This is a genomic window from Carnobacterium sp. 17-4, assembly GCF_000195575.1.
GTDB lineage: Bacteria > Bacillota > Bacilli > Lactobacillales > Carnobacteriaceae > Carnobacterium_B.
This window is the reverse complement of sequence record NC_015391.1, coordinates 2342644-2400314: the sequence shown is the minus strand read 5'-3', so window position 1 is coordinate 2400314 and position 57671 is coordinate 2342644. Positions and strand designations below refer to the sequence as shown.

Below are 57671 nucleotides of genomic sequence, written 5' to 3'. Positions count from 1 at the left end.
TAAAAACATCTTGAAAGATGGAGCTATTCTAACCGATGTGACGGGTGTTAAAACAGCGATTATAGAAAAAGTCTCTAAAGTACTTCCTTCAACAGTCGACTTTGTATTTGCTCATCCGATGCGTGGAAGTGAAAAACAAGGGATTATTGGAGCAGACTACACACGATTTATAGGAGCGAATGCTTTGATTATTCCTATTCCGACAAACAAAGAAGCTTCTTTACAACTTATTGAGAAGCTTTATAGAGAGATTGGCTTTAATCAAGTAACGCGTGTTTCTCCTGGAAAACATGATGAACAAATCGCCTATGTCAGTCAATTGATGCATGTCTTGTCTGTAGCAGTTGTAAATAGCCAGCAAGCTTCAGAAGAAACACTGACGTTTGCAGGAAATAGTTTTCAAGAATTGACAAGAATTGCTGATATCAATGCTGAATTGTGGAGTGAACTGTTTTTAAACAACCGAACAGCCTTATTGACGTCGATTGAACAATTCGAGACTGAACTAAATACTATGAAACGTACACTAGCAGATAATGATGAAGATGAGCTGAAAAAGATTTTTAAACAGGCTACTAGTAAACGAAGAGAATGGTACTAAATGCTTTCTCTAAAAAAGGTGAACTTCCTCTTAATGGAAGTTCATCTTTTTTAGTTTTGAAAATAGGAGTCTCAATCACAAGGCAGTGCATTTTATTGCTGATATACATAAGGAAATTTGCATAGAAATAGGAATTTATCATGATTCAGGTTCTTCTATTGTCATAAATATTCTTGAATAAACGTCTATTATATTTTCTTCTGTTTTTGTATCGTTATATAAACCATAACCCCAGGATTTAAATAAATCTTCTTCTGGATTGCTCATCATTCCAGAAACATAAACAGAACTATCCTCCGAGGTCCAATTCCAATTCTCCCATGATGAATCATCAAAAGTGATATCTACTTCGGTAAAAGGAATATGACTCTTCGCTGCTATAAAAAAGAACGGCATATCAGAGTTTAGGTAAACTTCAAAATATTGTTTTTCACTAGCTTGAGATAAATTTTCTTTCATAATAAAGATTGCATCATAATAATCTGGATTTTTATCCATTAAATCATCAAAAGAAATTCTATGAAATTGAATGTTTTCTTCTTTTATTTCAGGAGGTTCTCCGATAACACCAATGTTTAAAGCTTTACCAGTGTAAACATCAAAGTCAGGATGTGGAGAACAAGCTGACAAAGACAAAAATAGCGTAATTAGCAAGAAGTAGGAAGCAAGCTTAAATCCGTTTATCCTATTCATAATTCACCTCCTTAAAACAGTTGTTATTATTTAGATGGAATAAGTTTACCATAAGTTCAAGTTGAGTAAGTATTGTTTTAAAGGTTTTACTAGTTTTTGTATACTGTGAGATTTCCAAGAGCAATTAGATAACAGGAGTATAAAGAAAGTATAAAGAAATAAAGGAAAGATTAACACTATCTTTATAGCTTATTGGATAAGATGAAAGAGTAAAGGAGATGGCGAAAATGGAATTTTTTCTAGGAATAGTGGGTGCGTTATTGATGGTATATCTTTTTTGGTTTTTATTTAAGGGGGAAGAAATATGAGCAGTATGATGTTTCAAGGTATGTTCTTTTTCTTTGTATTGATATTAATTTCGATCCCTTTAGGTTGGTACATAAAGGAGACGATGCAAGGGAAAATACCTAAGTATGTGCGTTTTCTTCAACCGCTAGAGAATGGGGTATATAAGATTCTGGGATCTGTAAGTCAAAATAATATGAGTGCGAAAAGGTATCTCTTGTCCATTTTAATATTATCAATCTTATCATTTGTATTTCTAACGGTATTATTAATGACGCAGCATTTTCTACCTGGAGGACAGAATGTTGCAAATATGTCATTGGATTTAGCCATCAATACTTCAGTCAGTTTTGTGACCAATACCAACTGGCAGGCATACTCTGGAGAAACCAGTCTTTCTAACTTTTCACAAATGTTTGGATTAACTGTTCAAAATTTTGTTTCAGCAGGTGTAGGAATGGCAGTCGTATGTACCTTATTTAGAGGTATTACGCAAAAGCGAACGAAGTTGATAGGAAACTTTTGGAAAGATCTAACGAGAAGTTTACTTTATACGCTATTTCCACTGTCAGTTATCGTAGCGATTATCTTAATCTCGCAAGGAACGGTTCAAACCTTGAGTCAAGGAGTAGCTTATCAAGGATTTGAAGGACAAGAGTTATGGCTGTATTTAGGACCTGTGGCTAGTCAAGTAGCTATCAAACAACTGGGAACAAATGGTGGAGGATTTTTTGGAAGCAACTCAGCTTTCCCATTTGAAAATCCAACGCTGTTATCAAATTTTGTAGAAAATATTAGTATATTACTGATTCCAGCAGCATTGATCGTTACTTTTGGATTCTGGGTCAAGGATTGGAAACAAGGCAGAACAATCATGATTGCTTCACTATTCTTTGCAGTGCTGGCTTTTGTGGGTGTTGTAGTCAGTGAAAGTTTTGGACCAGCATTTGTGAATGTGGCAGAATCAATGAACTTAGAAGGAAAAGAGATGCGTTTTGGGATAGGATGGTCTAGTTTATGGGCCATTAGTACCACGGCTGCTTCAAATGGATCAATCAACTCGATGTTGGACAGTTTTACTCCCTTAGGCGGAGCTATTCCGATGTTCTTGATGCAACTTGGCGAAATTATATTTGGTGGAGCCGGTAGTGGATTATATGGAATGCTTGCATTCTTGATACTAACAGTATTTATTGCAGGGTTATTAGTAGGAAGAACACCAGAATATTTAGGGAAAAAAATTGATGCATTTGATATCAAAATGGCCGGTATAGTAGTGTTGACCCCATTGATGCTAACACTTTTTGGAGCCATGGCTATGACGATGCATCCAGATGTAATGTCTTGGTTGACCAATACTGGAGCTCACGGTTTTAGTGAAATTTTATATGGAGCTACTTCTCTTGCAAATAATAATGGGAGCGCGTTTGGTGGATTATTAGCAGATACGACTTTCTTGAATTTACTAGGAAGCCTTCTGATGACGTTATCCAGATTCCTTCCAATTGTAGCTATTTTATTTTTAGCAGAAAATATGGGCAGCAAGAAAAAAGCAGCATTGAGCGAAGGAACGCTGTCCACTACTAATTCAACTTTTGTCACTATGCTGATTATTATCATCGTCGTTATTGGAGCACTTAGCTTTTTACCAGCGTTGGCGTTAGGGCCAATCGCAGATTTTTTCTCTATTAAATAGGAGGAACCAAAATGAAAAATGTTTACAAATGGGCCATTAGAGAGTCATTTAAAAAATTAGATCCACGAGAACAACTTAAGAATCCCGTCATGTTTATTGTATATGTCGGTGCTATTTTGACCACCATCTTAAGCTTTACAGATCATTCTGTTCCAATGTGGTTTAGTTTAACGATAACGTTCTTCTTATGGTTGACGCTATTATTTGCAAATTTTGCAGAAGCCATTGCAGAAGGGCGAGGGAAAGCTCAAGCGGACAGTCTTAAAAAAGCAAAAAAAGATGTGATCACTCATAAAATACAAAAATTAGAAGATATAAAAAATGACCAGTTGATCGAAACGAACTCTTCAGATTTAAAAAAAGGAGATCTGGTTTATGTAAAAATTGGGGAACAAATACCGGCAGATGGTGATGTCGTCGAAGGCGCAGCTTCGGTTGACGAGAGTGCCATTACTGGAGAGTCAGCGCCAGTTATCCGAGAATCGGGTGGGGACAGAAGTGCAGTGACTGGAGGAACAACAGTCGTTTCAGATTATTTAGTTATCCGAGTCACATCTGAAATTGGACAATCCTTTTTGGATAAAATGATTTCAATGGTTGAAGGGACACATCGAAAGAAGACACCTAACGAAATAGGATTACAGATTTTTTTAATCACATTAACGATTATTTTTCTAACGGTTTCTATTACTTTAGTACCTTTTACTAATTTTAGTAGCCAGGTATCAGGGAGAGGGGAAACTCTATCTAGTGTGATTGTCATCGCTTTACTGATTTGCTTAGCGCCAACAACGATTGGCGCATTGATTTCTTCTATAGGGATTGCAGGAATGAGTCGATTGACCAAGGAAAATGTTATTGCCATGAGTGGTAGAGCGATTGAAGCTGCTGGAGACGTTGACATCTTACTTTTAGACAAAACAGGGACCATTACGTTAGGGAATAGACGCGCCAGTGAATTTCTTCCGGTTAGCGGTGTCAGTGAGAAACAACTTGCAGATGCAGCTCAACTTTCTTCATTAGCCGATGAGACAGCAGAGGGTCGTAGCATCGTGATCCTAGCAAAAGAGCGATTCAACATCCGAGAAAGAGAACTGCAAAAAGCAGAAGTGAAATTTATTGACTTCAGTGCAAAAACTCGGATGAGCGGAATCGACTACGGTGGCGATGAAATTCGTAAAGGAGCCGCCGATACAATAAAAAAATATGTTGAGTCGAAAGGAAATATGTACCCTCCCGGATGTGACGAAATAGTTGAGACGATCGCACGTGCTGGAGGAACTCCTTTAGTGGTTGTGAAGAACGGACAAGTGCTTGGAGTGGTTTATTTAAAAGATATCGTTAAAAACGGTGTTAAAGAACGATTTGCTGATATGAGAAAAATGGGGATTAAAACGATTATGATCACCGGAGATAATCCTCTAACGGCCGCAGCAATCGCAGCAGAATCAGGAGTAGATGATTTCCTTGCCGAAGCAACTCCTGAGAATAAAATGAACCTGATTCGAGAGTACCAAGAAAAAGGCCATTTGGTTGCCATGACGGGAGATGGTACGAACGATGCGCCCGCCTTAGCCCAAGCGGATGTAGCAATGGCCATGAATACAGGAACTCAAGCGGCTAAAGAAGCTGGAAACCTTATTGACTTAGATTCAAGTCCGACCAAACTCCTTCAAGTCGTAAGAATTGGAAAACAGCTTTTAATGACTCGAGGAGCGTTGACGACTTTTAGTATTGCTAATGATATAGCGAAATATTTTGCAGTGATACCCGTACTGTTTTATGGTATTTATCCAGAATTAAGCGTTCTAAATGTAATGGGATTGGGAAGTCCTTTGACTGCAATCTTATCAGCTGTTATCTACAATGCGGTCATTATCGTTGCGTTAATACCATTAGCTTTAAAAGGTATACGCTATCAAGAAAAATCCGCCAGTCAAATTTTACGATACAATCTTTTAGTTTATGGATTAGGCGGGATCATTGCACCATTTATCTCAATAAAATTAATCGATATGTTATTGTCTTGGATAATCTTATAGGAGGAGAACAATGAAAAAAACATTTTGGGCAAGTTTGCGATTTTTAGGAATAAGCATCCTCTTTTTCGGCGGGGTATATACCTTGTTGATGACAGGAATTGGACAGTTATTTTTTTTACATCAGGCAAATGGCAGTCAGATCACCATAAATGAACAACTGATGGGTTCATCATTGATCGGCCAACAGTTTGAAGATGACAAATACTTTTCTGGTAGAAGTTCAGAAATTAGCCAATTGTCTCCATTTTCTGAAGAACAAGCAACAATTGTAGAGAAAAGAATAGATGAACAATTAATAAAAAATCCTACTAAATCAGAAGTACCGATCGATCTAGTAACGGCTTCAGCCAGTGGAGTTGATCCACATATCAGTATCTCAGCGGCAGAATTTCAAATCGAACGAATCGCTGAAAATAGAAATATCAACAGTAAGGCTATAAGTGATATAATAGTTGAAAATAGCGAATCAGACTTATTTTCAAATCGTCAATACGTGAACATTATGGATTTGAATCGAGCTTTAGACGAACTTCAATAGTGGGAAGGATGTCACTATGGATGGAATGAACCAGAAAACTGAAAAAATATTAAGAAAAATTCAATTTGAAGATACAAAACGTGGTAAATTGAGAGTGTTCTTTGGTTTTGCAGCTGGAGTAGGCAAAACCTATGGAATGCTATCGGAAGCCCATGAGTTAATACTCATGGGTAAAACTGTTGTTATAGGATATATTGAACCTCATAACCGACCAGATACAAATCGATTGGTGGAAGGTATTCCTACAGTTCCAGTGAAAAAACTGTCTTATAAACAATTAACGCTTTGCGAACCAGATATTGATAAGCTAATTGAGTTGTCTCCGGATATTGTCTTGATTGATGAATTAGCGCATACGAATGCAGAAGGTTCTAGAAATAAGAAGCGGTATCAAGATGTAGATGAGTTATTGAATGCTGGAATCAATGTATTCACAACTATTAACGTTCAACATGTAGAAAGCCTAAATGATATTGTTGAAGAAGTAACTGGGATTGAAATGAAAGAAACAGTTCCAGATACATTTTTCACGCATGCTGTTTTAAAAGTGATCGATGTTGAACCAAATGAATTGATTGAGCGTCTTGAACAAGGGAAAATATATTCCAATGAGAGCGCAATACAAGCGCTGAGAAATTTCTTTATCATTGAAAAACTAGATCAACTTAGAGGTTTAGCGATTCAACGAGCGTCTGATCATATTAATCGTGTTAGTGCAAAAACAATCGGAATCCAAAGTAAACTATTGACGATTATTGAGGATACCTATCCTAAGATGGCAGAAAAATGTATCCGTTGGAGTTCCAGGCTGGCTCAAGGGGTGGGTGCTGAGTGGGTGGTTATCCAGATTCGCTCCTTAGATGAAACTCCTGATACGATTCCTCTTGCCGAAAAACTGGGTGCCGAAGTCATTAGTATTGAAGCGGAAGATAGTTTTGAGACCATCGTGGAATATTCTAAAATGATTGGTGCTACAGATATCATAATAGGAAAAAATCTCACGAAGAAGTGGTACCAAGGGGTCTTTTTTGAATCATTTGAAGATCGACTCATTAAACGACTAGTTGAAACTGAGATTCATCTTATTCCTTATAAGGAAAAAAAAAATCAGCCCATTTTCTCTTTTGATGAAGTCATTGAAGGTGGAGTAAGGGACTTTGCTATCGCGTTTGGTGGAGTCATTGCTGCGACCTTAATCACAGAAATTTTACATTATTTGCACTTTGGTGAACAAAATCTGATGCTGGTTTTTATTTTATGTGTTTTAGTGACAGCTCGGTTGACTTCCGGTTATTTCTGGAGTGCATTGTCTTCTATTGTGAGTGTATTATCGTTCAACTGGTTCTTTGTTGAACCCTTGTATTCGTTGACCGTTTATAAAGAGGGATACCCTATAACGCTTTTTATCATGCTGATGGTAGCATTGATGGTCAGTAACTTAATGGTACGCTTAAAGAAACGAGCCCTTACCTCGAAAGAAAAAGAGCAACAGATGGAAATACTGTATGAGTTGAATAAACGTTATATCATAGCAACAACCAATCAGCAGATCTTTAATAGCACCACTATTTTTTTATCACGCTTATTAAATCACGAAGTCATTGTCTATGATAATAATGGTCATAAAAAAAGTCTTAAAACACTTGAGGATACCGCGTCGGTATTGGATTCTACAGATGAAGCAGCTGTCGCTTTTTGGTCAGTGAAAAATCAAAAAGAAGCTGGACATGGTACGGACACGTTAACGGGTGCTAAAGGGTTTTATTTGCCTATTGTGTTAAATGGAAAAAGTCTAGGTGTTTTAGGGATTGAAAAAAGTGAAGATAAAGAAATAAAAAACAGTCATTTGAACTATTTAAAACTGATAGTTACTCAATTGGCTATTGTGCTTGAACAATCCTATTTGAAAGAAGAAACAAAAAGAATACAGATTGAGAATGAGCGTGAAAAAGTCAGGAGCAATTTATTACGAGCGATTTCTCATGATTTACGGACTCCTTTGACAGCTATTTCAGGAATAGCAGAGACACTTGGAGATGAAGATCTAGAAATAAAACAAGAAACGAAAAAAAAATTGTTATTGGATATCCAGGAAGAATCTCAATGGCTAATACGAATGGTAGAAAACTTACTATCGATAACGCGTATTAACATGGATACGATGAAAGTGAAAAAAACCAATGAATCATTAGAAGAAATCATCGAAGCTGTTTTAAATCGATTAAAAAAGGTGTACCCGGTTCAAAAATTAGCTGTTTCATTACCGGAAGAATTAATATTTGTTAATGTAGATCCGATTTTAATCGAACAGGCACTGTTTAATTTAGTTGAAAATGCATTTAGGCATGGAGATAAAATGAAAGAGGTCTCTTTGATCATCAAGAAAAGTGGAGAATTTGTGCAGTTTGAAATTGTGAACTATGGTGAAATTCCTTCGAGTCAATTTCAAAAACTGCAGAATAACTTAGTGATGAATGAAGAAGTTCCAGTTGATTCAAAAAACGGATTGGGAATAGGGCTAAGCATCGTCAAAACAATCATCCATGCGCATAACGGGAAACTTGAAATAGAGAAAGAACAAGGAAAAACGATTTTTAGATTTTATGTCAGTTAATTGGAGGTGACGATTATGGTTAAACAGTTGTTATTGATTGAAGATGATGCTACAATCATTGATTTCATGGAAGTCGTATTAAGCAAAGAAAATTATCTGCTAAAAGTTGCTAAGACAGGAATGGAAGCTTTGACTTTTCTTCAAACAGAAAGTTTTGATTTGTTGCTGCTGGATCTAGGTCTACCTGATATCGATGGAATTGATTTATTGAAAATAGTGCGCAAGAGAATGACTATCCCAATTATTATCTTATCTGCTAGGACCAATGAATTGGAAAAAGTTAAAGCTTTAGACCATGGTGCAGATGATTATGTGACAAAACCGTTTGGAACACATGAATTGTTAGCTAGGATACGTACATCTTTAAGACATTCAACTAATCAAGTAATTGAGTCTCCTACTATTAAAAATAAAGATCTGAAAATCGATTTTGAAAAGCAGCTTTTGTATAAACTAGGAAAAGAAGTCCATTTAACCAAAAATGAATACCGTATTTTAAAAGTACTATTCGAAAATTTAGGAAAAGTGGTTACGTATAATACTTTGATGACAGCAGTGTGGGGGCCTTATGCTGGAGATTCTCAAATATTACGGGTCAATATGTCTAATATTCGAAAAAAAATGGAATACAATACATTGGAACCAGAATACCTGACTACTGAAATTGGTGTAGGGTATAGAATGAAAGATTACAGAGAATAATAAAGTGAAACTGAGAAGTATAGACCCATATTAAGGAAGACACTTTCTAATTTTAGAGAGTGTCTTCTTTTGCGTAGTCTACATTCCTCATGTGATTTCCATAAAAAAACATTTCCTTTGTCATCTAAACAGGTCTATAATACTAACCTGTGTCTAAAGGAGGAAAATGTTTTGAAAGAAAAGAAATATTTAATTACAGTAGTTGTGATGATGGTTGCTGCCTTCATTTCAGCTTTAAACAATGTATTATTAAACAACGCTTTACCAAGCATCATGGATGAGTTTCAGATTGCTTCGTTTGCAACGACTCAATGGTTAACAACGTCGTATATGTTAACTGCAGGAGTTTTGATACCAGCATCTGCTTTTTTTATTACTCGGTTCAAAAGTCGAAATGTTTTTTTGACGGCCTTGATGCTATTTAATATTGGAACAATTTTGGCTTATTTTTCAACAAGTTTTTCCTTTTTACTGGTATCCCGAATTATTCAAGCTTGTGGAGCATCAGTACTTTCGCCATTGCTTATGAATATTATGATTACGGTCTTTGATCGTGAAGACCGGGGAAAAGCAATGGGGATGTATGGATTCATTATTATGTTCGCTCCGTCGATTGGACCTACAATATCTGGTGTGTTGATTGATTTCTTTAACTGGCGCGCATTATTTTTGATGATCTTACCATTCAGTTTAATTTGTCTAATCGTTGGATTTTTTAAAGTAGATTCATTATTACCTGTTGATATTCATAAAAAAATGGATTATTTATCCGTCGTCTTATCTGGGGCGGGATTATCCGCTATCCTGCTAGGCGTTAACCAATTTAGTAATGCAAACTCTAATCTTTTGATCTCTATAGGGATTATTGTGGTAGGTCTGATTTTAGTAGGATTATTTATTAAACGTCAATTTTCGATAGGTAACCCATTATTAGATCTCTCAATTTATAAGTTTCCAATGTATGCATTATCTTCCATTTTGCTCGCATTATTAGCTATGCTGATGTATTCGACAATGGTTACCATACCGTATTTTCTACAAAAAGTTCAACTGCAGTCTGTTTCTATTTCGGGCTTAGTTATGCTGCCACCTTCTGTAGCAAGCGTGATTGCAATGCCAATTTGCGGACGTTGGTTTGATAAATATGGAATCAAACCAATGGCCTATTCAGGATTTTCTATTATCTTAATCACAACTTTGGCGCTCTCTCAACTGACAATGACCACCTCTCTTCTGTGGATTGTTTTAGTTTTGATTGTACGTAATGTGGGAACGGCAATGATCATGATGCCAATTCAAGCGTATGGGTTGAATCAATTGCCTGATAAATTAAATCCATCAGGAACAGCAACGAATTCTACGATTCAACAAGTATTTGGTGCTGTTGGAACATCTGTCGTTACCATTGCTATGACCAGTATTTCTAGTAGACAAGAAATAAGCCTTCAAGGACAAGGACAGTTAGCCGAAAAAGCATTGCTGGTAGCTATTGATTACAGTCAATATATTTTTGTAGGAATTGCGATTGTTGCACTAGTGATCGCTTATTTCTTGAAATCAAAAAGTATGTACAAAGCTCCCGTTTTAGAAGTATAAAAAATAGCATCAAAGTAGGAAATACCTACTTTGATGCTATTTTTTTCTATACTAGTCGGTTGAATTATTTGCTTTCACAAAAAAATATTATAACTTTTCACTATCAAAATTGCCGTCTAAAGCTTTTTGAGCAAGAACATTTAGGTAGTTCCACGGACGGTTGAATCCTGGTTGGAAGAAGAAATCAGCAAAGGCTAATTGTTCTAGTGTCCAACCTGAAGAGATAGCTACTGACAATGCATTGATGGATGCTGTAACGTCATAAGTTGACATCAATTGAGCACCAACAATACGGTGACTGTCTTTTTCAAAATGAATTTTCATCATAACTTTTTCGTCATCAATAAAAGTAGGACGGATATTTTCTACTACGAATGTGCTAGCAACTTCAGCATCAATAGAATCTTGATCGATGTCCTTGACCCCTGTAGAAGCTAATTTGTAGTCGAATAATGTTAAACCAGATGTCCCAGATACTTCAGGCATTTTTACTTTTTTCTCTAAAATATTTTTAGCTGCAATGACTCCTTGACGACGAGCATTAGACGCTAAAGCAATTAGTTTTTTACCATGATTTGGCGCAAATGGAATTTTTGTAGCATCACCCATTGCAAAAATATCTTTTTCAGAGGTTTCTAGGTAGTCGTCAATAACGACTGTTCCGTCTGGATTCAATTCAACGATTCCTTGAAGCCATTTCGTATTTGGACGAACACCAACAGCCATGATCACAGTGTCTGCTTCGTATTCCCCTTTATCTGTAACAACTTTTTTAACTGTTCCGTTTTCGCCAACAACTTCTTTTACCATTTCGCTAGTGCGAACAGTCAATCCATTTTTATCCATGTTTTTGTTTAATACATCAACAAATTCTTGATCAAGGTAAGTATTCAAGACGCGGTCTAAAGAATCAATAACGGTTGTCTCAATACCTGCTTTAGTAAATGCTTCAGCGACTTCAATACCGATGTAACCTCCACCAACAACAACCGCTTTTTTCGATTGACCCATACGTGTTTTAACTTTTTCAGCCCAATTACGGCCACGTACATAGAAGATATTATCTAAGTCTGCACCAGGAATTGGAATTCTAACAGGTGCTGCACCAGGAGAAAGAATCAATTTATCATAGCTTTCTTCAGTTTCTCCATCAGTTGTTTTAACAGTAATGGTTTTAGCTTTTGGGTTAATCCCAACAACGTCACTATTCATATGAACATTTACATTTTGTTCGATATATGAATCCTCTGTTGCATAATGTAAACTATCTAAAGACTCGGCAATGTCTTCTAAGTAACTTTGAATTCCACAAGATAAGAATGATGCGGTGTCTCCACGTTCATACAAATGTAATTCAGCATCTGGCTGCTCCTTCAATAATGTTTGAATGGCTTCATAGCCAGCATGTGATGTTCCTACGACAATAATTTTCAAAAAAATGGCCCCCAATAAAAAGTTTTTGTTCCAAAAAGAACCATACCACGTATTTGTATTTTTATGAAATAATCTGCCTATAGCATAAAAGTTTACTATAAATAATCGTTGCAATTTTAATTTAGAAAAACGGCTGCTTCAAGTAATCAAAAATACGTATCTAAAGTTTTGTGGATCATGTCTTTAAATAAACAAGTATAAAAGAGTGTTTTTTTTGTTGCAAATGCAACTAAAATATCTATAATAGGAATTGTTAAGAACGAAAAGAGGGAACGCAATGATAGATATTCTTCGTGACATCGGTGTTATCGCAAGATCATTAGACTCTATCGCTAATATAGAATTTAAAGATCTCAATCTTACAAGAGGTCAATACCTCTACTTAGTAAGGATTAAAGAGAATCCAGGAATAATACCAGATAATTTAAGTGAAATGATAAAAGTAGATCGCACAACTGCATCGAGAGCTATCCAAAAACTTGAACGAAACGGACTGATTGAAAAAAGAAGTGACTCAGGGAATAAAAAAATAAAGAGGTTATTTACTACACCTAAAGGTGATAAATTAGCAGAATATATTGTTAAAGAAAATAATTATTCTAATGAAGTTGCTTTGAAAGGGTTATCGGATGAGGAAGTCAAAAATTTTTCTCGGATTTTAAATAAAATAAAACAAAATACGGAATATGAATGGGATTATGTGAAAAAAGGAAATAAACGAAATTATTAGAGGAGACTATCATTATGGAATTGAAAAAATGCACCGTAGAGGATTTAAAACAGCTTCAAAAAATTAGTATTGAACTATTTACGGACACATTTAAAGATCAAAACACTGAGGAAAACCTAAAAAATTATTTAGAGGAAGCCTATAATAGTACACAACTCAAGCAAGAACTCACAAACAAAAACTCTACTTTTTTCTTTCTATCAGATAACGAAGAAATAGTCGGTTACTTAAAATTAAACATAGGTGAAGCTCAAACAGAAGATATTGCTGAAGATGCTGTAGAAATCGAAAGAATCTACATTCGAAGTGAGCGCAAAAGAAAAGGGTATGGAACGATTTTGATAGAAAAAGCTGAACAATTTGTAAAAGAAAAGAACAAAAAAGTGATCTGGTTAGGTGTTTGGGAAGAAAATCTAAGTGCTCTTTCCTTCTATAAAAATAAAGGGTTTATTCAGACCAGTTCGCATTCGTTTTTCATGGGAGATGACGAGCAAACTGATTTGATAATGTTTAAGGAAATCTAATATGGATGCAGTTAGTTAGAGCAAAATTAAAGAAGAAACGTCTACCATAAGCACGGCTCTTCTTTTTGGGCTGTATAGTTTTGGGTGTGTATGAAGAAATTCATTTACGCCTATTTTTTGCAAAAAAATAGAAACAGCTGAACTTTCTAATCAGAATAAAGGCATCACAACTCACTAGAAAGGAACTTTCTATACTGCTTTAGTGTACCGGAATGAAAAAGCACTCTTACGCTAGTGTAAAGAAATGGTGATTCCTTTTAAAAAAATAACAGAAGTGGCTAAATAAAGGCAGCAACTATGAAAAAATCATGAAAAATAACATGGTTAGTATTGAATAAATGAAATCGCTTACGTAAGATGGAGTCGTAAGCTCTAAAAAGGGGGGAATTGGTTGTATTCAATTATGTTAGTAGATGATGAACAGGATATTCGTCAATCCATTATTGAACTCGTCCATTGGGAAAAAATGGGATTCGAAATCATTGGGGAAGCCAGTAACGGTGAAGAAGCATTGGAGGTGATGGAAGATAACGTTCCAGATATATTGATCACGGATATAAAAATGCCGATCATGGATGGTATTGAACTGTCTAAACGAGTAAGGGAAGAAAATCCTGCTGTTAAGATTGTATTTTTAAGCGGATATGAAGATTTTGAGTACGCAGTCAGCGGCATAAAATTAACCATTCTTGAGTATTTATTAAAACCGGCTTCTATTAGTGATTTAGAAAATATGCTTGGAAAAGTACGGGAAAAGTTGGATGAAGAGAAACGGTCAGCAAATGACTTGGAGACGATTGAAAAAGATTTTTTGAAAAAATTTGACGTTAATAAAATGTCTTTTTTGGTTTCCTTGATCACTGATAATTACAGCGACGTATCAGAAAGTGAATTCCAAAAGCTGCTTCAAACCTATCAGTTAGACCTTACTGGAGAAAGGCAGGTCTTGCTAAATATCACTATTGATAAACCTTCCTTTGCAAAAAGCAGCAGTGGGAGCCAAAATTTAGAACTTATGAAGTTTTCATTAACCAATACTATCAGAAAAATTGTGGATAAGTATGTGCAAGGCGAGGTCTTTACTTTCACATCGAACAGTGTTGCTATTTTATCCGATACCAAAGAAAATATCGAAATGTATACAGATATTCTTGTGAAAGAAATTAATAAAAGTGTACAAAAAATATTTGGATTTTCTATCGGTATTGGAGTTAGCGAAGAATATGTACGGATTTCAGATACCAAACGAGCTTTTCAGTCTTCTATTTCAGCTTTAAATTACCAGACGACTCTTGGAGAAAACAAAGGGATTTATATTTCTGACATTGAAACCGTTCGTCAAAATGAAATAGTTTTCGATGAGGTTAATGAAGCGAAATTAGTTTCTCTGATTAAAATAGGGTCTAAAGAGGAATTAGAAACTTTTATAGATCAATTATTTCAACAATTTTATGTCGGAATGAATAGTCAAGAACATTTACAAATTTTTTTGATGGAATTATACGTGTCCGTCTTAAAAGCCTATAAAACAACGATTTTAAAATACGATTCAGATATACTTCAACAGGTGCAAGTCATTTCTGAGATTCATCGATATGAAGACAGACAAGTCATTAAAGAGTGGTTTAAAAACTTTTGCTTGTCAGCTATTGCAATCATTCAAGAGCAACGCAAAGAGAAAAGTGATTCTTTAGCTAAGCAAAGCTATGATTATTTAGTTAAACATTATTCAGATTCTTCCCTTTCTTTAAAACAAGTCAGCAAACAAATGTTGATCAGTCCTAGTTATTTTAGTTCGCTTTTTAAAAAAGAAAATGGTCTTTCTTTTACAGATGCACTGGTCAAAATACGCATGGAAAAAGCTAAAGAGCACTTATTGACGACAGACCATAAGATTTTTGAGATAGCAATAGATTCAGGCTATACCGACCAGCATTATTTTTCCTACTGCTTTAAAAAGTATTTTGGCGAATCACCAAACAAAATCCGGGAAACATTCAAAAAAAATAAACTCCTGGCTGAATCAAAAAGCTAGCGGGAGAGATGAAGCGAAATGAGTCAAATCATTAAAAAGACAATCAAAACAATAACTGATAAATTTAAAAGCTTACGTATTATTTTAGCCTTATCATTAGGTGTCATCTCTATTTTTACGATTCTGTTATTTGCCGGTTTTTTATCGGTCACTTTTAAAGAAACGTTGATTGCTACGACTAAAACCACTACTCAACAAAGCGTAGTGCAATCCAGTATCACATTAGCTAACGAAATAGACAATATGACTAGAATGGCTTATGGCATCTTGGATGAATTGAAGAGTTCAACATTACAAAAAAATGAAATAGCCAATTTATTAGGAGTAAGCTATCGTTTAAATCGTAATATCGTATCGATTGGACTAATAAATGCTAATGGTCAATTAGTAGACTATGCACCATCGCAATACACACTTAAAAAGGAATTAAAGATTTATGAACAAGATTGGTTCCAAGAAGACTTGAAACCAAATCAATTTTCTTTTTCGCTTCCTCACGTACAGAATATTTTTGAAAAAAATGACCGCTGGGTTTTATCGGGTACGGCACCGGTCATAGTTGATAAAGAAGAGTATCTACTCCTGATTGATTTTAATTTTAATTCAATAGGTAACTATTTTGATAAAGTATCTATTGGTAAGAGGGGCTATTCGTTCATTCTAGACAGCCAAAACGCACTAGTCTATCATCCAAAGCAGCAGATTAGACAAACGAACGCTAAAGAAGAGAACTTAGATTTTATCGCGGATAAGTCTGATGGTGTATACATAACCCCCAATAAAGAAAATGTGATTGCCGTTGCATCAGTATCTTCAACCGGTTGGAAAGTCATTGGAGTCTCCTATTTGCAAGAGTCCATCAAAGAAGCCATGCAAGAAGTTCAAAGATATATGTTATGGGTATTTCTTGCGATTGTTAGTTTGGTCGTATTGATCAGTATAGGAGTGTCTAAGTACATAGCACAGCCAATTACTAAAATGGTAAAAGTGATGCGGAATTCGGATAAGGACCAATTTGATATTTACACTGATGAAACTCGATTCACTGAAATCCAGCAGTTGTCAGGATCGTATAATTATTTAATTGATCATGTAAAAATGTTGATGCTACAAGTAAAAGAGGAACAAGAGGAATTAAGGAAAAGCGAAATGAATGTTTTGCAAGCCCAGATCAACCCACATTTTTTGTATAATACATTAGAATCTATATTATGGATGTCAGAACGGGGAAATAATGAAGGAGCTTCGGAAATGGTAGCGGCACTTGGAAAGTTATTGCGCATTTCTTTAAGTAAGGGAAATGATTTTATTTCTCTTCGCCAGGAGTTAGCACATGCCGAAAGCTATCTAACTATTCAACAAATTCGATACAAAAACCAATTTCAGTATTCAATCGAAGCGGATGATACGATTCTGGATTGTCTGACAGTTAAAATTATTCTTCAACCATTTCTTGAGAATGCTTTATATCATGGAATTGAACGAATGGTTGACGAAGGAAACATTGGCATCAAAGTTTTCGATAAACAAGACAAAATTTTGATCCAAATCACGGATGATGGCATCGGAATTTTACCAGAGACACTTAAAGAGATCGAAGCTGGGAAAAATAGTGAAAAAGTTGGTATCGGCATACGTAATGTTCATCAAAGAATTCAAATTTATTTCGGAAAGGACTTTGGAGTAGAAGTTACAAGCGAAATGGACGAAGGCACAATGATTAGTATCTGGTTGCCAAAAATCGTTCGAGGAGAGGATCAAAAAGAGAAGTAGCCAAGAAAGAAAACTGTTTAGTGTTTAATATTAATCATAAAAAGAGGACGAGTACTAAAAGGCGGTATCACTTTTGGTGTGGATGAAGAAATTCATTCATACCTATTTTTATACAACCAATAGCATTAGGATCATAAAAGAAAACGATGAAGCCAATACTAAAACTAGAATGCTACTATACGTTACCGAGCCACTTGTACTTGGCACTACTATCATCTCAAGTGCAATGACTACTGAAAATAAAGAAACAGAGTTATCGTATTATTTTGAACAGAAAAAGTATGAAATCACATAGGCGATGAGTTGAAAAAATGGTAACGTTTACATATGAAGTAAATAAATATTTTTGGAGGTTTGGAAATGAGTAAAGTTAAAAAGTTTTTGTTGGGGTCAGCTGCATTAGTAATGATGGGAACCTTGAGTGCCTGTGGAGATTCATCTACAGAAGGCAGTTCTTCAGGGGATGGAGATAAAATAGGAGTAGCATTTTATAAATATGATGATACGTATATTTCTTCTGTTCGACAAGCATTAGAAGAAGCTTCAAAAGATAATAAAGATGTGGAATTATTGATGAACGATTCTAAAGGGGATCAAGCTACTCAAAATGATCAAATTGATGTTTTGATCCAAAAAGGCGTAAAAGTTTTACTAGTCAATGTTGTTGATACGGGAGCTGCTCAAACAGTTATTGATAAAGCTTCAGCAGCTGATATTCCAGTTATCTTCTTCAATCGTGAGCCAGACAGCGAAGTATTAACAGGTTACGATCAAGCACGTTTTGTCGGAACGAAGCCTGAAGAAGCTGGCGTTATTCAAGGTGAGATGGCCTCTGAGTTATGGAATTCAGAGAAAACCTTGGATAAAAACGGGGATGGAGTTTTAAATTACGTGATGCTAATGGGAGACGCTGATAATCCTGAAGCGATTGCTCGTACACAATTTTCGGTTTCTACTATTAAAGATTCTGGTATAGAAGTAAAAGAGATTGGTCAACAAGTAGCGAATTGGGATGCTGATAAAGCCAACACAGCTGTTTCGGCTTGGTTATCACGTGAAGGCGACAACATTGAAATGGTTTTAGCTAATAATGATTCAATGGCATCAGGAGCTATTGCTGCTTTACAATCCGGCGGCTATAACAATGACGAGGATAAATTTATCCCAGTTTTTGGTGTTGATGCAACTGATGAAGCAGTGGACTTGATTGCTAAGAATTATATGTCAGGTACCGTCAAACAAGATGCTGTTGGAATGGCAGAAGCAATTTTTGCTTTAGGTGTAAATGCTGCACAGGGCAAAGACTATATTGAAGATACAGATTATGAATACGATGATACAGGTATTTCAATTCGTATTCCTTATCAAGCATACTCTGGTGAGTAATTCAATCATAGATGATTGATTTCTTTAAAATCTATGAATGGTAAAGTGTATTAAAAACTGGATAAGAATTGATAGAGAGTTTGTCTATCGATTCTTATTCTTTTAACAGAAAAAAGTTTGATTAAAGGCGGTGATTTTTATGGCAGCATCTAATTATATTCTGGAAATGCGAGATATTGATAAGGTTTTTCCAGGGGTGAAGGCGTTGGACCAAGCTCAGTTAAAATTAAGACCTGGAACCATCCATGCTTTAATGGGAGAAAATGGGGCAGGGAAGTCAACTTTAATGAAGTGTCTCTTTGGTATTTATATTGAAGATGCAGGAGAAATTTTAATTGACGGTATTCCGACAAAATTCACAAACCCAAAAGATGCATTGGAACACGGAGTCTCAATGGTCCATCAAGAATTAAATCAAGTGATGCGCAGAAGCATTATGGAAAATATTTGGTTGGGACGATTTCCAATGAAAGGTTTTTTGGTTGATGAAAAAAAAATGTATGAAGATACTCAAAATATATTTAAAGAATTAGAAATTGATATCAATCCTAGGAAAGAAATTGGGACATTGTCAGTGTCTCAACGACAAATGGTAGAAATCGCTAAAGCGGTTAGTTATGGCGCAAAAATTTTAGTTTTGGATGAACCAACTTCGTCTCTTTCTGAAAAAGAAGTGAATCATTTGTTCCGGATCATCAATCAATTAAAAGCAGAAGGCTGTGCGGTGGTTTATATCTCTCATAAAATGGAAGAGATTTTGCGAATTTCTGATGAAGTTACTATTATGCGCGACGGACAGTGGATCAGCACGACACCTTCAAAAGAATTAACAATGGGGAAAATTATTAATCTGATGGTTGGGCGCGAATTAAATGATCGGTTTCCGCCTAAAACAAATGTACCTGGAGAAGTTGTTATGGAGGTTAAGAACTTAACAGCGATGTATCAACCGTCCATTCAAGATGTCTCATTTACTTTGCGAAAAGGAGAAGTACTGGGAATTGCTGGTCTAGTTGGCTCAAGAAGAACGGAATTACTCGAAAATATTTTTGGAGTAGCTCGACATGATAAAGGTGAAATTAAGCTGAATGGTGAAATCATTCATAACAATCATTCACGTGATGCAATCAATAATGGCTTTGCATTTGTCACAGAAGAACGGAGAGCTACCGGTATCTTTGGTGGGTTAAGTATCACATTTAATGCGGTGATCGCTAATTTAAATCAGTATACGAAGTATGGCATGGTCAATGAAAAAATGATGGCTAAAGATACAGAACAAGTGATTAAAAGTATGAATGTTAAAACACCAAGTGCTAAAACACATATTGGAAGTTTATCAGGTGGGAATCAGCAAAAAGTCATTATTGGAAGATGGTTACTAACAGATGCAGATATCTACTTATTAGATGAACCCACACGTGGAATTGACGTAGGAGCCAAATATGAAATTTATCAATTGGTTTTAGAATTGGCTAATCGAGGCAAATCAGTTATTGTTGTTTCTAGTGAAATGGCTGAATTGATCGGAATTAGTGACCGAATGCTCGTGATGTCAAATGGACAAGTAGCAGGAATAGATGAAACAAAAAATATGACCCAAGAAGAGATTTTAAGATTATCAGCGAAATTTATTTAAATCGTTTAACAAGAAAATTCGCTTAACTTTCAAGATCTTTATAAGAAAGGTGCAACTATGGAAAACACTCAAAAGAAAATGAAACTAAATGATTTTTTACTGAATTATTCTTTGTACATGGTATTAGGAGCTTTGATGTTAGTGGTTATCATTATGGAGCCTTCCTTTATTTCATTGCAAAATATTACAAATATATTAGGTCAAGCTTCTACGCGAATTATTATGGCGTTAGGTGCAGCAGGTTTAATTATTTTAAAAGGAACTGACCTGTCAGCTGGTCGGATTTTAGGTCTTTGTGCAGTGGTCGCTTCTTCACTGGCGCAAAGTACCACATATGCATCAAGAATGTACCCTAATCTACCAGCGCTTCCTCTTATTGTGCCTTTATTAGCTGCTATTGCAGTCGGGATGACATTTGGTGCTATTAATGGTTTTGGTGTAGCAAAATTAAAAGTACATGCATTTATTATTACTTTAGGAACTCAATTGATTGCGTACGGTCTCTCATGTATTTACATCGATCGTCCACCTAATGGTGCACAACCCATCGGCTCACTGGATGTTCGTTACACTAATTTAGTTCGTAACACCGTTGATATCGGACCAGTTAAATTACCATATGTTATTTTCTATGCTGCCATTATCTCCGTTATCATGTGGTTTGTTTGGAACAAGACTAAATTAGGAAAAAATATGTATGCTATTGGTGGAAACACAGAAGCGGCTGAGGTTTCAGGTGTAAATATCGTTAAAAACATAATGATTATTTTCATTATTTCAGGTGTGCTATACGGGGTTGCCGGTTTCTTAGAAGCTGCCCGTATTGGTTCGACAACGAGTAATACGGGATTGAACTATGACCTAGATGCTATTTCAGCTAGTGTCATCGGCGGAGTCTCTTTCTCAGGAGGAGTCGGAACAATCCCCGGTGTCATCATGGGAGCTGTTATCTTACAATTTATCAACTATGGTTTAACCTTCGTTGGGGTCAGTCCTTATCTTCAATACATTATCAAAGGGTTAATCATTATTTTAGCTGTTTCTATTGACGTTCGTAAATACATTGTTAAAAAATAAAAAGCAAAGGAAATGAGAGTGGTTCAATATGGAAGAAATAAAATACGTTGATTTCTCACAACCAGAAGAACAAACGAAAACAAAGCAAACGCTTGGAAAAGATTCGCTTTATGAAAAAATTGACGTTAGTGTTGAATCAATGAATAAGTTTATTTTTGGGATTGTTGTATCCTTGATCGTCGTCTTAGGGTTTGCATTATTGAGTTAAGTTTGTTGATAAAAAATTCGCAACAGGAGTAAAAAACTCCACTGCGAATTTTTTCTATCATACAGTCTTCTCAAAATCTTTTTTATGTTAAAAGTAAAATACGGATTATCCAAACATAAGGAGAGGGATACAATGCAAGCGATTAAAAAAGAATCAAAAATTTTCTCGAAGATTTAATTTTGGTTACTGTAACACCGGGAGCTGGAGTCATACGGTAAAAGCATAGACTTTAAGATCAACCTAGAACTTATCTAAAAGAACAGATTAAGCAAGTGTACTTACAAAATTCTCGAAGATACGGTTGGCATTATTTACGGATAATTGTGAAACGTTAGGATTAAAATAAAAACTCTTACAATAGATTGTTTCCTTTGTTTGAAAGCGCTATAATTAAAAATGGAAGAAATAGAATGAAAAAACTGGAGTGGTTGAATGTATCAAGCAGCAGAAAATCGTTATGACAATATGATTTACAATCGTGTGGGAAACAGTGGATTAAAATTGCCAGCATTGTCTTTAGGGATGTGGCATAATTTCGGTGATGTAGATTTATTTGAAAACAGCCGTGAAATGGTTCATCGTGCATTTGATTTGGGAATTACACATTTTGACTTGGCCAATAACTACGGCCCTCCAGCGGGTAGTGCCGAAGAAAATTTTGGGCGTATTTTAAAGAAAGATTTGCTTCCTTACCGTGATGAGTTGGTTATCTCAAGCAAGGCCGGTTATTATATGTGGCCAGGTCCTTATGGTGAATTTGGTTCTAAAAAGAATTTGACTGCTAGTATTGATCAAAGTTTGATACGGATGGGATTAGATTATGTAGATATCTTTTATTCTCACCGTCCAGATCCGGATACACCTTTTGAAGAAACAGCACAAGCATTGGACTTAATGGTTCGCCAAGGTAAAGCATTGTATATTGGAATCTCTAATTACTCTGCTGAACAAACAGCTGAAATTTCAAAAATATTTAAAGAATTAAAAACGCCTTTCATTATTCATCAACCTTCTTACAGTATGTATAACCGTTGGATAGAAGATGGACTACAAGATGTTTTACAAGAAAACCAATTAGGAACTATTGCGTTTAGTCCCTTAGCACAAGGTATGTTGACAGACCGTTATCTGAATGGCATTCCAAAAGATTCAAGAGCTGGTCGGACAACAAGTCAATTCTTAGATGAAGCAAAAGTAAAAGCTACCTTAGAGCAATCAAGAGCGCTAAACGAAATCGCGAAACGCCGAGGTCAAACGTTAGCTGAAATGGCTGTTTCGTGGATTTTAAGAGATGGAAAAGTCACAAGCGTATTGATTGGAGCCAGCAAGGTGAGCCAAATTGAGGATAATGTCAAAGCATTAGATAACCTTGATTTTTCTACTTCAGAATTAACCGAAATTGAAAAGATTTTGAAACGTTAGACAATTGTGCTTTTTTGTTCCAGTTACCCTTCAAAAAAAGGTGCTCAACTGATGTGCCCTCCAAAAGTTAGAGTTTTATATTAAGCAGCTAATTGGCTGGTGTGAATGCGGTATTGAACCGGACTCATGCCTGCTGGTTTTTTGCTTTATGCGTTTTATCCCTATCCGTTCAGGTTGAGCGTGAAAATCTGCCTAGGATTGAAATCAACTTTAAATATGCCTTTTCGAATAGTTCTTTGGAAGGATAAATCAATAAAATCAAAGTTATTAAAGGAGTGTCTTATGGATATCGAAATGTCCAGAACTTTAAGTACCGTATTTTGCTAAGTTTTAGAGTGGAAAAAGCGTGAGACCCATTGGTTTCACGCTTCTCAAACTAGATTTTAGTTTAACTTAATTTGACTCATCCACACTATTTAAAATGGACTCTGTAGATGCTGACCCCTAAAAGTTAGAGTTTTTATTATGCAGGGTCCATTTTATTACAACTGCAGTTCTTCTTTTTATATTAAAAATCGTAGTCTTCATCTACCATTGATTCAGCATCACCCATAAGATATCCAGCTCCAACTTGTGAGAAGAAGTCATGGTTCGACGTTTCAATTGAAATACCATTCATTACAATAGGGTTAACATCAGCTAAATCAGCATTGTCATAATAAGCTGGGAAACCCATATTTTGTAATGATTTATTAGCATTGTAACGAACGAATGTTTTAACGTCTTCGGCTATACCAATGTGGCTATAAATTTCTTCAGTATAAGCTAATTCATTTTCCATCAAATCTTCTAACAATGGGTACATCCAATCTAGCAATTTATTTTGCTCTTCTTCAGGTAATTCATTATAAGTTAATTGAAATTTATACCCTAAGTAAGTACCATGTACTGATTCGTCACGGATAATCAATTTAATAAGCTCAGCTAAGTTAGCAAGTTTATTACTGCCGCGGTACCATAATGGAGCAAAGAAGTTACTATAGTATAAAATACCTTCTAAGAATATACTTGCAATCTTCTTTTGCAAAGCATTACCGGTTTTATAGATATCATTAATCCGTTTTGCCTTGTATTGCATCCGTTCGTCATTATTCATCCAATCATAAATTTCATTGATGCTTTTGATGCTGTTCAAAGAAGTTAGGATTGTTCCATAACTCTTCGCATGAATGGATTCCATAAACAAAAAGTTGTTAAGAATAGCAGCTTCTTTATGAGTACGAACATCCTCTCGCATAGCGTTAACACCTTTTTCAGACTGTAATGTATCTAGTAATGCCAGACCGCCGACAACCTTTTTAATAACTTCTTGTTCAACAGATGAAAGTTCTCGCCAGTCAGCTAAGTCGTTTGAAATAGGAACACGAGTATCTAACCAGAATTGTGAGGTTGCCTTATCCCAAACGTAATCATCTAATTCATCTTCAATTTTATTCCAATTTATTACCTGATGCTTTGAAGTCATAGGTATTTTTCCTCCTTAAAATAGAATCCAGTCTTTTAAAGTTTGAATTCTGAATTTATTTGTTAAAAGTCGTAGTCTTCTTCAGTCATTAGATCTTCTTTATCAACTTGGAAGCTGATGCTTGATTGACTATCTACTTCATGATGAGTTACTTTAGTCAAGATAGCGTTGATGGAATCAATATAGGTATTATTTGTAGCCGATTCTGGGTAAATCGTGTCAAAACCCAGGCTTTTAAGAGCGTTGTTAGCTTGTTGTCGAATAAAATCTTTAACTTCCTCAAGCCAGTCTGTTCTATAGTAAATTTGTTCTATATAATTTAATTCATTGTTTACTAGATCAACAAACAAATCAAAAGTCCAATCTCTCAATTCTGTTTGTTCTTGTTGTGATAATTCAGAAAAACCTAATTGGAATTTGTGACTAATATAGAAGCAATGTAAAGATTCATTCGTGAGAACTAACTTAATAATTTCAGCAACGCTAGTGAATCTCTTCTGTGTCCAATACAGTAACGGAGTAAAGAGGCCACTATAGGTTAGGACTCCTTCCAAGATTAAGTTTGCTACTCGCTTTTGAAGTGTAGTTCCTGTCTTGTAGACTTCAAGAATACGATCTAATCTGTATTTAAGTTCTATATTGTTATCTGCCCAAATTAAGATATCATCAACTTCTTTTGGTTCGTTAAATCCTATCAGGATTGTGTTGTATGCTTTAGCATGAACAGATTCAATAAATTGAATATTATTGTAAATAGCAGCCTCTTGCTGAGTGTGTTCTCCCTCTTCGATTACCATGAAACCTCTCTCAGATTGAAAAGTAGCTACTGAAGCTAGCCCAGCCAGCGTTTTCAAAAATACTTTTCTTTCATTTTCTGGAAGATCCTCCCATTGTGATTTTTCGTTTGTAACAGGGATTCGAGTGTCTAACCAAAATAATGACGTTAATTTCTCCCAAGTTGAATGATCTAAACTATCTTCGATTTCATTCCAATTGATTGCTTTGTAATGTAAGTAAGACATAATTTCCCCTCCTATTAAATCATGCATGATTCACAAGTATTTGCCGTTGTAAATTCATCATCTTCGGTATAAGTTCTGATATAGTAAAGTGATTTTATTCCTTTTGTCCAAGCGTAATTCCTCAGACGATTCAAGTCTCTAGTTGTTAGTTTTGAGGAAACGCCTGTTTTCCATTCGTATATATTTTCAGGAAGTGTTGAGCGCATAAATAAAGTCAAGCTCATACCTTGATCGATATGTTTTTGAGCAGCGGCATAAATATCAATAATTTTACGCTGATCATAATCATAAGCTGATTTGTAATAAGGAAGAGTTTCATTTGAAAGGAAAGGTGCTGGATAGAAAATAGAGCCCACTTTCTTCTCTTGACGATTTTCAATAAGTTGAGTAATCGGATGTAAGGATGCACTCGTTTCGTTTACATATGAAATAGAACCGTTGGGTGCAACGGCTAGACGGTTACGGTGATACAAACCATGCTGAAAGACTTTTTCTTTTAGGTCTTTCCAATCTGCAACCGTGGGCAATTGGATGTTAACAAAGATGTTCTTTACTTTTTCATTTACTAATGTGAATTCACTTTCTAAATAAGGATTAAAGTATGAGCCATCAGCATATTTGGATTTCTCAAATCCAAAAAAGGTTTCTCCACGTTCTTGAGCTATCTCGTTACTTGCTATCAAAGAATGATAGTTTAAAGCCAAGAAGTAAGCCTCAGTGAATTCAATCGATTCTTTCGAACCGTATTCAATCTGGTGCAAGGCTAAAGCGGTATGTAATCCCATAGCACCTAAACCAATCGTATGGTACATAGAGTTGCCTTTGCTAATAGTCGGTACTTCTAAAACATTGCTTGAATCTGTGACCGTTGTTAATGCACGAACTGCTAAATTAACGGATTTAGCAAAATTAGGAGATTGCAACATATTCATAATGTTGCTTGAGCCTAAGTTACAGCTAATATCTGTACCTGTTTGTTCATAAGACAAGTCAGCATTGAGTGTAGAAGGTTCTTGCGGTTGGAGAATCTCTGAACATAAGTTACTCATAATAATTTTTCCATCCACAGGGTTTGTGTTATTGGCTGTATCAATATTTAAAATATACGGATAGCCGGATTCTTGTTGCAAACGCGAAATCTCTTGCTCCAGTTCTCGAGCATTGATTTGAGTTTTTTTGATGTTCAAATTCTCAACCATATTGTCATACTCGGCAGACAGGTCTATGTATGAGAACGGAATACCATATTCCTTTTCTACACTGTAGGGGCTAAATAGATACATCGGTTTATTTGTTTTTATTAATTCATAATATTTATCAGGAACGACTAATCCCAAAGAAAGTGTTTTAACCCGTATTTTCTCATCTGCATTTTCTTTCTTAGTTGACAAAAAGCCTAAGATATCTGGATGGAAAACATTCAAATAGACTACGCCTGCGCCATTACGTTGCCCAAGTTGGTTACTATAACTAAATGCATCTTCTAGCAGCTTCATTACTGGAAGAACACCAGAAGAAGCATTGGCGATATCTTTAATTGGATCGCCAGCTGATCGGATATTGGATAGGTTAACACCAACTCCACCACCAATGCGAGAAAGCTGCAAAGCAGAGTTTACTCCTCGGCCAATAGAAAGCATTGAATCAGCAATATCAATTAAGAAACAGGAAATCATTTCCCCACGTTTCTTTTTCCCAGCATTTAGAAAAGTAGGTGTAGCTGGTTGGTAACGTTGCGAAATGAGCTCCTCAGCAAGTTGAATAGCTAATGTTCTATCTCCGTTACCTAGGTATAAAGCATTAAAAGCAATGCGATCTTCAAATTGTTCCAAGTATTTTGAGTGATCATTTGTTTTCAATGCATACTGTGAGTAAAATTTATAAGCGCCCATAAAACTTTTGAACTTAAAGTTAGCGGCATAGATTTGTTTGAATATTTTTTTAATAAATGCAAAATCATATTGATCACTTTCATCTTGCTTATAAAGAGTTAAAACTTCTAAGTCAATGTAGTTGTTATCCACCATAAAAGCCAACTTTTCTTCTAGTGAAGGAAATGTTAAGGTATTGGGAATGATTTCTTCTTCAAAGTAAGCTTTTAGCGCTTCTTGATCCTTCTGTAAAGGAATTTCCTCATTGACTGGAATATTAACAAGGTTATTTAGATAAAAGTATGTTTTAGCGCTTTTGATAGTAGTTGTTTGATTTGGCAAAGTTATTCACTCCTAGATTTTTCTAAAGTTCATTAAGAAATTCTTCATGATGATTAATAATCAAGTTGGCAATTCGTTCTACATCTGACTGCGTCCCTCGTAATTCAAAGACATCGATTAGAGGAAAACCAAATCTTTCTGCATATTGCTTAGCACTTAGACAGAATTGATTATTGAAATTCCGGTTTCCGCTTCCGACAATTCCGTAACAGAATTTAAAGTTAGCGTTAGATACTATAAAATCTCCTAGTCTAGTGGTTAATACTTCCTTATCTCCTGTATGGATTCCATTTCCACCATTTAAATAAGTCGGCAAGAAACTCACGAAAGGTTCATCGACTGGAAAAGTTTCTCCTTTTAGGTCTTTAATATTCAGCAATTCTACAACTATGTCCTTAGTTGCTTCTATGTACTCGCTTAAACACTCAACAAAGTATTTCGTATTGCCGTTTAGACTGATGTAGATAATGTTTATTTTATTTGCCATTAAAAGTCTCCTTCTATTCATTAAATTTTGTTCTGTATTTTACATACACGAAATCTATATGTTGTGCTTACGAAAATATGATAACACAATATGTAGTGATTAAGGAAGCTTTTTATGAAAAAAAGATAAATCCTACGTTGTAGTTGATCTAATGTCGATGTAGAGCTTGAAAGAAGTGGAAATTTAAAAATAAAGGTCCTTAATCAAATTATATTGGAAACTCTTACAATAGATTGTTTCCTTTGTTTGGAAGCGCTATAATGGGAAGTGGGAGAAATAAATCAAAAAACTGGAGTGGTTGAATGTATCAAGCAGCAGAAAATCGTTACGACAATATGATTTACAATCGTGTGGGGAACAGTGGATTAAAATTGCCAGCATTGTCTTTAGGAATGTGGCATAATTTCGGTGATGTGGATTTATTTGAAAACAGCCGTAAAATGGTTCACCGTGCATTCGATTTGGGAATTACCCATTTTGACTTAGCTAATAATTACGGTCCTCCAGCAGGAAGTGCCGAAGAAAACTTTGGACGTATTTTAAAGAAAGATTTACTTCCTTACCGTGATGAATTGATTATTTCAAGCAAGGCCGGTTATGACATGTGGCCAGGTCCATATGGCGAATTTGGATCTAAAAAATATTTGACTGCTAGTGTTGATCAAAGCTTGAAGCGCTTGGGGTTAGATTATGTTGATATTTTTTATTCACATCGTCCAGATCCAGATACACCTTTTGAAGAAACAGCACAGGCGTTGGACTTAATGGTTCGCCAAGGTAAAGCTTTGTATATTGGAATTTCTAATTACTCTGCCGAACAAACAGCTGAAATTTCAAAGATATTTAAAGAATTAAAAACACCTTTCATTATTCATCAACCCTCTTACAGCATGTATAACCGCTGGATAGAAGATGGTCTACAAGATGTTTTACAAGAAAACCAACTAGGAACGATTGCGTTTAGTCCCTTAGCTCAAGGTATGTTGACAGACCGTTACCTAAACGGCATTCCAAAGGATTCGAGAGCTGGTCGGACAACAAGCCCGTTCTTAGACGAAGCAAAAGTAAATGATACTATAGCGCAATCAAGAGCATTAAATGAAATCGCAAAACGCCGAGGTCAAACGTTAGCTGAAATGGCTGTTTCGTGGATTTTAAGAGATGGAAAAGTTACAAGTGTATTGATTGGTGCCAGTAAGGTAAGTCAAATTGAGGATAATATCAAAGCATTAGATAACCTTGATTTTTCTCCTTCAGAATTAGCCGAAATCGAAAAGGTTTTGAAACCTTAGATAACGGGGTTTTCTGTATGAGATACTCATACAGAAGGATACTTAACTTTTAAATCAAAAAATTAGTCAGCAGATATGAATGCGGTATTGAACCGAACTCGTACCTGCTGACCTTTTTTTATATAAAGTATTTAGACCAAATTTACTAGCGGAGATACTTAAGTTATTGAACTGCAGTGTAAGGAACCAAATGTACACTCGTATGAGAAGTAGATACATAAATTAATCAGCTACTTTCTACTCGATTGTGAATAGAATCTTTGGATTTTTTCAAACAAATAAATCTTTGTCGTATTCAAAACCGTTATCATCACTTAATTGCTTGTAAAATTCTCCACTTTTCTTAATTGTCCGTCTTTGAGTGGGTAAATCTAAAGAGACTAATCCATAGCGGTTTTTGTAAGAATTAATCCATGACCAACAATCAATAAATGCCCATAAATGATATCCTTTAATATTGCATCCATCATTAATGGCTTTCCATAAATATGCCAAGTGGTCTTTAATGAATTCAATACGGTAGGTATCTATTACTTGACCGCTTTCATTCATGAAACGTTCTTCATTAGCAACGCCCATTCCATTTTCAGAAATAAATGCTTCAATGTTTCCATAATTATTTTTAATATCCATACATAAATCATAAACACCTTTTTCATAAATCTCCCAGCCTCTATATTCATTCATCCGACGCCCAGGCATAATATAATTTTCAAAGAACCATTCTGGTAAAAATGGTCCTTCTTGGTTAATCGCTGTTAGACGTGCTTTTACTCGACGAGGTTCATAGTAATTTAGGCCTAGTATTTGTGAAGTATTTTCAGCAATAAATGTTAAATCTAATTCAGTAAAATCGTCAGGCATTTGGTCATACTCTTTTAATAAATTAACCAATTTTTTAGGGAAAGTTCCTTTGACCATTGGATCAAGAAAACTTCTTGTATAGAACAAGTCAGCAATTTCAGCAGCTTTTATATCAGCAGGATTTTGGCTCCTTGGAAATGTTGGACTTAGATTCAGAATAACACCAATTTTGCTAGATAAATTGTGTTTTTTGAAAGCTTCAATAGCTTTAGCATGTGCTAATATGGTAAAGAAAGCAGCTTGGGCGCCTCTTTTGAAATCAACAATATTTGGATAATGAAAATCTTCTAGATAGGATCCTAAAATAGGTCCAAGTGGTTCATTAAAAGTGAACCAGTGATAGACTAAGTCGCCAAATTCTTTAAAGCATGTATCAGCAAAATTTACATATGCATCAACAACTTCGCGAGATTCCCAACCCCCTATATCTTGTAATTTAGCGGGCATATCAAAATGATAAAGATTTGCAAAAACTTTGATACCCTTTTCATTCATTTCTTTAAATAAATCACTATAAAAAGCTATAGCTTTAGGATTTACTTTACCAATGCCGTCATCTGGAAACATTCTTGCCCATGAAATTGAGACGCGAAATGAATTATGTCCAGTTTGTTTCATTAACTGCACATCTTCCTTATATCGATGAATATGATCAGTAGTTGTCTCTGAACCAATTCCATTGTAAAAGCGATATGGTTGTTCTTTATACCATCTTTCCCAAACAGTTTCAGCTTTTCCAGTTTCTCCTCTACCTTCAGCCTGTTCAGCTGACCATGCAGAACCCCACCAAAAGTCTTGAGGGAAAGTTAATTTTTGTTTATTCATTCTTATACCTCCTTGTATAACAAATTCATAATAACACTACCTCAGTTAAAAATAAATACTTATTTATAAAAATATATATTTTTATTTAAAAACTATATTTTTAAGTGGAAATCAACAAGGGTTTTATGATAAAGTATACTAAGCACTATACTTATTAAAGAGGCTAGGAGATACGATATGAAAAAAATTCCAAAATATATGGAAGTATATTTAGATGTTAAAGAAAAAATTATGAATGGTTACTACCTTGTTGGAGAGAAACTTCCATCTGGAGGAGAATTGGCAGAAGAATATAAAACAAGCAAACTTACCATTAAAAAAGGTCTTGATTTGCTAGTTTCTGAAGGAGTTTTAAGAAGTAGAAGCGGTTTTGGAACTGAAGTTTTAAGAACGCCAATTGATAATTCAAAGGTTTTTGGACCGAATGAAGGACTGTTCAGCGTAGTAGGAGAAGAACATGTTGAATCTGAAATTCATAATTTTTCAATTGAGCTTCCAACTGAAAAAATAGCAGATATGCTGAAAATAAGTTCGAAAGATTATGTTTATAATATTATTAGAAGTCGTTTTATAGATCATCAGCCTTATTCAATTGAACAGACATTTATGCCATTGTCGATTATACCAGGTCTTGAGCCCAAACATTTGAAAAAATCTGTCTATTCTTATATTACTCAGGAACTTAATTTAGAAATTAAAGATTCTCATATATGGATAAAAGGTGACCTAGCAACGGAATTTGATATGCATATATTAGATATTGAAAAAGGTGAGTTTATGATTGAAGTAGATAAAGTAGTCTCACTTTCATCGGGTATTCCTTTTGAATATTCATTATCTAGACATATATATAAAGATTTTGTATTTGAAGCAGTATTTGTTGAAAATTAGAGAGTTTAAAGCAACCTTTTTCAGGTTGCTTTTTTTATTTTTTTAAAAGTATATAACTTTTGAAAAAAGTGTTTACTTTTACTTTTGGTTGTTGTAGTATGAAACCGTAATGAATAGTTATCGCTTACAAAAAACGAAGAGGAGAGTTTTTATGGATAAGACAAAAAGGGACATAATATTTGAAAAGTTCGGATTAATTGCAACAAAACTTGGAAATCAAATTCACTTACGTACTTTGCGTGATTCATTTGCGACCTTTATGCCATTTATGATGTTAGCTGGTTTCGTAACATTGATCAATTATGTTATTTTAGAACCTACAGGATTCATGGGTAAAATAATTAGTCCAGATACACTGACGAATATTCAGCAAATTGGTGTGTCAATTGCAAATGGAACATTAAGTATTACTACATTATTAATTGTTGCAGCAGTTTCTTATCATATGTGTATTAGCAGAGATTACACCAATCATATTGCAGCTGTACTCGTATCAATTTCAACATTCGTTGTGTTGACACCAATGAACATAATGTTTACACCAGAAAATGCTAACAAAGCTATCGAAGTTACAGGTATTATTCCAGTTTCTCATATAGGTGCTTCTGGAATGTTTGTCGGGATTTTTGTTGGGTTATTAGCAACTGAACTATTCATTAAATTGTCAAATAATGAAAAATTACAAATTAAATTATCAGGAAATATACCACCGGCAGTTTTAAAATCGTTTAATGTCTTAATTCCAATTATAATAACAGTTACCTCATTTGCAATTATTTCTTTTGCAGTTAATCAGTTATTTAATATGGATGTAAATGGATTAATTACAACTATTATTACTGGTCCCTTAAGTAAGATTACTACTGGATTACCAGGATTTTTATTGATTACTTCTATCGCCAACTTATTCTTTGGATTTGGTATCCATCAAGCAGTTATCTCAGGTCCTCTTCTTGATCCATTTTTGATTCAAAATATGCAAGAAAATATGGCTGCATATGCAAGTCATGAAGAAATACCACATATTATCAATATGGCATTCAAAGATACTTTTGCCGTTATGGGTGGATCAGGAAATACTATTGCATTATTAATTGCAATTTTTATTTTTAGTCGTCGTAAGGACTATAAAGATTTTGCTAAACTATCTGTTGCACCTGCAATTTTTAATATAAGTGAGCCAATTATCTTTGGTCTTCCAATTGTTTTTAATATAAGCTTAATTATTCCATTTGTATTAGCTCCTATATTCTCATTAACAATTGCTTATTTTGCTACAGCCGCGGGATTAATTAATCATGTTGTTGTTCAGATTCCGTGGACTACGCCACCAGTAATTTCTGGTTTTTTAGCAACTGGAGGAGACTGGCGTGCAGCGGTGTTACAAATACTAATTATTATAGCTAGTGTATTTATATATTTACCATTTTTGCGTGTTGATGAAAAAGTTACAGCAAGTATGTCTGGCAAATAGATTTCGAAAAAAATCAAAAAATATGTAATTGAAAAAAGTAATTGAATTTGAAAAAGTTGACTAGTATCAAAAAAACTCGACGAGTATGTCGAGTTTTTTTGATACTATATAGTAAATGTAAGTTCAAGTCGTTCTTAACTATAATTAGTATTGAATTTATTTTATACTTATTTTTGAGAAATTCGATAGGCGCTTACCCATGATACAGCTACTAATGCTGCGGAAATAGCTAGAAAAACCCATGAAAAAGTATACGTACCTGTGGAATCAGCAATTGATGCAGCGACTAAAGAGCCTACTGTCATCCCTAATTGAACGCCACTTTGTACATAACCATATGTCTTTGGAAAATCATCCGCTGAATAAATGGCAGAAGTAATTAAAGGAGGGGAAACAGACCCTATCGCATTACCTAAACCAAACAAAATAACAATAATAATCGCAAGAACGAAATTTTCAGCAAAAATCATTACAAGGTAAGTTAGAATCAAAAGTACACTAGCATCATAAATAGTACTTGCAACTGTACTATAACTGCAATAGAATAAATCAATCTAAAATTTCCAGTAACTAATTTCTTAGAAATAAACGGCGATAGGAAGATTCCAACACCTAATACAAGTGAATTGCTGATTGCGAATGGACTATTACTAATGCCAAACTCTTCTGTAACAGGTAATTGAAAAAGGTTCGCTACTGCTACCGAAGCTGGTCCGTCACTGCTAGTACGATAGCTGCGCCTAACACGATCCACCATCCATAAAATACTTTACTATTCTTTATTTTGTGTTACTGATTTCATTATATGAGTAAGAAATTAAATGAAAAATAAACTGATGTAAATTCAGAAATAGCATGAATTCGCATCAGTTTATTGTTTCTTTATCTTAAAAGATTAGTTTTAATAAGTGAGGGAAACTTTTGAAGAAGATCATTGAATAAATCATTTAAGCAGGCTTTCCTTCATCTGAATCTATAGATAGAAGAGGTGTTGTTCTATTTTGGAATTGATTGATGCGTTCATCTATAATTTGACCTCGCTCAACAATGAGAGCATCTTCTAAAATAATGTTAGGACGACCTTCAACTAAGTCATCAATATACTTATAGGTTTCCTTTGAGATAGCACTTGAAGAAGAGCGGTAAAAAATAGTAGGTGTATGGTCAACTGCATAATGAATAACGTCGTTAATTTCATAAGTTGGGTGTTCTAAAGTAGTAGGAATAGTCGTTTCAATGGCACCATGTTCATCACAACTGACATCAATCAATAATGTACCAGGTTTAAATCGTTTTAAATCAGTTTGGTAAATGAGGTGATCGGTACGGGAAGTATCCCATAATATCGCATTGACGATCACATCAAATTCGGTCATTTCTTTTTGGAAGAGTTTTTCTTGGTTCCGATTATACATTCTAACGTCTGCGCCTAACCCAATTAAAATTCGTTGTGCACCACGTGCTGTATTACCGCGTCCTAAAATAGCAACTTTTGTATCATAAGGCATAATCCCATTTAACTGGTAAGCATGCATAACAGAAGCTTCTCCGGCTAATTCATTATTGCGCCAGTAAGAATGGCGATTATCTTCATACATATCTTCCCAAGCATAAGCAGAAAGTTCATTAGCTATTAATATATCGGTCACTTCTTTGCTCTGAACAGCATGGACCCAGCCGAATAGTGTTTGTCCTGGATACAGATTGTTTATAAATGTAGCGTCGCCGATTTTAGGATCGCAGATAATATCTTGTTCCAAAGCAACGTTTCTTGGAACAACTTGGCAACCTAGTGCAGCATACTCAGTATCAGAGATATTTAAACCATTTCCATAGCCTTCCTCAAAAAATAAAGCTTCTCTGTGATTTATCCGTGTAATGTCTTTAGGTAATAAGGCAATCCGCTTCTCACCGGTTTTATGACTATTGACAAATCCAATCGTTTTTAATTTTTTGTGGTGCATGTTCGTAACCTCCTAGTTGATTATGTACAGAATAACTGGACACGTCACCCTATTATCGCACTAATTGCAATCGGTTACAAATTTTGATGAAATAAGAGGTTGAAACGGGATAGAATTCTGACTGGTTTGATACGCTATGTTTAGTATTTTAGTCAAACAAAAGTCCATAAACAAATCTTCAAAACCGCATCTTAATCGGTTACGAAGGTTCGTTTTGGTTAAGCTATCTTTTTTTTTGATGATTTCCTTCTCCTCAAATGCTATTTAAGTGTATCATCCCATAATCATGCTGATTCTATCATTTGAAAAGCTTTTCAAACAAAAAAACCTTGAAAAAACTAAGGATTTGCTCAGTTTCTTCAAGATTTCTATTTTAACGGACTAGTTAGTGTAGTTAATAGCTTGATCTTTTTCTAATTCGTAAACAAATAGGTCGTCGTTGTCTAAAGGTAAATCTTTCATAGACACGGCACATATTTGGCTGTTCTCATACGTTTTATAGTAATAAGTTTGCGTTTCAGTGCTTACACAAGAAGAATATTGAGTGATTTCATAAATTCCTTCTGGCGCCATAGCACCACCTCTTGGTTGTGCTACAAAATCTAAAATGTGGAAAAATTGAGAAACATTCGCATTTTCTGTTTTATCTGCAACAGAATTTAAACGAGCATATGCTGCACGAACAAATCTTGATGAAGAAGAAAGATCTCCTGGAAGACCAATGGCTCCCATTCCTCGACTGTAGACATCTAAATCAACCTTAGAACTTAAGCGGTTTTCTGGGATATTTGACGTAAGGTTTAAGTAATTGCTCATATTGTATTTATGATATGGGAAAGAAGGATTGTTAGCTAATACACCAAATTGATTGTCGTATACTTGTAATCCTTCAGAAGTTGATTCGACAACAATTGAACTGTCTTTATCTGAGATCAACCAATGTAATGGCGATAATTGTAACTTATCACTAAAAGAAATGTTGATCAGATTAATGTCTTTTAATAGCGTTTTAGCTTCTTGGACAGTAGCGCATTTGCCTAATAAGTAAGGGATAAATTCAAAAGGTGTAATATTCTTTTTGTCTTTTTGCTCGTCGTGATAGACTGCAAAACCGTCAAAGTTTAATCCGCCCATTCCAAGACCTTTTTCATTAACTGCATCAAAATATAAAGGGTAATTATCCACTACCATAGCCATACCAATTAACGAATAGTGTGAAGTGAGCTCTTCCTCTTTGCGTAGCTTAAACTTGTAGTTTCTTGGTGTAACAACAACTTTGTTATCTAAAGCATACTCCAAATCAAGATTTCTTCCAAAATAGAACGTGTCATTCGTGTAAGATAAACCTGTGCACATAAAATATCCCTCCTAATTTTTTTTGATACATGGTCATAGTACAATTAATTACTTTTTAATACAAAGATTAACTATTTCATTTTAAGTAAAAGTCAAAGAAGTTGCGTTCCATTTTTAATAACTAACCAAAGAACTCAGTTTTAATAAGCTCAATCTTTCTAACGGTATTGAAAACTGAGTCCTTAACATTTTATACGCTGGATAAGTCAGGTAAGAGAAAGTACATAAGAATATGGTTGATACCCGTGAAAATTAATTGGAAGGAAACAGTCCAGTAGAAAATGGCTACTGCTAATTGGGGGTCAAGTAAGGATTGAAACCCAAACCAAATCACTAGGATGTTTAGTGCAATAGCTAGCCATTTTACATTATGATTTAATTTGAAAACAGCGATAGTATTTACAACGGCTAAAACAATCATCATGATAACAACAAAGTAAATCATTAAAGCAGCTCCTCTGGCAGGGTTTCTTAAAAAAAAGACTACACCAAAGCCGCTAAATAAAATACCTTCTGCTATACGAAACAATTTGTATTTGAAGCCTTGTGTTAAAACAATTCCATCAATGATAATGACAACTCCGATAAGTGTAAGTGCAATTCCGATAATCATTAGAAATAAAGAGCCTTGGCGGATGGGATTTGACATAAACAGAAATCCTAAAAGCAACAAAAGAATACCTTGAACCAAAAATTTCATTCGTTCTTTTCTCATTTGTATTCCTCCTCTCTCTTGATACGGCGAGTTTATAATTGTACCTTAAAAAAGTCAATTGATTTGATTAAAGTGAAGATACCGAAATTATTTAGATAAAAGGATTTCGGTATAAGTAGCGAGATAGAATGATGGTGAAAAAAGATAACATTTATTATAATAAAGATAACACCTATCATAATATAAAATGGTTAAGTCTCGCATCGAGGAATAAAGTTTAGAAAATATTTGTTATATGTTTAGATAATTATGAGTAAAAGGGCTACATCAGGTTTATAAAAATAAAAGGCTGTTATAAAAAATAATAAGATTAGGGGGAGTAAAATGATGAACGAACGAGTTGTTGAAACTTTTATTGAGTTAGTTAAAATTGATTCTGAAGCTAAAGATGAAGGGAAGTTTCAAGCATTTCTTAAAGCAAGGTTTGAAAGTTTAGGGCTGGATGTCTATGAAGATGACACTATGGAACAAACAGGGTTAGGAGCAAATAACCTTTTGTTTACTCTAAAAGGTGGAAAAGATAAAGCACCCTTGTTTTTTTCAGCTCATGTAGATACTGTTGCGCCCGGTAAAGGAATAAACCCACAAATTCGAGGAGGCGTCATCTATTCTGATGGGACAACCATTCTAGCAGCAGATGATAAAGCAGGCATTGCAATCATGTTGGAATTAATTGAAGTGATTAGAGAAGAAGCTATTCCTCATGGAACGATTGAATTTGTCTTAACTCCAGGTGAAGAAATTGGGTTAGTGGGAGCTAATGCCTTTGATATGAAGAAGATGACGGCAAAATATGGTTTTGTACTGGACAACGGCGGTCCTGTAGGCAGCATCACAATGGATAGCCCAACTTTAATGGGATTAAAGGTTGAAGTCAAAGGGGTTACAGCACATGCTGGATTGGAGCCGGAAAAAGGTGTTTCAGCTATTGAAATTGCTGCAAAAGCCATTTCAGGTATGAAGTTAGGACGTTTAGATTCTGAGACAACCGCAAATATTGGGACAATTAACGGTGGAGTTGCGAGTAATATTGTAGCGGATAAGGTTGAAGTTGTTGCAGAAGCTCGTTCAATTTCTCAAGAGAAATGCCAAGAGCAAATCAATCACATGATTGAACAATTCGAAATTGCTAGTATCGATTTAGGTGGGGAAGTTAACTTTTCAACTGATACGAAGTCTGTTGGGTACCATTTCGAGAAAGAAGATGAATTAGTTAAACAAGCTGCACAAGCTATTTTAAAAGTGGGACGTTCTGTTGCTTACGATAGTAGTGGGGGTGGCAGTGATGCGAATGTTTTTAATGCTAATGGAAAAAAAGCTTTAAATTTGTCAATCGGATATGGAAAGATTCATACAACTCATGAATACTTGCCAATCAACGAATTAATGAAAGCAGTTGAATTATCCTGTGAATTAGTAAAACAAATTCATTAAGCTTACTCTTTAAAGAAAAGAGGCTAAAAAAGTGACTAAATTGATAAAACAGACACCTATTGTTGCAATGGCAATTGCTTTGATTGGGATTAGTATCAATATGTTTTTAGCACCCCATCATATTGCAGCAGGGGGGGTAAGCGGGATTGGCATTTTGGTTGAACAAGTTTTTGGAGTCGATCGAGCGGTTGTTGTATTGGTATTAAATGGTTTCATGTTGATTATTACCTTTTTCTTTTTAGGGCAACCTTATTTTATTCGGACAGTGATTGGTAGTATCCTGTTGCCAATCTCTCTGGCTGTAGTACCTGAGATAATGGTCACGTCGGATCAGTTATTGTCAGTAATTTTCGGAAGTGCGATTTTTGCTACGGGTGTGGCTATATTGTATAAAATCGGAGCCTCAAGCGGAGGAACCACCATTCCACCATTGATTTTTCAAAAGTATTTTGGCTTGAATACCTCTATTGGACTATTAGCAACAGATGCAGTTATTGTTATATTTAATTTAGTTGTTTTTGGTGTTGAAGAGTTTTTATTGGCGATTTTTTCATTAGTCATTACCTCAATCGTAATGACCTACATTGAAACGGGTTTGAAACGAAAAACAGCCGTTTTGATTATGAGTGAACAATCTATTGATGCCATTAAAGAAAAATTATTAAAGGACATTAGTCGCGGAATTACGGTGTTTTCTGTTTCAGGTGGGTATACAGGAAGAGAGAAGGACATGTTAATGATTGTTGCAAGCAGTCAAGAGTACTCAGCTGTGATAAAACTGGTTGATAAAATTGACAAAAATGCTTTTGTCATTGCCTATAATGTTTCGGAAGTTCATGGCTTAGGATTTACTTATTTACCAATGGGTTAAAAAGTAAAAAATAGGAGTGAGACAAATGAATGCAGTCTTAGCGTTTACAATTATTATGTTGGTATGGGCTATAAGTGATTTTATTTCTAAAAAAACAAAATCCTTAATTTCGTCATTATTAGTGGCGTCTCTAATTTTTTTGATTGGCTTTAAATCCAATCTATTGCCAAAAGATATCTTACCAAGCTCATCTTTATTAAGTCTAGGAACAACTGTAGTAGGATTCATTATTGTTCATATCGGTACAATGATCAGTATTGATGAATTAAAGCAACAGTGGAAGACGGTAGTAGTTGGAGTTTCAGCGATTCTTGGAATAGCTGTTTCTTTATTATTGATTGGCCCTTTATTTGAGAGTCGCAACTATGCTATTGCAGCTATTGGAGCTGTAAGTGGCGGAACGATTTCTATTATTATTGTTCAAGAAGCGGCATTGGCAGCAGGGTTGTTATCAGTGGCTGTTTTGCCAGTCTTAATTTCGGCTTTACAAGGCTTGATTGGTTTTCCTTTTACCTCTCTGATTTTGCGAAAAGAAGCGCGCCGTTTACAAGGAGAGTACCGAGCGGGTACCTTGAAAATGGTGAAAAAAAAAGAGGGCCATGCTGAAGAAAAAGGTAAATTGCCTGCTATGTTTGAAACAACAGCGGGGACATTGTTTATAGTAGGGGTAATTGTTTTAGTTTCAACATATATTGACAGTCTTACTAATGGAATTTTGAATACCTTTATTGTAGCCTTATTACTAGGGGTAGCGCTCAGAGCTATGGGGATTTTGAAACCAAATATTTTAAGTGGAATCGATGCGTATGGTCTAATGATGCTCGCTATTTTAATTATTATTTTTGGGCCTTTGGCAACGATTGAACCACAAGCTTTATTCGAGATGATTGTGCCAATCATCTTATCATTTCTAGTGGGAGTTGGGGGGAGTTTGCTATTCTCAGTGATTGTAGGTAAGTTGTTAGGCTACAGTCTCCTCATGTCTATGGCGGTTGGATTGACGCCTTTATACGGATTCCCAGGAACAATGATTTTAAGTCAAGAAGCTGCCAAGAGCGTCGGTGAAACGGAAGAAGAAGTTCAAGTCATAGAAGCGCAAATTCTACCAAAAATGATTATTGCTGGTTTTTCAACTGTAACAATCACCTCCGTTTTAATTACAAGTATTGTTGCAGGATGGATTGGCTAATGAAAATCAACAAAAAGTCATTTGTCTTTAATTAAAGATAGATGACTTTTTGTATGGAAAATAGTTTTGACTAGGTCGTTAATTAAGTTTATAAATTCAGTATATCTAAATAGGAGGGACTCAAATGATGGAGAATATTTCTTTAAAAAGCAAAGTGATTTTTATGTGTGGAGCAGCAGGTTCAGGGAAAACGACATATGCCAAAATTTTAGAACAGCAAGGATATAGTCGTCTATCTTTTGATGAAGAGTCCTTTAAGAGAGGTTATAGCGTACATCCATTACCAAAGGTCGTTTACGATGAAATCAAAAGTATTCTTGATAAAGAATTACATGAATTGATTGTTCAAAATAGGAATATCGTGTTAGATTATTCGTTTTGGTCACGTCAGATGCGTAACGAATATAAAGATAAACTTATTTCATTTGGAATTAAACCAAAAATTATTTTAATAGTTACTCCAAAAGAAATTGCGATACAAAGAATTAAAATTCGTAAAGGGAACCACCCAAATGATATTATTTTAGACGATCAAATGGCAAAACACTATTATGAACATTTTCAGAGGCCAACAGCTGATGAAGGCGATATTACAGTTGTCAAAGGATATTAAGTTTAAATACAAAAAGAGTGCTCAAATACTCTCTCATTTAGAAAAAGTAGTTGTACACTCTGGTTTACATATAAAGTTTAGCGTAAATTTGCGTAAGATGCGGAAATCCACAAATCAAAGTTTTCTTGTTCTTCGTATTGCATCACATCATACATTTCTGGACTAACGATTTGGAATTGTTTTTTGAAAGTATCCAAATCAATTTCTTCCATTTGTGTATCACGTTTAACACGACTAAAAACTTTTGCAAAGTCTTTGCTGCTATATCTGATATCTTTTCGTTTCAATTCTAAAGGCAAGCCTTTTTTCGTGATGCCCATCGCTTGTGTAGCATTAAAAGCTGCTTCTTTCACTGCAAAAACACGGTCATTCGACGCAAGTTTAGTTAAGATATATCTTGATTTTTGACAATCATAGTTTGCTAATTCAGTAACGGCTTCGAGTCTGATTTTCCAATTGTCTTTTGTATTTGCTTTAGTTTTTAATTCTTCAATATTAGCTGGTTCTGCTTGAATAATAGTCATAGTTTTGTTGCCTCTTTCTATTTCGTGTCTTAAAGTCCATACTATAGCGTTTGATAGGCTTTTACAAGCTTATTTCCATTAGAGGTACGATTTATTTATACAAATGGCGTTCAATCGACTCTCTTTTAGGTTCTAAAAAACTAGGTAAGGCTAATGGAATGTCATCAAAATTAGTGGTTCCATAATCTTCTTTTATAAGTGCACTTTCTTCTGTTGCAACTTCAAATAAGAGCTGGTTAGGTTCTCTAAAGTAGATAGAGGTGAAAAATTCTCTAAATTTCACGCCTGAATTTTTAAAGTTTCGCTCCACAACTTTTTGCTCAATGGTACTTAACTCTTCAGTATTTTTAACGGATAATGCAATATGATGCGCTGATCCAATGCCGGGCACTTCTAGCGCACTTCTTTTATCTTCGATAATATGAATTTCTTGATTAAATAAGGTGTTGTTTTTTGTGAGAACTAAGGTAGGGAAATCTCCTTGAGAAATAGTTTTAGTGTGTTCTAAGTTAAACATATGCTGCATATTTTTAGAAGTTGCAAGAGGATAGCGGACGCGCAAATGGACTGAATCGATTCCTAAAATAGCATTTTCTAAATCAATCTCATAAGTTTTTCTAGGGAAAAAATCGTTATTAACGTCTCTAACAGGTACTATTCCTAGTTGAACACCATCAAAATCTTCAAAGCGTAAAATCTTTGAATCATTGTATTCTTCAATTTCACAATTAAATATACCGAATTCGTTCAAACGGCTTTCCCAAAAATAAAGAGCTGCCTCATTCGTAACGGCAAATATAGTTCTCTCAATAGCATTCGTGCCAAACGTTCTGTCTACACCATCTTTTATCTGAAAAATAGTGAATTCAGTTCCTGGTCTTCCCTTAGTATCACCAAAAAACAAATGGTACATTTCTACATCATCTTGGTTAACTGTTTTTAATATTAAATCTAAACCCAATAGGTTATGATAAAACTGGAATGATTGTTCAATGTTCCGATTAATGACGGAAACATGATGTATAATAGACTTATTCAACATAAATTGTGACACATCCTTTTAAATTATTGGAGGTACTTCCTTATGGATTATATTAACATACCAGGTTCTACAAATGAATTTTATGTTTTATTTCACGGCACAGGCGGCAATGAATACAGTCTTTTATCTGTCATTGGTGATATTGATCCGAATGCATCTATTATCAGTTTTTTAGGCGATGTAGAGTCTGGTTCGGATAGAAGATTTTTTGCACCTTTGAAAAATGGCAAACTGCAACATGATGATTTCAATGAAAAAGTTAATCAGTTTCTTAGGTTATGGGACTCGATTAAACCAACTGATTCTAAAGTCACTTTTGTAGGTTATTCAAATGGAGCAAACTTTCTGCTAGGACTGCTAGAAAAACGTCAAGATATCGCTGATAAAATCGTGTTGCTCCATCCTTCAAATTTAGGTTATACATTTGAATCAGTTTCAAAGAGCACTATCTTTATCACTAGTGGAGCGACAGATAGTTTATCTCTTCCAAGTGAATCGCTTCAGTTGTCTAAACAGTTGGGAAATCATTTTCCCGCAACAAAACTTGTGTTATTGGATAGCGGTCATGAAGTATCTAATGAAGAAGTTGCTAAGATAGCAGTTTTTTTAAGGGAATAATGTTGATACTAAAATTACCGTATTACTTCCAGTTTTGGGATGGAACATTGGTCAAGGAATGAATCTGATTGAAGGGCTTCAGTCTGGTATTTACGGGATTATCCTTGTGATAATATTTTATGTTTTGATGAGTCCGATAGTGATTGTTGATCAAAAACTCCTTAAGAATGATGGAGTAGCAGCATTATCGATGAACTCCGTAGCGGGAGTATCCGCATCGTTTCCAGCAATTATTGCTCAAGCAAATCCTGGACTGGAATCTTACGTGGATAGTGCAACCACTCAAATCGTTACGTTAGCCATTATCACGATTTTAGTTACACTCATATTGGTCCGTAAATTATACGGAAAAACGCATTCAGGTAGTAGCAACGTCTCAAGAATTTTATCCAGAGGACTATGATTTAGACAGTTTATTTACCGATTATCACACAAAAAAATAAGCATAAAACCTCCCAACACTTTTGTTGGGAGGTTTTATGTTTATCCTTCTTTCGTATAAGCTAACGTCTTATTTAATAAGAATGGCGTGTAAAATGCAACGGTATCACTTAAAGGTAAAACGTCATCCGATAAGTCTATTTGGATAACATGTTTGATGTAATTTCTTCTTTCTTCGATTCGTTTCCACACATCAGGATACTGGTGTTTTAATTCGTCTTGTAACGCTTTGTCAGCAATGGCTACGGGTTCTTCACAGCTTGCTCCTGAATAGCCAGGAACACTTGGAATGATGTCTACTTGGAACAGTTGACCGCTCTTCACTACAGCTGTAGAACCTTTAAAGAATGGTGATGACATCCATTCATCGTCTCCTGTGTAATGTCCTGGATTTAACGTCCATCCGTAAATGTTAGCAGGGAAGACTTCCTCTATCCTGTCATAAAATGAATCTCCAACCGTTCCTACACTAATAGTTTCCAACCAAGTAGCGTATGCAGTAAAGTATGGGATGCCCACTTTTTCTAAATAGTCGAGTTGGTTTTCTGGCAGATCTTCTTTGGAAGCTGCTACGAAGCCAGCACGACTACTTAAACCACCTTTATACCCGACTGTCATAGAATAGTTATCGCCTAACAAGGCTTCGTTGTCTCTTGGATAAAGAGTAGCATTGGTAAAACGTTTGCCAGCAGCACTAATCGTTGTTACGGTATTCGGTTGGCCATCTTGAGCGAGTAAAGCCCCAATTTCTTTTTCAGTTTTGCCAACTTCCACAGCTTGGATCGCTGCGAACATACCTTTTCCAGCTAGGGTTGCTCCATATTCAAAATGAGCGATTTCGTTGGCGTTATGAGTCGTACGCAATCCGCCTTCTGGAGAGATGAGAGCTGAAGCAAAGTTTTTTAATTGCTTACGGTCTGCAACATAATTGATTAAACTGTCTACGATATAGAAAGGCAAGTCGAATAAGTCACTATTGTCGTATTGGCTAGATGTAAACAATTTCCATCCAATAACACCGATTGTAGCATCGGGAAAAATTTGACTTTCTTTAAAATGATCTGCTAGTGTTTTTTCTCCATTCATCGGTTGGTTCGGTAAAGAGAAGTAAGGCACGTGAACCGCATGTGCAGGAATGCGAGAGTGAGCCGCTAGTTTTAGGTTTTCATTTCCTAGTAACAAATAGCTTTCTCCGTTTGCATGGATAACTAAACAAGCTTCTTCAAAACGTGGAATAAACCCTGTGAAATATTCAAAATTTGCGCCATGTTCACGGTCTGCGTAAATAATTGCGGTATCGATCGCCTGTTGTTTCATTTTTGCTAAAAAATTTTCCTTTCGAGCAATCATTGTTTCATCTGTTAAATAAACCGATTTAAGTTTTGTATGGATAGTTGGTAGGGTTACTTTATTTAAATTAATAGTCATATTTATTCTCCTCCTCATTAATAGATACAATAGTTGTCAACGATTTTAATTCTTTAAAACTGGGTTGATGGCTATCTAAATCGGTCACAATCAGATCAACCTCTTCAACATCACCGATTTTATGAAGGTAAGAGAGGCCAAATTTTTTATGATCTGCCACCAAAATAGTTTTCTTCGACTGGTTCATAATGGCTCTTTTTGTAAAAGCATCTTCCTCATTCGGTAGAGTGATTCCAGAGTCGGCACTGACTCCTTCAGCTCCTATAAAAGCCACATCAAAGTTGAAATTTCTAACAAAATCAGCCGTCTCTAATCCTAAAAAGCCTTTAGATAATTCGCGGTACTTCCCAGGAACACTGTGCAAATGAATTCCTTCATACTTGGATAAAGAATTGAGAACTAATAAGGAGTTGGTATAAAACTGGCATCCTTCAATAGTAAATATTTCTCTTGCCACAGCCAGAGCAGTAGTTCCTGTCTCAATAAAAACAGCACTGCCGGGTTTGACTAAGCTTCTACAAAACTTACCAATTTGTTTTTTTTCTTGAACACTAACTTCTTCTTTAATAGAGATGGTATTTTCTAAAGCATTTTCTCCTCGGTAAACAGCCCCGCCATGAACAAGTTGGATATCCCCCCATGTGGAAATCTCTTTAAGATCACGATTGATTGTCATCATGGAGACACTTAATTCAGCAGCAAGTTCATTTGATGACACTTCTCCATTGACTTTCAGCAAATCAAAAATCAGTTCTTGTCTTTTAAATTGGTTCAATAAAACACCACCTAATAATTTTCTCTCTTCTATCTTAACATTTTAAATGATTAAAACAACAAGAAATAACAAAATATAATTTTTGTGTCGTTTTGCGTTGTTTTTTTGTGAAATACTTTGATAGATCACTTTACAAATTATACCGTAGAGAGTATGTTGAGTGCGGAGCTTATGCTCTTTAATAACGGTTAGACCAGAAAAGGTGGAATATTGATGTATCAATCAATCACTATGCCAGAATTTGAACAAAAATGGAAAAGAGAACAAATTGCGTTAGTAGATGTTCGAGAACTTGATGAATGGCAAAATAAGCATATAGAAAAAGCTATTTATGTACCTTTAAGTGATCTTACGAGGTCTAAAGAAAAACTGGATAAAGAACAAGAATATTACGTAATGTGTCATTCTGGAGCATGCTCTGCAAAAGCTTGCCAATTGTTAGCAACAGAAGGATACAAAATAACGAATGTATTAGGTGGTATTTCTGCTTGGAGAGGAGAGGTAACAGAATAATATAAAATGTAAAAATTATAAATCATTAAAACGTTTAGAGGTCCAATGCTCTCACAGCAATGGACCTCTAAACGTTTTAAGCATATATATAAAGACGCTAGAAGAAATTTTTCATGAAATAAGAGTTCTAATTGACTTTAAAATGTAAAGCTTTTTATCACATATAGTAATGGTACGGTACCTTAATTGTTGTAATTGAAATAATAATCGATTAAACTAAGAAATATAATGAATGTAATAAAATAGAATAAATTTATTTCATAGTCATTATTTAAAACACTAAACTAAGGTGAAAAAATTCTTACTGCTAATCCCATTACCTTTCTGGTGTCGTTTCTGATCATACATATATATTCTACAGTCCACTTTACTTTTCTTAGATTACTTAGATCAACTGAATGATTACATGTTGACAGGTTTATTTTCCAAATATCTAATGTTGCTTAAATTAGATATCTAATCAAATTGGTATAATGAATAGCAAGAAAACACAATAACGTTACTAATTATTGATGACTAGATAAGTATAAGGATTTTCTGAAATGGAGGAGATACCATGAAAGAATTAAGTAGGGAAGAGCTGCTTATGCAGGTAGACTCTTTAAATAGATTGAATAAAGAATTATTGCATACGATTCAAGAATCGGAACATCTAGAGTATGGATGGACAGGCAATTTAGGACAATGGTTTTGGGATTGCACTACTAACGAAGTTGAGTTCAATTCTTTAAAAACAGAAGCTATTGGGTATCGAGAAGAGGATTTGCCTGAAAAAGTTCCTTATCAATTTTTTACAGATAAAATTCATCCTGAAGACAAAGAAGAAGTCATGAGAACAATGAAAGAACATATGCTAAATGATATACCTATGTGGGAAGTTAAATACCGTATCCAAGCCAAAGATGGTTCTTGGAGGGTTTATCAAGACAGAGGAAGGGTAACGGAGCGAGATAAAAACGGAGCGCCACTTTTTATTAAAGGGATCGTATTTGATGTAACTAAAGAAGAACAAGAACGTGAACAACTAACAGTTAAAAATAAAAATTTAGTAACTCAAATAAAGGTAGATACACTTACAAATCTACACACAAGATCATCTATTATAGTAGAATTAGCTAAGTGTGCAAATAAAGCCAAAGAAAAAAATTATCCGCTATCTGTTATTTTCATAAATATTGATAAATATTCTAAATACGAAGAAGAATTTGGACTATTATTAAGCGAGGAAATATTAAAAACAACAGGTCAGTTGATTCAATCTGTGGTTCAAGAGAGATATGTTGCCGGCAGATATAGAGAATCTGTCTTTTTAATCCTGTTGGAGAATGCTCTTAAAGATGAAGCTTATAAAATTGCGGAGACAGTCAGGAGAACCGTTTTAGAGACATTCTTTGTAATACCTAATCAGGTAAGTGTCAGCGGAGGAATTACGGTTTATGATCCGAGTGAAACAATTAGTGAAATGGTTCAAAAGGTATCTGAGAAATTAGAAGTGGCAAAAAAAAATGGTGGAAATCAGATTATTCTATAGAATAAAGGCTAGTAAGTAAAAGAATTCTCTGCATGAAAGAGAGCTCCTTATTTACTAGCCTTTTTAATGATAAATTTAGTATTAATGATGTTGATCAAACTTAACTAGTCTTTTTCTTTTTTTGGATAGAAAGAGTGGGGCAGACTCCAATTGAAGTAAAGGGACATCACTCTTAAAACAACAATCGAAATGAAGAGTATGATCGTTACATATGGACCACTAACCCAATTTAATCCAATAATCAATCCAGCGATTGCAGCCCATAGAGCATATACATCTGAATGGAAAATCATAGGTTTACGTCCGGCAAACATATCTCTTAATAACCCTCCGCCTGCACCAGTGATAACAGCAGCAAGAACGACTGCAACTGCTGGAACTTCAGTGGAAACAGCATAATTTGCACCTTGAATAGCAAACGCTGCTAAACCAATGGCATCAAAAAATTCGATGCTATTTATTTTCCAAAGAATATTCCAAATATTTGGAAAGAGCAATACTAAGGTAATCGCTAAAAAAGCAAACTTAAATAAAGTACTTTGCATCCAAATATTTTGGACAGGAATACCAATGACTAAATTACGGATGAGTCCTCCTCCAAATGCTGTTGTAAAGCCTAAAATATAAACTCCAAGGATATCATAGTTTACTTTGATTGCGATAAATGCACCACTTATTGCAAAGGCAATTGTACCAATAATATTTAGAATTTCCCATGTCATTCCTGTCATTTCAATTACCTCTATTCTATTTTACTTTTTATAAGAGCATAGCATAAATAAAAGATTATAGAAAAAATAAGCGATTTTATTAGGGGAGATAGGAATTATGGTTGTTTAGTGGTAACAAAGAGAGCTCTAATGTCAGAAAACTACTCATTCATTAAAAAAATAAAAAAATTTTTTAATGAATGAGTAGTTTAGTATATTAAATGTATAGACTTTTGCATGTAGTAATGCTAATTTAGTTTACAGAAGGTAATAAAGAGGTTGAATTTCCTTATGCGCTTGTATTACTCAATACTTAAAAAAATTAAATGATATTTAATAGCGAACAAAATGAAAACGGTGTTATTTTGAATGATGGGGAGTGACTAGATGAGTATTGTGGTATTTGATATCGGCGGATCAGCAGTAAAATTTGGATTGTGGGAAAATGAAGGGTTAAGCAATAAAGGTTCATTTTATACACCAAAAAATTGGGATGATATGAAAGAAGAAATGATGAATGTTTATCATAATTTTACGAAAAATCATTCAGTGAAGGGTGTGGCTATCAGTGCTCCAGGTGCTGTTGATGCACAAGAAGGAACCATCAGTGGAATCAGTGCGGTTCCTTATCTCCATTTTTTCTCAATAAAAAAAGAATGGGAAAACCTATTTGGAGTGCCAGTTTCGATGGAAAATGATGCCAACTGTGCGGCATTAGCAGAAGTGTGGCATGGCGCTGCAAAAAATATCCAACACTCTTTGTTCCTGATCATTGGTTCTGGTATTGGTGGATCCGTTGTTATTGATCGTAAGTTATTTAAAGGGAAAGACCTTTTTGGAGGAGAATTTGGTTATATGTTGTTAGATGGTGAACATACGTTAAGTGAAATGGGAAGTCCGGTTCATACTGCAGAACGCTATGGAAAAGAAATGGGATTAGATACAGTTGTGGATGGAAAGTATCTTTTTAAAGAAGCGGATAGAGGAGAACCACTGGCTGTTAAATATGTGGACGGTCTTATTGATGCTTTGGCGCGTGGAATTTATAATCTTTCTATTAGTTTTAATCCTGATATGGTTGTTATTGGCGGGGGCATATCTGTCAGAGAAGACCTTATACAACGTTTACATGAACGGACTTCTTTTTATTTAGAACGTCAGAGGGCATATGATATAAAATTAAACATTCAAGTTTGTGAATTTCATAATGATGCTAACTTGATTGGCGCTGTGGCTCATTTTGAACAAACGGTGTATGATAAAAATAATGTAGCGAATTAAAATTTCCTTTGTTTAAATGAAACTTCAAGCTGTAATTACTGATACTAAATGGAAAACTATTATTTTATTTAGAAAAAATGGAGGAACTACGTATGACATTTGAACCAACTGAAAGCTCAAACACTTATTATAACGAAAGTCTTTTATCAATTGATAAAAAGATTTGTGAATTATTAAACCAACGTAAAGAAGTTCTAGGGGAAAATACAATTTTTCCACCAGATGAGGTCGTTTCTAGTTTGGCGGACGAGTACGACCTACAGGAAGAGTATTTACAATCGCTCTTTACGACAATGGCAATGGAAGCTAGTCTCAAGCCAATGGTTGTGCCTGTTGAATTCAAAAAATATGTGCCAGTACTTAAGATTTATGAAAATGATGGAGTCATCTATACGGTGACCTTTATTCGGCAGTATGCTAACGCTAGTGTGTTGTATCTAGATACAGATTGGGAGGAGACAAAAGATAATATTGAAGTTAACTATAGTTCTGATTTTTTTGAATTATCCATTAATGATACATACGACTGCCGTTCAGAAGGCGGCGGGGGAACAACCGGGCATATGAGTCAGAACTACATTATCTCACCCGCTTTGCCAGATGATGTTACTGGAATTGAACTCATCTTTAAAGAACCCGGCAGACCTTTTAATGAAAATCCAACGGGTTTTGAATTTACAATTAAACTAGGATAATTAAAAAACTATCAAACAACCGGTCATCCTTATGTGGAATGATGGGTTGTTTGATAGTCTTAATTTCAATGATTTTCCTACCTTTAATATCTTTGAATAAGGGTTAGTTGCTCTCACTCAACAATCGATGTTCTCCATGGATTTTTTGAATTTCAGTAATATCTTGTGTAACTTCTAAACAGCCTAAATAGTTGGTTGTTTCAGGATCATGAATAGCATGATAGCGAATGTAAATCATCTTTCCACGTAAATTAATCCAAAATTCTGCTTCATTTCTTTCTCCGTTTCTAAAGTCATCAAGAATTTTCTGAACCATATGCATACTTTTAGGAGGATGACAGTTAATCACTTCGCGTCCAATAACAGAATTTGTACGGGGAAAAACACGATTCTTTCCTTCTGAATAGAAGCGTACGCGATCTTCATTGTCTACGAAAGTGAGATCTACAGGTAAAACACCAAAAATAGCCGTTAATTCTTTTAACTGAAGGACACCGGTTGGTAAAACGATAGATCCTTCGCTTAATGGATCGTCTTGCCAATCGTAATGTTCTGTTTCGGTAATAGGAGGAGCTTGCGAGATAGCTGCAGTCATAGCAGCGGCATTTTTTGCTGCTTGTGACCGAGATTCTTGCTGATCTTTTTCTTGTGCTAGAGCATCTTTACTCGGTTTCCAATTTAAAGGTTTAGGAATAAAAGCAAAACCAATATCTAAGCTATCTTCAGCAATCCTTTGCCAATCCGTTAAGGAAAAAACATCTAAAACCATTGGAACCATAATTTCTTCTTCTTTAAAAATCATTTCTTCTACTTCTGTTATGATGTGTTTGATTTTATCCCTAAGAGGGTTAATTGCAACTTTTTCGCTACTTAAATAAAGATTTACATCTTTGATAGCTACACGGATAGCGTCATCAACACCCCACATAACTTTTGGTGGTGCAGTAATGCCATACCGTTCCATATAAGAAAAAATCAATGTTTCTTTTCGTGCATAATGCTTATCAATTTGTGTCAAATCTAATAAAGCATGCTGTAGCCGTTCTTTTTGAGAAAAGTCTCCGTTAGCAAATCGGTCAAAAACTTCTTGAATTTCATCTTCTAAGAGTGAGTGGATCACTCTGTTTTCTAGCTTTAAAGTATGAACGGGATGGCCAGGATATTCATGTTCATAATTTGAACGATGGATATCTCTAATAGAACCTTTGAATACAGCCGCATGAACATTGCATAGATGTTGAATTTCTGAAGGATCCAAACCGCTAGCAATTAACTCTCTTTCTGCAGATGTAATTTCGCTGACATCTACGCCATCAAATGACTCATCAAAAAGACGCTTTGCTTCTTCAAACTCTCCACCTTCATGAAGTAAGGTTAGAATTTCAACAATTTTTTTCTGACGTTGAACAGTATTATTTTCCATAAATTCACTCCTTAATAGTAAAGCCTAGTTGTTCCAATTGATCAATAATGACTTGCAAATCAATTTTTTTCATCTTTGCTCCCTTTGGAATAGTCATATATCTTCCTACAGTCTCTAACATGCCAGGTTTTTGGATGTCTTTTAAACCTAAATCAAATAAAACGTGCTGAATTTCTGGGTACGCTGTAACTAGTTCGTAAACAGAAGAGTCTAGACTGATTTCTTTCATATCAAGTACTCCGTTTCTAAAAATGTTTTTTCTTGTTAATTATATCACATATAGATAGTGTGTTATCTAGAAAAATAAAGTTTTATTTAGAGGAATAAGATAAAAAAAGGTACTGATGAATTATCATCAATACCTAAAAGTAAAAATATTTTTAGTGATTAATCTTGGACACATTTTACTAAAGTCTCTTTAATAGACTGGAGAACGTCGTGGTCTTTTATTCCTAACACAGACATTGTATCTTTTGGATCAAGATATAGATCTTCTGTTTGAAGTTTAGTACTTACGACCATATGCATACCGTGTTCCAAGCCTTTTTCAGCGGCATTTCTATCTATTTCTTCATAAACAGGTTTCATTTTTTCATAATCGACTACAGGAACTTGAGTGGTTTCGGATTGTCCTAGTGCATCTACCATCATTTGGAAAAAATCTTGGAATTTCATATTTAATGCTGAAATAGCATAAGTATGACGGTGTTTCCCTTTTTCCATAGCACCAACAGCTGCTTCTGCCACTTGTTCGACAGTAACCATAGCTGTGCCACCTTTCAATACCGGATAAACAGATTTGCCTTTTATTTGATCGGTGTACATTTTCCACAGAGGTGTTCTTCCAGATATTGTTCCGAAAATATAAGGTAAGCGTAAAGAAGTAACGATCATATTGCCTTCTCCTTCTGCAAATGCCACTTGTTCTTGTAATAAGCGAGTATTTGGATAAGCTTGGTTTCTTAATTGGTATTCAGGCAATCTTTCTGCAAACTCAGCAAAGTAAGAACCAAAAAGGACAAATTTCTTTATTCCCGCTTCTTTAGCCAGCCGTGCCAATCGTTGTGTTGGTAACACATTTGCTTCATAGAAAAATTTCAAAGCTGGTTTTTGTGGAACAATTCGTTCATCTGCTCCAGCGGCATAAATAAAGCTTTCACAATCTGCTAGTAATGAGCGAATTTCGCCATCTGTTAATTCATTGATATTTCCTAAGCTGCATTCTACTTCCGATGACAATAAATCATCTGTGGGCATTGGAGGTAACGCCATTGTCTTGACTTCGTAACCTTTAGACAATAATTCTTTTACTGTGTAATAACCTAAAAATCCTGTTCCACCTAATACAAATACTTTTGACATTTGAATCACTCCTTTTGTTTTTTAATTCACATACAGTATAAAATATTATCTTATAAAATAATCATTAAAAAAAGACTAATCACTAACTTTATAGTAAAATAGTTAAGGAAGGAGAGGATTACAATACCAACTAATTTTCCTTATACAAGTGTCGATTATTTTTCGCAAAAGTTTAAACCGACTGATCTTAGTATCCAAAAAGAAATGATTGGTAAGTCTGAAACAAAACATTATCGAGATGAAATTGAATTTCTCATTATCCTTTCCGGTGCTGCAGTGATTGAAATTAATCATACCTCTTTCCCTATAAGGCAAGGAGATTTCATCCAGCTTATGCCTTATCACGTGAACAGGCTGCTCATTGATAAAAAACAGCCTATCCAACTTTTCCGTATTCGTTTTTCTATAGGATTGTTACTATTGATTAGCACAGATAAAACAAGGTATTTAAATGCAATCAAAAATTTAGACAGATCTCTTCCCATTATTTCGCTAGATGAAGAGGCTAGAAAGCAAATCGAATTTTTATGTGAGTCAGTTTATACTGAAAAGCAGACAACAAATGGAAATATGGAAGCGTTACATATTTCGTTGGTAGCCTATTTATCTTATTTTTCGCATAAAACCCAACAATTGCCATCAAAAGAAGCGGGATTTCAACGAAATTTGACTTGGAAAATCTTAGAATACATCCAAATTCACCATCAAGAAAAACTGACACTTCAAATGGTCAGCAAGGAATTGAAAATAAAAGAAGAGTTCTTAAATAGTCAACTGAGAGAACTTACAGGTAGAACTTTTTATCAGTTATTAAATCAAGTACGCATTCGGAACGCTGTAGCTTTGTTTCAATTTGATGATTTATCCATTAATCAAATCGGGAAAATCTGTGGTTACCAAACTGAAGCATATTTTTATAAAATGTTCAAAGAAATTATGGGCTCCACACCCTTGGATTACCGTGAGAAATTGATGGATAGACCCTATTCAGGAAAGTCCTATGATGCATGGGAAACAGCTATTTACATTCTTGAACATTGCCGCAAAGAACTTTCGATTGAAGAAGTAGCCTTAGCAATGAATTTGTCTAAGAAAAAGATCAACCATTTACTCTCTACAACGTTTGATGTGACATTTAAAGGATTACTTAATCATTTTCGTGTTCAAATCGGAAAGACTTTTTTAGTTTCCCTTGAAATGACTGTTCAAGAGGTGGCTTTATTGGTAGGATTTGCAGACTCTACTGTCTTTATCCGAAATTTCAAAACTGTTTATGGGGTAACGCCAAAACAATTGGCAAAGAAAGAAAAAGAAGTATGGATAGACAAAAAAAGAGAGTTGAGATAAAAGTCTCAACTCTCTTTTTTTGCTTAGCTAAATTAGTATTTCTTTTTAGGATGGCGATCCACTGGTTCAGGATATTTCAGTAGTAGCTCTTCTCCCGCTGGAGTGATTTTATATCCTCTAATTTTAAAATGGGGAGCAAGTTGCTCATCTGTTAAGTGTTCTGTAGCGAGTTTCATTAATTCCGGCTTTTTTAGTTTAGAATAACCGGTTAGTTCAAATTGTTTTAAAATGGCTTTTAGTTGTGCAGCATTTAGATACGGTAACGAATCAGATGCGGAAAGTTCGTTTGCGTACCCCTTTTCTTGAATTTCATCTAAGGCTTGAGCACCATTGATGCCATAATCGTATTCAAAATATTTTGGATATCCGCTCGTATTTGTGAATGTTCCAAAATTTATACGCCACAATAAAATCAAATGACCAGGCAATAAGTCTTCTTCATAACGAATCATATTTCTTTTTGGCACAAGCTTTTCAGAGCCAATAGATGCTGCAGTTAACCATCCCTCTAAATCACGTTCAGGTGAAATATAAGGAACTTCAGCATAATCTTGATAAAGTTCAAAAATAGCTTTAACCTCTGGATCACTCAAATCAAGATGGCTGTTTTGTTTGTCGATATTAGTAGTGTTCAAAAAAAAACCTCCTTTTCGTTCAATTATCTTTCTTTCCAAAAACAGAGCATATCGTATACATTAATAGTATAGTATCTTTTAATATTTCACAAGAACAGTCAAAAAACTAGGAATATAAGTGGAGTATGGATTTTAATCCGTACAGTCAGCGATTGTTAAGCGATGTAGTATGCCACAGCTAAATTAAATAATAAAAATAGACAAGCCAGGTGAGGAAATCCTGTGACTTGTCTACTTTTTATTGAAAAACTAAGTGAAAAATCAATTAGACTTTCTAATATTCAGAGATAAATATGATACAATAGGATGTCTTTCTAGACTTAAGGTATAGTAGTTAAATGAAAAACATAATTTTATTTATAACACAACATGTTGTGTTTGTTTTTTGATAAAATAGCATATAGTGTGTTTTGTATTGATAAATTTGGGAAATAGTAGTATTATAACTAAGGTGCTGCTGTATGAGTTGGTGACTATTTATAGAATAGGTAATTTTAAATGAATTGAAAATTAGCTTAATATTCGTTTAGCAAACCAATAAAAACTAAAGCAACAAAGATAATCAAGATAACAATGTTTAACTAAATAGAAAAAGGGTAGCTCAATGGGCTACTCTTTTTCCTTGAAATAAGGAGAGGGGTAGATGGCGATTTTAGTAATTGGTGGAATGATCGGAGCAGGGAAAACAAGTGTGGCTGAACTTTTAGGAGGTTCTTTGGGTACTGAGGTCTTTTATGAAAATGTAGAGGACAACGAAATCTTACCTTTGTTTTATACGGCAAGCGAAGAGGAACAAAGAGTAAAAAGGTACCCATTCTTACTGCAATTGGAGTTTTTAAATAGTCGGTTTAAAAGCATTAAAGAGGCGCTACATAACCAAAACAATGTTTTAGATCGATCAATCTATGAGGACTGGTATTTTGCGAAAGTAAATACTAAACTAGGGCGTATTTCTGAAACGGAATTTAGTATATATGAAAAGTTGCTTAATAATATGATGGAAGAATTACAAGAATTGCCAAAAAAATCACCTGATTTAATGATCTATTTGCAAGGGTCTTTTGAAACGATTCTTTACCGTATTGGTTTGCGCGGCAGAGACTTTGAACAAGATCAGGGGTTGTTAGACTATTATAGAGCCCTGTGGGAAGGTTATGACAATTGGGTTGCCAAACATTATGACGCCTCTGAGGTGTTGATTATCAACATAGATAAGATTGATGTAGTCAATAACCCGGCAGATGCTTATACGGTTGTAACAATGGTTAAAGATAAATTAGCAGAGATGGAGATAGGTAATAAATGAATAAAGTAATCACGATTTTAGGAATTATCGTTATGTTGGGGATTGTTTATCTCTTATCTGATAATAAAAAAGCTATTAATAAAAGAACAGTCTTTACTGCTTTAGGAGCGCAAATTGTTTTGTCCTTATTCTTAATTAAAGTTCCTATTGGTAGTTGGATCATTGAACAATTAGCAAGTGGTGTGACAAAGCTGTTTAGTTTTGCTAATGAAGGACTAACTTTTGTGTTTGGAGATTTATTTGGACAAGGGTATTTCTTTATTGATGTACTGGGAGTCATTATTTTCTTATCGGGCTTAACAGGTATCCTAGGTTACTTAGGTGTAGTTGGTTGGGTAGTGAAAATCATTGGAGGTGCTGTAGGTAAACT

At 34.9% G+C, this 57671-nt stretch carries 54 protein-coding genes (2 of these 54 only partly in view); 33 read left to right on the top strand and 21 right to left on the bottom strand.

What is annotated here, in order from left to right:
* A protein-coding gene (locus CAR_RS11360; RefSeq protein ID WP_013711882.1) for a prephenate dehydrogenase crosses the window boundary here: on the top strand, positions 1–601 show its 3' portion. The gene continues 236 nt to the left of window position 1, outside the view; 601 of the gene's 837 nt are visible here — the last part of the coding sequence; the start codon falls outside the window, past its left edge; it ends in the stop codon at positions 599–601.
* Positions 602–739: 138 nt separating this feature from the next.
* On the opposite strand, the gene CAR_RS11355 is transcribed toward CAR_RS11360, so the two are convergent.
* Positions 740–1294, bottom strand: a complete 555-nt coding sequence (locus CAR_RS11355) for a hypothetical protein (RefSeq protein WP_041556669.1) — start codon at positions 1292–1294, stop codon at positions 740–742.
* A 304-nt stretch (positions 1295–1598) separates the two neighbouring features.
* Between CAR_RS11355 and kdpA the strand changes: the two genes are divergently transcribed.
* The 6 genes from kdpA to CAR_RS11325 all read left to right on the top strand — a co-directional run bounded on the left by kdpA (position 1599) and on the right by CAR_RS11325 (position 10767).
* Positions 1599–3275, top strand: coding sequence for a potassium-transporting ATPase subunit KdpA (gene kdpA / locus CAR_RS11350; protein ID WP_041556668.1), 1677 nt, complete (start codon positions 1599–1601; stop codon positions 3273–3275).
* An 11-nt stretch (positions 3276–3286) separates the two neighbouring features.
* The gene (gene kdpB / locus CAR_RS11345) at positions 3287–5317 is read left to right on the top strand and encodes a potassium-transporting ATPase subunit KdpB (RefSeq protein WP_013711879.1); all 2031 of its coding nucleotides are present in this window, start codon (positions 3287–3289) and stop codon (positions 5315–5317) included.
* 10 nt (positions 5318–5327) lie between these two features.
* Positions 5328–5855 carry a potassium-transporting ATPase subunit C gene (locus CAR_RS11340; RefSeq protein WP_013711878.1) on the top strand — a complete coding sequence of 176 codons (528 nt, stop codon included), beginning with the start codon at positions 5328–5330 and terminating at the stop codon, positions 5853–5855.
* 16 nt (positions 5856–5871) lie between these two features.
* The gene (locus CAR_RS11335) at positions 5872–8469 is read left to right on the top strand and encodes a sensor histidine kinase (RefSeq protein WP_013711877.1); all 2598 of its coding nucleotides are present in this window, start codon (positions 5872–5874) and stop codon (positions 8467–8469) included.
* A 15-nt stretch (positions 8470–8484) separates the two neighbouring features.
* On the top strand, positions 8485–9171 hold the full coding sequence (locus CAR_RS11330; RefSeq protein ID WP_013711876.1) for a response regulator: 687 nt from the start codon (positions 8485–8487) through the stop codon (positions 9169–9171).
* Positions 9172–9342: 171 nt separating this feature from the next.
* Entirely contained in the window at positions 9343–10767 is a 1425-nt protein-coding gene (locus tag CAR_RS11325) for a DHA2 family efflux MFS transporter permease subunit (RefSeq protein ID WP_013711875.1), read from the top strand.
* A gap of 87 nt (positions 10768–10854) precedes the next feature.
* Here CAR_RS11325 and CAR_RS11320 read toward each other — a convergent pair whose 3' ends face one another.
* A complete protein-coding gene (locus CAR_RS11320) occupies positions 10855–12201 on the bottom strand; it encodes an FAD-dependent oxidoreductase (RefSeq protein ID WP_041556666.1) in 1347 nt (448 codons plus the stop codon).
* A 277-nt stretch (positions 12202–12478) separates the two neighbouring features.
* On the opposite strand from CAR_RS11320, the gene CAR_RS11315 reads away from it, so the two are divergent.
* The 10 genes from CAR_RS11315 (at position 12479) to mgrA (CAR_RS11270) (ending at position 22995) form a co-directional block, all read left to right on the top strand.
* Positions 12479–12931, top strand: coding sequence for a MarR family winged helix-turn-helix transcriptional regulator (locus CAR_RS11315; protein ID WP_013711873.1), 453 nt, complete (start codon positions 12479–12481; stop codon positions 12929–12931).
* Between the two features lie 14 nt (positions 12932–12945).
* Entirely contained in the window at positions 12946–13455 is a 510-nt protein-coding gene (locus CAR_RS11310) for a GNAT family N-acetyltransferase (RefSeq protein WP_013711872.1), read from the top strand.
* 391 nt (positions 13456–13846) lie between these two features.
* The gene (locus tag CAR_RS11305; protein ID WP_041556662.1) at positions 13847–15490 is read left to right on the top strand and encodes a response regulator transcription factor; all 1644 of its coding nucleotides are present in this window, start codon (positions 13847–13849) and stop codon (positions 15488–15490) included.
* Positions 15491–15508: 18 nt separating this feature from the next.
* Entirely contained in the window at positions 15509–17263 is a 1755-nt protein-coding gene (locus tag CAR_RS11300) for a cache domain-containing sensor histidine kinase (protein WP_013711870.1), read from the top strand.
* An 82-nt stretch (positions 17264–17345) separates the two neighbouring features.
* Positions 17346–17558, top strand: a complete 213-nt coding sequence (locus CAR_RS11295; RefSeq protein WP_148229427.1) for a hypothetical protein — start codon at positions 17346–17348, stop codon at positions 17556–17558.
* Positions 17559–17623: 65 nt separating this feature from the next.
* Complete coding sequence (locus CAR_RS11290; protein ID WP_041556658.1) at positions 17624–18649, top strand: galactose ABC transporter substrate-binding protein; 1026 nt, start codon at positions 17624–17626, stop codon at positions 18647–18649.
* Positions 18650–18788: 139 nt separating this feature from the next.
* Positions 18789–20288 carry a galactose/methyl galactoside ABC transporter ATP-binding protein MglA gene (gene mglA, locus CAR_RS11285; RefSeq protein WP_013711868.1) on the top strand — a complete coding sequence of 500 codons (1500 nt, stop codon included), beginning with the start codon at positions 18789–18791 and terminating at the stop codon, positions 20286–20288.
* A gap of 57 nt (positions 20289–20345) precedes the next feature.
* The gene (gene mglC / locus CAR_RS11280) at positions 20346–21365 is read left to right on the top strand and encodes a galactose/methyl galactoside ABC transporter permease MglC (RefSeq protein WP_013711867.1); all 1020 of its coding nucleotides are present in this window, start codon (positions 20346–20348) and stop codon (positions 21363–21365) included.
* Positions 21366–21393: 28 nt separating this feature from the next.
* The gene (locus tag CAR_RS11275; RefSeq protein WP_013711866.1) at positions 21394–21573 is read left to right on the top strand and encodes a hypothetical protein; all 180 of its coding nucleotides are present in this window, start codon (positions 21394–21396) and stop codon (positions 21571–21573) included.
* Between the two features lie 432 nt (positions 21574–22005).
* Positions 22006–22995 carry an L-glyceraldehyde 3-phosphate reductase gene (mgrA, locus tag CAR_RS11270; protein WP_013711865.1) on the top strand — a complete coding sequence of 330 codons (990 nt, stop codon included), beginning with the start codon at positions 22006–22008 and terminating at the stop codon, positions 22993–22995.
* Between the two features lie 508 nt (positions 22996–23503).
* On the opposite strand, the gene nrdF is transcribed toward mgrA (CAR_RS11270), so the two are convergent.
* From nrdF to nrdI, 4 genes are all read right to left on the bottom strand, one after another.
* Entirely contained in the window at positions 23504–24460 is a 957-nt protein-coding gene (gene nrdF / locus CAR_RS11265) for a class 1b ribonucleoside-diphosphate reductase subunit beta (protein ID WP_013711864.1), read from the bottom strand.
* Positions 24461–24522: 62 nt separating this feature from the next.
* The gene (locus CAR_RS11260) at positions 24523–25482 is read right to left on the bottom strand and encodes a ribonucleotide-diphosphate reductase subunit beta (RefSeq protein ID WP_158305251.1); all 960 of its coding nucleotides are present in this window, start codon (positions 25480–25482) and stop codon (positions 24523–24525) included.
* A gap of 14 nt (positions 25483–25496) precedes the next feature.
* On the bottom strand, positions 25497–27695 hold the full coding sequence (gene nrdE, locus CAR_RS11255) for a class 1b ribonucleoside-diphosphate reductase subunit alpha (RefSeq protein WP_013711862.1): 2199 nt from the start codon (positions 27693–27695) through the stop codon (positions 25497–25499).
* A gap of 22 nt (positions 27696–27717) precedes the next feature.
* Complete coding sequence (gene nrdI / locus CAR_RS11250; RefSeq protein WP_013711861.1) at positions 27718–28182, bottom strand: class Ib ribonucleoside-diphosphate reductase assembly flavoprotein NrdI; 465 nt, start codon at positions 28180–28182, stop codon at positions 27718–27720.
* Positions 28183–28484: 302 nt separating this feature from the next.
* Here nrdI and mgrA (CAR_RS11245) point away from each other — a divergent pair, with 302 nt between their 5' ends.
* Positions 28485–29474, top strand: coding sequence for an L-glyceraldehyde 3-phosphate reductase (gene mgrA / locus CAR_RS11245; RefSeq protein WP_013711860.1), 990 nt, complete (start codon positions 28485–28487; stop codon positions 29472–29474).
* Between the two features lie 270 nt (positions 29475–29744).
* Here mgrA (CAR_RS11245) and CAR_RS11240 read toward each other — a convergent pair whose 3' ends face one another.
* Complete coding sequence (locus CAR_RS11240; protein WP_013711859.1) at positions 29745–31163, bottom strand: glycoside hydrolase family 1 protein; 1419 nt, start codon at positions 31161–31163, stop codon at positions 29745–29747.
* Positions 31164–31340: 177 nt separating this feature from the next.
* Here CAR_RS11240 and CAR_RS11235 point away from each other — a divergent pair, with 177 nt between their 5' ends.
* Both CAR_RS11235 and CAR_RS11230 read left to right on the top strand, forming a co-directional pair.
* Positions 31341–32054, top strand: a complete 714-nt coding sequence (locus CAR_RS11235; protein WP_013711858.1) for a GntR family transcriptional regulator — start codon at positions 31341–31343, stop codon at positions 32052–32054.
* A gap of 151 nt (positions 32055–32205) precedes the next feature.
* A complete protein-coding gene (locus CAR_RS11230) occupies positions 32206–33528 on the top strand; it encodes a PTS sugar transporter subunit IIC (protein WP_013711857.1) in 1323 nt (440 codons plus the stop codon).
* Between the two features lie 167 nt (positions 33529–33695).
* Here the strand turns inward: CAR_RS11230 and CAR_RS11225 are convergent, their stop codons facing one another.
* The 5 genes from CAR_RS11225 to CAR_RS11205 form a co-directional block, all read right to left on the bottom strand.
* Positions 33696–34019: an MFS transporter gene (locus CAR_RS11225; RefSeq protein WP_041556656.1), complete on the bottom strand. Its 324-nt coding sequence runs from the start codon at positions 34017–34019 to the stop codon at positions 33696–33698.
* On the bottom strand, positions 34016–34285 hold the full coding sequence (locus CAR_RS11220; protein WP_013711855.1) for a hypothetical protein: 270 nt from the start codon (positions 34283–34285) through the stop codon (positions 34016–34018). The genes CAR_RS11225 and CAR_RS11220 overlap by 4 nt, the downstream gene beginning before the upstream one ends.
* Before the next feature lie 190 nt (positions 34286–34475).
* A complete protein-coding gene (locus tag CAR_RS11215; RefSeq protein WP_013711854.1) occupies positions 34476–35492 on the bottom strand; it encodes a N(5)-(carboxyethyl)ornithine synthase in 1017 nt (338 codons plus the stop codon).
* A gap of 381 nt (positions 35493–35873) precedes the next feature.
* Positions 35874–36848: a choloylglycine hydrolase gene (gene bsh, locus CAR_RS11210; RefSeq protein ID WP_041556654.1), complete on the bottom strand. Its 975-nt coding sequence runs from the start codon at positions 36846–36848 to the stop codon at positions 35874–35876.
* 190 nt (positions 36849–37038) lie between these two features.
* Positions 37039–37563: a DUF308 domain-containing protein gene (locus CAR_RS11205; RefSeq protein ID WP_013711852.1), complete on the bottom strand. Its 525-nt coding sequence runs from the start codon at positions 37561–37563 to the stop codon at positions 37039–37041.
* Positions 37564–37887: 324 nt separating this feature from the next.
* On the opposite strand from CAR_RS11205, the gene CAR_RS11200 reads away from it, so the two are divergent.
* From CAR_RS11200 to CAR_RS11185, 4 genes are all read left to right on the top strand, one after another.
* Positions 37888–38997, top strand: coding sequence for a M20/M25/M40 family metallo-hydrolase (locus tag CAR_RS11200; protein ID WP_013711851.1), 1110 nt, complete (start codon positions 37888–37890; stop codon positions 38995–38997).
* A 67-nt stretch (positions 38998–39064) separates the two neighbouring features.
* Positions 39065–39868: a YitT family protein gene (locus tag CAR_RS11195; protein WP_052303169.1), complete on the top strand. Its 804-nt coding sequence runs from the start codon at positions 39065–39067 to the stop codon at positions 39866–39868.
* Positions 39869–39893: 25 nt separating this feature from the next.
* The gene (locus tag CAR_RS11190) at positions 39894–41057 is read left to right on the top strand and encodes a hypothetical protein (protein WP_013711849.1); all 1164 of its coding nucleotides are present in this window, start codon (positions 39894–39896) and stop codon (positions 41055–41057) included.
* A gap of 124 nt (positions 41058–41181) precedes the next feature.
* The gene (locus CAR_RS11185) at positions 41182–41670 is read left to right on the top strand and encodes an AAA family ATPase (RefSeq protein WP_013711848.1); all 489 of its coding nucleotides are present in this window, start codon (positions 41182–41184) and stop codon (positions 41668–41670) included.
* A gap of 77 nt (positions 41671–41747) precedes the next feature.
* On the opposite strand, the gene CAR_RS11180 is transcribed toward CAR_RS11185, so the two are convergent.
* Together CAR_RS11180 and CAR_RS11175 are read right to left on the bottom strand one after the other, a co-directional pair.
* On the bottom strand, positions 41748–42194 hold the full coding sequence (locus tag CAR_RS11180; RefSeq protein WP_013711847.1) for a hypothetical protein: 447 nt from the start codon (positions 42192–42194) through the stop codon (positions 41748–41750).
* A 91-nt stretch (positions 42195–42285) separates the two neighbouring features.
* Positions 42286–43236 carry a VOC family protein gene (locus CAR_RS11175; RefSeq protein ID WP_041556651.1) on the bottom strand — a complete coding sequence of 317 codons (951 nt, stop codon included), beginning with the start codon at positions 43234–43236 and terminating at the stop codon, positions 42286–42288.
* 42 nt (positions 43237–43278) lie between these two features.
* Here CAR_RS11175 and CAR_RS11170 point away from each other — a divergent pair, with 42 nt between their 5' ends.
* Both CAR_RS11170 and CAR_RS11165 read left to right on the top strand, forming a co-directional pair.
* Entirely contained in the window at positions 43279–43854 is a 576-nt protein-coding gene (locus tag CAR_RS11170; RefSeq protein WP_013711845.1) for an alpha/beta hydrolase, read from the top strand.
* A 13-nt stretch (positions 43855–43867) separates the two neighbouring features.
* Positions 43868–44257, top strand: a complete 390-nt coding sequence (locus CAR_RS11165) for a 2-keto-3-deoxygluconate permease (RefSeq protein WP_083806898.1) — start codon at positions 43868–43870, stop codon at positions 44255–44257.
* A gap of 80 nt (positions 44258–44337) precedes the next feature.
* Here CAR_RS11165 and CAR_RS11160 read toward each other — a convergent pair whose 3' ends face one another.
* Together CAR_RS11160 and CAR_RS11155 are read right to left on the bottom strand one after the other, a co-directional pair.
* Complete coding sequence (locus tag CAR_RS11160; protein WP_013711843.1) at positions 44338–45723, bottom strand: M24 family metallopeptidase; 1386 nt, start codon at positions 45721–45723, stop codon at positions 44338–44340.
* The gene (locus CAR_RS11155; protein WP_013711842.1) at positions 45713–46498 is read right to left on the bottom strand and encodes a DeoR/GlpR family DNA-binding transcription regulator; all 786 of its coding nucleotides are present in this window, start codon (positions 46496–46498) and stop codon (positions 45713–45715) included. Before CAR_RS11155 ends, CAR_RS11160 begins: the two co-directional genes overlap by 11 nt.
* Before the next feature lie 213 nt (positions 46499–46711).
* On the opposite strand from CAR_RS11155, the gene CAR_RS11150 reads away from it, so the two are divergent.
* Both CAR_RS11150 and CAR_RS11145 read left to right on the top strand, forming a co-directional pair.
* Entirely contained in the window at positions 46712–47011 is a 300-nt protein-coding gene (locus tag CAR_RS11150; RefSeq protein WP_013711841.1) for a rhodanese-like domain-containing protein, read from the top strand.
* Positions 47012–47567: 556 nt separating this feature from the next.
* Positions 47568–48542 carry a sensor domain-containing diguanylate cyclase gene (locus tag CAR_RS11145; protein ID WP_013711840.1) on the top strand — a complete coding sequence of 325 codons (975 nt, stop codon included), beginning with the start codon at positions 47568–47570 and terminating at the stop codon, positions 48540–48542.
* Between the two features lie 104 nt (positions 48543–48646).
* Here CAR_RS11145 and CAR_RS11140 read toward each other — a convergent pair whose 3' ends face one another.
* Positions 48647–49273, bottom strand: coding sequence for a trimeric intracellular cation channel family protein (locus tag CAR_RS11140; RefSeq protein WP_013711839.1), 627 nt, complete (start codon positions 49271–49273; stop codon positions 48647–48649).
* Positions 49274–49639: 366 nt separating this feature from the next.
* Between CAR_RS11140 and CAR_RS11135 the strand changes: the two genes are divergently transcribed.
* Together CAR_RS11135 and CAR_RS11130 are read left to right on the top strand one after the other, a co-directional pair.
* Entirely contained in the window at positions 49640–50533 is an 894-nt protein-coding gene (locus CAR_RS11135) for an ROK family protein (protein ID WP_013711838.1), read from the top strand.
* Between the two features lie 92 nt (positions 50534–50625).
* Positions 50626–51228 carry a chorismate mutase gene (locus tag CAR_RS11130; protein ID WP_148229426.1) on the top strand — a complete coding sequence of 201 codons (603 nt, stop codon included), beginning with the start codon at positions 50626–50628 and terminating at the stop codon, positions 51226–51228.
* 103 nt (positions 51229–51331) lie between these two features.
* Here CAR_RS11130 and CAR_RS11125 read toward each other — a convergent pair whose 3' ends face one another.
* The 3 genes from CAR_RS11125 to CAR_RS11115 all read right to left on the bottom strand — a co-directional run bounded on the left by CAR_RS11125 (position 51332) and on the right by CAR_RS11115 (position 54013).
* Complete coding sequence (locus CAR_RS11125) at positions 51332–52651, bottom strand: DUF438 domain-containing protein (protein WP_013711836.1); 1320 nt, start codon at positions 52649–52651, stop codon at positions 51332–51334.
* A gap of 4 nt (positions 52652–52655) precedes the next feature.
* The gene (locus tag CAR_RS11120) at positions 52656–52880 is read right to left on the bottom strand and encodes a DUF1858 domain-containing protein (protein WP_013711835.1); all 225 of its coding nucleotides are present in this window, start codon (positions 52878–52880) and stop codon (positions 52656–52658) included.
* Positions 52881–53038: 158 nt separating this feature from the next.
* Positions 53039–54013, bottom strand: a complete 975-nt coding sequence (locus tag CAR_RS11115; RefSeq protein ID WP_013711834.1) for an NAD-dependent epimerase/dehydratase family protein — start codon at positions 54011–54013, stop codon at positions 53039–53041.
* Between the two features lie 204 nt (positions 54014–54217).
* Here CAR_RS11115 and CAR_RS11110 point away from each other — a divergent pair, with 204 nt between their 5' ends.
* Positions 54218–55360, top strand: coding sequence for an AraC family transcriptional regulator (locus CAR_RS11110; protein ID WP_013711833.1), 1143 nt, complete (start codon positions 54218–54220; stop codon positions 55358–55360).
* Between the two features lie 32 nt (positions 55361–55392).
* Here CAR_RS11110 and CAR_RS11105 read toward each other — a convergent pair whose 3' ends face one another.
* On the bottom strand, positions 55393–55995 hold the full coding sequence (locus CAR_RS11105; RefSeq protein WP_148229425.1) for a hypothetical protein: 603 nt from the start codon (positions 55993–55995) through the stop codon (positions 55393–55395).
* A gap of 643 nt (positions 55996–56638) precedes the next feature.
* On the opposite strand from CAR_RS11105, the gene CAR_RS11100 reads away from it, so the two are divergent.
* Positions 56639–57301: a deoxynucleoside kinase gene (locus tag CAR_RS11100; protein ID WP_013711831.1), complete on the top strand. Its 663-nt coding sequence runs from the start codon at positions 56639–56641 to the stop codon at positions 57299–57301.
* Positions 57298–57671: the 5' portion of a NupC/NupG family nucleoside CNT transporter gene (locus tag CAR_RS11095; RefSeq protein WP_013711830.1), read on the top strand. 805 nt of this gene lie beyond the right edge of the window; 374 of the gene's 1179 nt are visible here — the first part of the coding sequence; the start codon lies at positions 57298–57300; its stop codon lies beyond the right edge, outside the window. The genes CAR_RS11100 and CAR_RS11095 overlap by 4 nt, the downstream gene beginning before the upstream one ends.

Bases quoted from the DNA above. Each gene is read 5' to 3' on its own strand.
- CAR_RS11355 (WP_041556669.1), bottom strand. From the start codon at position 1,294: ATGAATAGGATAAACGGATTTAAGCTTGCTTCCTACTTCTTGCTAATT.
- kdpA (WP_041556668.1), top strand. From the start codon at position 1,599: ATGAGCAGTATGATGTTTCAAGGTATGTTCTTTTTCTTTGTATTGATA.
- kdpB (WP_013711879.1), top strand. From the start codon at position 3,287: ATGAAAAATGTTTACAAATGGGCCATTAGAGAGTCATTTAAAAAATTA.
- CAR_RS11340 (WP_013711878.1), top strand. From the start codon at position 5,328: ATGAAAAAAACATTTTGGGCAAGTTTGCGATTTTTAGGAATAAGCATC.
- CAR_RS11335 (WP_013711877.1), top strand. From the start codon at position 5,872: ATGGATGGAATGAACCAGAAAACTGAAAAAATATTAAGAAAAATTCAA.
- CAR_RS11330 (WP_013711876.1), top strand. From the start codon at position 8,485: ATGGTTAAACAGTTGTTATTGATTGAAGATGATGCTACAATCATTGAT.
- CAR_RS11315 (WP_013711873.1), top strand. From the start codon at position 12,479: ATGATAGATATTCTTCGTGACATCGGTGTTATCGCAAGATCATTAGAC.
- CAR_RS11310 (WP_013711872.1), top strand. From the start codon at position 12,946: ATGGAATTGAAAAAATGCACCGTAGAGGATTTAAAACAGCTTCAAAAA.
- CAR_RS11300 (WP_013711870.1), top strand. From the start codon at position 15,509: ATGAGTCAAATCATTAAAAAGACAATCAAAACAATAACTGATAAATTT.
- CAR_RS11295 (WP_148229427.1), top strand. From the start codon at position 17,346: ATGAAGAAATTCATTCATACCTATTTTTATACAACCAATAGCATTAGG.
- CAR_RS11290 (WP_041556658.1), top strand. From the start codon at position 17,624: ATGAGTAAAGTTAAAAAGTTTTTGTTGGGGTCAGCTGCATTAGTAATG.
- mglA (WP_013711868.1), top strand. From the start codon at position 18,789: ATGGCAGCATCTAATTATATTCTGGAAATGCGAGATATTGATAAGGTT.
- mglC (WP_013711867.1), top strand. From the start codon at position 20,346: ATGGAAAACACTCAAAAGAAAATGAAACTAAATGATTTTTTACTGAAT.
- CAR_RS11275 (WP_013711866.1), top strand. From the start codon at position 21,394: ATGGAAGAAATAAAATACGTTGATTTCTCACAACCAGAAGAACAAACG.
- mgrA (WP_013711865.1), top strand. From the start codon at position 22,006: ATGTATCAAGCAGCAGAAAATCGTTATGACAATATGATTTACAATCGT.
- nrdF (WP_013711864.1), bottom strand. From the start codon at position 24,460: ATGACTTCAAAGCATCAGGTAATAAATTGGAATAAAATTGAAGATGAA.
- CAR_RS11260 (WP_158305251.1), bottom strand. From the start codon at position 25,482: ATGTCTTACTTACATTACAAAGCAATCAATTGGAATGAAATCGAAGAT.
- nrdI (WP_013711861.1), bottom strand. From the start codon at position 28,182: ATGGCAAATAAAATAAACATTATCTACATCAGTCTAAACGGCAATACG.
- mgrA (WP_013711860.1), top strand. From the start codon at position 28,485: ATGTATCAAGCAGCAGAAAATCGTTACGACAATATGATTTACAATCGT.
- CAR_RS11240 (WP_013711859.1), bottom strand. From the start codon at position 31,163: ATGAATAAACAAAAATTAACTTTCCCTCAAGACTTTTGGTGGGGTTCT.
- CAR_RS11235 (WP_013711858.1), top strand. From the start codon at position 31,341: ATGAAAAAAATTCCAAAATATATGGAAGTATATTTAGATGTTAAAGAA.
- CAR_RS11230 (WP_013711857.1), top strand. From the start codon at position 32,206: ATGGATAAGACAAAAAGGGACATAATATTTGAAAAGTTCGGATTAATT.
- CAR_RS11220 (WP_013711855.1), bottom strand. From the start codon at position 34,285: ATGGTGGATCGTGTTAGGCGCAGCTATCGTACTAGCAGTGACGGACCA.
- CAR_RS11215 (WP_013711854.1), bottom strand. From the start codon at position 35,492: ATGCACCACAAAAAATTAAAAACGATTGGATTTGTCAATAGTCATAAA.
- bsh (WP_041556654.1), bottom strand. From the start codon at position 36,848: ATGTGCACAGGTTTATCTTACACGAATGACACGTTCTATTTTGGAAGA.
- CAR_RS11205 (WP_013711852.1), bottom strand. From the start codon at position 37,563: ATGAGAAAAGAACGAATGAAATTTTTGGTTCAAGGTATTCTTTTGTTG.
- CAR_RS11200 (WP_013711851.1), top strand. From the start codon at position 37,888: ATGATGAACGAACGAGTTGTTGAAACTTTTATTGAGTTAGTTAAAATT.
- CAR_RS11195 (WP_052303169.1), top strand. From the start codon at position 39,065: ATGGCAATTGCTTTGATTGGGATTAGTATCAATATGTTTTTAGCACCC.
- CAR_RS11190 (WP_013711849.1), top strand. From the start codon at position 39,894: ATGAATGCAGTCTTAGCGTTTACAATTATTATGTTGGTATGGGCTATA.
- CAR_RS11185 (WP_013711848.1), top strand. From the start codon at position 41,182: ATGATGGAGAATATTTCTTTAAAAAGCAAAGTGATTTTTATGTGTGGA.
- CAR_RS11180 (WP_013711847.1), bottom strand. From the start codon at position 42,194: ATGACTATTATTCAAGCAGAACCAGCTAATATTGAAGAATTAAAAACT.
- CAR_RS11175 (WP_041556651.1), bottom strand. From the start codon at position 43,236: ATGTTGAATAAGTCTATTATACATCATGTTTCCGTCATTAATCGGAAC.
- CAR_RS11170 (WP_013711845.1), top strand. From the start codon at position 43,279: ATGGATTATATTAACATACCAGGTTCTACAAATGAATTTTATGTTTTA.
- CAR_RS11160 (WP_013711843.1), bottom strand. From the start codon at position 45,723: ATGACTATTAATTTAAATAAAGTAACCCTACCAACTATCCATACAAAA.
- CAR_RS11150 (WP_013711841.1), top strand. From the start codon at position 46,712: ATGTATCAATCAATCACTATGCCAGAATTTGAACAAAAATGGAAAAGA.
- CAR_RS11145 (WP_013711840.1), top strand. From the start codon at position 47,568: ATGAAAGAATTAAGTAGGGAAGAGCTGCTTATGCAGGTAGACTCTTTA.
- CAR_RS11140 (WP_013711839.1), bottom strand. From the start codon at position 49,273: ATGACAGGAATGACATGGGAAATTCTAAATATTATTGGTACAATTGCC.
- CAR_RS11135 (WP_013711838.1), top strand. From the start codon at position 49,640: ATGAGTATTGTGGTATTTGATATCGGCGGATCAGCAGTAAAATTTGGA.
- CAR_RS11130 (WP_148229426.1), top strand. From the start codon at position 50,626: ATGACATTTGAACCAACTGAAAGCTCAAACACTTATTATAACGAAAGT.
- CAR_RS11125 (WP_013711836.1), bottom strand. From the start codon at position 52,651: ATGGAAAATAATACTGTTCAACGTCAGAAAAAAATTGTTGAAATTCTA.
- CAR_RS11120 (WP_013711835.1), bottom strand. From the start codon at position 52,880: ATGAAAGAAATCAGTCTAGACTCTTCTGTTTACGAACTAGTTACAGCG.
- CAR_RS11115 (WP_013711834.1), bottom strand. From the start codon at position 54,013: ATGTCAAAAGTATTTGTATTAGGTGGAACAGGATTTTTAGGTTATTAC.
- CAR_RS11110 (WP_013711833.1), top strand. From the start codon at position 54,218: ATGATTGGTAAGTCTGAAACAAAACATTATCGAGATGAAATTGAATTT.
- CAR_RS11100 (WP_013711831.1), top strand. From the start codon at position 56,639: ATGGCGATTTTAGTAATTGGTGGAATGATCGGAGCAGGGAAAACAAGT.